General features: G+C 68.3%; 54 protein-coding genes and 3 tRNA genes (1 of these 57 only partly in view). 26 read left to right on the top strand and 31 right to left on the bottom strand.

Going from position 1 to position 56,721, the window contains the following annotated elements:
- Positions 1 to 883, top strand: the 3' portion of a protein-coding gene (locus tag QMO76_RS00285; protein WP_306359079.1) for an HNH endonuclease signature motif containing protein. The gene continues 713 nt to the left of window position 1, outside the view; 883 of the gene's 1,596 nt are visible here — the last part of the coding sequence; its start codon lies beyond the left edge, outside the window; the stop codon is at positions 881 to 883.
- 196 nt (positions 884 to 1,079) lie between these two features.
- Here the strand turns inward: QMO76_RS00285 and QMO76_RS00280 are convergent, their stop codons facing one another.
- Positions 1,080 to 2,279 carry a lipid-transfer protein gene (locus QMO76_RS00280; RefSeq protein WP_306359078.1) on the bottom strand — a complete coding sequence of 400 codons (1,200 nt, stop codon included), beginning with the start codon at positions 2,277 to 2,279 and terminating at the stop codon, positions 1,080 to 1,082.
- Positions 2,272 to 2,694, bottom strand: a complete 423-nt coding sequence (locus QMO76_RS00275) for a Zn-ribbon domain-containing OB-fold protein (RefSeq protein WP_306359636.1) — start codon at positions 2,692 to 2,694, stop codon at positions 2,272 to 2,274. Before QMO76_RS00275 ends, QMO76_RS00280 begins: the two co-directional genes overlap by 8 nt.
- Positions 2,695 to 2,848: 154 nt before the next feature.
- Here QMO76_RS00275 and QMO76_RS00270 point away from each other — a divergent pair, with 154 nt between their 5' ends.
- Positions 2,849 to 3,622, top strand: coding sequence for a GTP-binding protein (locus QMO76_RS00270; RefSeq protein ID WP_306359077.1), 774 nt, complete (start codon positions 2,849 to 2,851; stop codon positions 3,620 to 3,622).
- A 46-nt stretch (positions 3,623 to 3,668) separates the two neighbouring features.
- Here QMO76_RS00270 and QMO76_RS00265 read toward each other — a convergent pair whose 3' ends face one another.
- The 6 genes from QMO76_RS00265 to QMO76_RS00240 all read right to left on the bottom strand — a co-directional run bounded on the left by QMO76_RS00265 (position 3,669) and on the right by QMO76_RS00240 (position 7,404).
- A complete protein-coding gene (locus tag QMO76_RS00265; protein WP_306359076.1) occupies positions 3,669 to 4,733 on the bottom strand; it encodes a lipase family protein in 1,065 nt (354 codons plus the stop codon).
- A gap of 232 nt (positions 4,734 to 4,965) precedes the next feature.
- On the bottom strand, positions 4,966 to 5,622 hold the full coding sequence (locus tag QMO76_RS00260) for a DNA alkylation repair protein (protein WP_306359075.1): 657 nt from the start codon (positions 5,620 to 5,622) through the stop codon (positions 4,966 to 4,968).
- Positions 5,623 to 5,644: 22 nt separating this feature from the next.
- A tRNA-Val gene (locus QMO76_RS00255) sits at positions 5,645 to 5,716 on the bottom strand.
- Between the two features lie 29 nt (positions 5,717 to 5,745).
- Complete coding sequence (locus tag QMO76_RS00250; protein WP_306359074.1) at positions 5,746 to 6,210, bottom strand: peroxiredoxin; 465 nt, start codon at positions 6,208 to 6,210, stop codon at positions 5,746 to 5,748.
- Positions 6,211 to 6,292: 82 nt separating this feature from the next.
- Entirely contained in the window at positions 6,293 to 6,715 is a 423-nt protein-coding gene (locus QMO76_RS00245; RefSeq protein WP_282775985.1) for a DUF3052 domain-containing protein, read from the bottom strand.
- A gap of 107 nt (positions 6,716 to 6,822) precedes the next feature.
- Entirely contained in the window at positions 6,823 to 7,404 is a 582-nt protein-coding gene (locus tag QMO76_RS00240; RefSeq protein ID WP_306359073.1) for a hypothetical protein, read from the bottom strand.
- 189 nt (positions 7,405 to 7,593) lie between these two features.
- Between QMO76_RS00240 and aceE the strand changes: the two genes are divergently transcribed.
- From aceE to QMO76_RS00210, 6 genes are all read left to right on the top strand, one after another.
- Positions 7,594 to 10,464 (top strand): pyruvate dehydrogenase (acetyl-transferring), homodimeric type, encoded by a 2,871-nt coding sequence (gene aceE, locus QMO76_RS00235; RefSeq protein WP_306359635.1) that lies wholly within the window; start codon positions 7,594 to 7,596, stop codon positions 10,462 to 10,464.
- A gap of 45 nt (positions 10,465 to 10,509) precedes the next feature.
- On the top strand, positions 10,510 to 11,811 hold the full coding sequence (locus tag QMO76_RS00230; protein WP_372341875.1) for a PucR family transcriptional regulator: 1,302 nt from the start codon (positions 10,510 to 10,512) through the stop codon (positions 11,809 to 11,811).
- 128 nt (positions 11,812 to 11,939) lie between these two features.
- Positions 11,940 to 12,854: an ACP S-malonyltransferase gene (locus QMO76_RS00225; RefSeq protein ID WP_306359072.1), complete on the top strand. Its 915-nt coding sequence runs from the start codon at positions 11,940 to 11,942 to the stop codon at positions 12,852 to 12,854.
- A gap of 108 nt (positions 12,855 to 12,962) precedes the next feature.
- Positions 12,963 to 13,262, top strand: a complete 300-nt coding sequence (gene acpM / locus QMO76_RS00220) for a meromycolate extension acyl carrier protein AcpM (protein ID WP_029932678.1) — start codon at positions 12,963 to 12,965, stop codon at positions 13,260 to 13,262.
- Positions 13,263 to 13,273: 11 nt separating this feature from the next.
- A complete protein-coding gene (locus QMO76_RS00215; protein ID WP_039811658.1) occupies positions 13,274 to 14,524 on the top strand; it encodes a KasA/KasB family beta-ketoacyl-ACP synthase in 1,251 nt (416 codons plus the stop codon).
- Between the two features lie 129 nt (positions 14,525 to 14,653).
- Entirely contained in the window at positions 14,654 to 16,087 is a 1,434-nt protein-coding gene (locus tag QMO76_RS00210; RefSeq protein ID WP_306359071.1) for an acyl-CoA carboxylase subunit beta, read from the top strand.
- A gap of 88 nt (positions 16,088 to 16,175) precedes the next feature.
- Here the strand turns inward: QMO76_RS00210 and ehuA are convergent, their stop codons facing one another.
- The 8 genes from ehuA to QMO76_RS00170 all read right to left on the bottom strand — a co-directional run bounded on the left by ehuA (position 16,176) and on the right by QMO76_RS00170 (position 22,859).
- A complete protein-coding gene (gene ehuA / locus QMO76_RS00205; protein WP_306359633.1) occupies positions 16,176 to 16,940 on the bottom strand; it encodes an ectoine/hydroxyectoine ABC transporter ATP-binding protein EhuA in 765 nt (254 codons plus the stop codon).
- Positions 16,941 to 17,016: 76 nt separating this feature from the next.
- A complete protein-coding gene (gene ehuD / locus QMO76_RS00200; protein ID WP_306359070.1) occupies positions 17,017 to 17,694 on the bottom strand; it encodes an ectoine/hydroxyectoine ABC transporter permease subunit EhuD in 678 nt (225 codons plus the stop codon).
- Entirely contained in the window at positions 17,694 to 18,410 is a 717-nt protein-coding gene (locus tag QMO76_RS00195; RefSeq protein WP_306359069.1) for an amino acid ABC transporter permease, read from the bottom strand. The genes ehuD and QMO76_RS00195 overlap by 1 nt, the downstream gene beginning before the upstream one ends.
- Positions 18,411 to 18,417: 7 nt before the next feature.
- Entirely contained in the window at positions 18,418 to 19,305 is an 888-nt protein-coding gene (ehuB, locus tag QMO76_RS00190; protein WP_306359068.1) for an ectoine/hydroxyectoine ABC transporter substrate-binding protein EhuB, read from the bottom strand.
- A gap of 138 nt (positions 19,306 to 19,443) precedes the next feature.
- Entirely contained in the window at positions 19,444 to 19,857 is a 414-nt protein-coding gene (locus QMO76_RS00185) for a hypothetical protein (protein ID WP_306359067.1), read from the bottom strand.
- 53 nt (positions 19,858 to 19,910) lie between these two features.
- A complete protein-coding gene (locus tag QMO76_RS00180) occupies positions 19,911 to 20,444 on the bottom strand; it encodes a DUF3145 domain-containing protein (RefSeq protein ID WP_306359066.1) in 534 nt (177 codons plus the stop codon).
- Between the two features lie 162 nt (positions 20,445 to 20,606).
- Positions 20,607 to 21,419 carry a serine hydrolase gene (locus QMO76_RS00175; RefSeq protein ID WP_306359065.1) on the bottom strand — a complete coding sequence of 271 codons (813 nt, stop codon included), beginning with the start codon at positions 21,417 to 21,419 and terminating at the stop codon, positions 20,607 to 20,609.
- Positions 21,420 to 21,428: 9 nt separating this feature from the next.
- Positions 21,429 to 22,859, bottom strand: a complete 1,431-nt coding sequence (locus QMO76_RS00170) for an amino acid permease (RefSeq protein ID WP_372341861.1) — start codon at positions 22,857 to 22,859, stop codon at positions 21,429 to 21,431.
- 50 nt (positions 22,860 to 22,909) lie between these two features.
- Here QMO76_RS00170 and QMO76_RS00165 point away from each other — a divergent pair, with 50 nt between their 5' ends.
- Entirely contained in the window at positions 22,910 to 24,103 is a 1,194-nt protein-coding gene (locus tag QMO76_RS00165; RefSeq protein ID WP_306359064.1) for a serine hydrolase domain-containing protein, read from the top strand.
- Positions 24,104 to 24,110: 7 nt separating this feature from the next.
- Here QMO76_RS00165 and QMO76_RS00160 read toward each other — a convergent pair whose 3' ends face one another.
- Together QMO76_RS00160 and QMO76_RS00155 are read right to left on the bottom strand one after the other, a co-directional pair.
- Entirely contained in the window at positions 24,111 to 24,686 is a 576-nt protein-coding gene (locus QMO76_RS00160; RefSeq protein ID WP_306359063.1) for a DinB family protein, read from the bottom strand.
- Positions 24,687 to 24,763: 77 nt separating this feature from the next.
- Positions 24,764 to 25,828 carry a phosphotransferase family protein gene (locus tag QMO76_RS00155; protein WP_306359631.1) on the bottom strand — a complete coding sequence of 355 codons (1,065 nt, stop codon included), beginning with the start codon at positions 25,826 to 25,828 and terminating at the stop codon, positions 24,764 to 24,766.
- 115 nt (positions 25,829 to 25,943) lie between these two features.
- Here QMO76_RS00155 and pabB point away from each other — a divergent pair, with 115 nt between their 5' ends.
- Both pabB and QMO76_RS00145 read left to right on the top strand, forming a co-directional pair.
- A complete protein-coding gene (gene pabB, locus QMO76_RS00150; protein WP_306359062.1) occupies positions 25,944 to 28,103 on the top strand; it encodes an aminodeoxychorismate synthase in 2,160 nt (719 codons plus the stop codon).
- An 81-nt stretch (positions 28,104 to 28,184) separates the two neighbouring features.
- The gene (locus tag QMO76_RS00145) at positions 28,185 to 29,906 is read left to right on the top strand and encodes a TerD family protein (protein ID WP_306359061.1); all 1,722 of its coding nucleotides are present in this window, start codon (positions 28,185 to 28,187) and stop codon (positions 29,904 to 29,906) included.
- A gap of 222 nt (positions 29,907 to 30,128) precedes the next feature.
- Here the strand turns inward: QMO76_RS00145 and QMO76_RS00140 are convergent, their stop codons facing one another.
- Positions 30,129 to 30,911, bottom strand: coding sequence for a hypothetical protein (locus QMO76_RS00140; RefSeq protein ID WP_306359060.1), 783 nt, complete (start codon positions 30,909 to 30,911; stop codon positions 30,129 to 30,131).
- Between the two features lie 122 nt (positions 30,912 to 31,033).
- On the opposite strand from QMO76_RS00140, the gene QMO76_RS00135 reads away from it, so the two are divergent.
- From QMO76_RS00135 to QMO76_RS00120, 4 genes are all read left to right on the top strand, one after another.
- A complete protein-coding gene (locus QMO76_RS00135; protein ID WP_306359630.1) occupies positions 31,034 to 32,281 on the top strand; it encodes an MFS transporter in 1,248 nt (415 codons plus the stop codon).
- Positions 32,282 to 32,285: 4 nt separating this feature from the next.
- Entirely contained in the window at positions 32,286 to 32,654 is a 369-nt protein-coding gene (locus tag QMO76_RS00130) for a metalloregulator ArsR/SmtB family transcription factor (RefSeq protein ID WP_306359059.1), read from the top strand.
- An 85-nt stretch (positions 32,655 to 32,739) separates the two neighbouring features.
- Positions 32,740 to 34,371 (top strand): NAD(P)/FAD-dependent oxidoreductase, encoded by a 1,632-nt coding sequence (locus QMO76_RS00125; protein ID WP_306359058.1) that lies wholly within the window; start codon positions 32,740 to 32,742, stop codon positions 34,369 to 34,371.
- Positions 34,372 to 34,558: 187 nt separating this feature from the next.
- Complete coding sequence (locus QMO76_RS00120; RefSeq protein WP_306359057.1) at positions 34,559 to 34,969, top strand: PaaI family thioesterase; 411 nt, start codon at positions 34,559 to 34,561, stop codon at positions 34,967 to 34,969.
- Position 34,970: 1 nt separating this feature from the next.
- Here the strand turns inward: QMO76_RS00120 and QMO76_RS00115 are convergent, their stop codons facing one another.
- Complete coding sequence (locus tag QMO76_RS00115; protein WP_306359056.1) at positions 34,971 to 36,269, bottom strand: aldehyde dehydrogenase family protein; 1,299 nt, start codon at positions 36,267 to 36,269, stop codon at positions 34,971 to 34,973.
- A gap of 248 nt (positions 36,270 to 36,517) precedes the next feature.
- Here QMO76_RS00115 and QMO76_RS00110 point away from each other — a divergent pair, with 248 nt between their 5' ends.
- Positions 36,518 to 37,570: an AraC family transcriptional regulator gene (locus QMO76_RS00110; RefSeq protein ID WP_306359055.1), complete on the top strand. Its 1,053-nt coding sequence runs from the start codon at positions 36,518 to 36,520 to the stop codon at positions 37,568 to 37,570.
- Between the two features lie 5 nt (positions 37,571 to 37,575).
- The gene (locus tag QMO76_RS00105) at positions 37,576 to 37,872 is read left to right on the top strand and encodes a putative quinol monooxygenase (RefSeq protein WP_306359054.1); all 297 of its coding nucleotides are present in this window, start codon (positions 37,576 to 37,578) and stop codon (positions 37,870 to 37,872) included.
- On the opposite strand, the gene QMO76_RS00100 is transcribed toward QMO76_RS00105, so the two are convergent.
- Both QMO76_RS00100 and QMO76_RS00095 read right to left on the bottom strand, forming a co-directional pair.
- A complete protein-coding gene (locus QMO76_RS00100) occupies positions 37,862 to 39,295 on the bottom strand; it encodes a hypothetical protein (protein WP_306359053.1) in 1,434 nt (477 codons plus the stop codon). The genes QMO76_RS00105 and QMO76_RS00100 overlap by 11 nt on opposite strands.
- 88 nt (positions 39,296 to 39,383) lie before the next feature.
- Positions 39,384 to 39,457 (bottom strand) — tRNA-Ile (locus QMO76_RS00095).
- Positions 39,458 to 39,648: 191 nt separating this feature from the next.
- Here QMO76_RS00095 and QMO76_RS00090 point away from each other — a divergent pair.
- The 3 genes from QMO76_RS00090 to QMO76_RS00080 all read left to right on the top strand — a co-directional run bounded on the left by QMO76_RS00090 (position 39,649) and on the right by QMO76_RS00080 (position 41,765).
- The gene (locus QMO76_RS00090) at positions 39,649 to 40,077 is read left to right on the top strand and encodes a nitroreductase/quinone reductase family protein (RefSeq protein WP_306359052.1); all 429 of its coding nucleotides are present in this window, start codon (positions 39,649 to 39,651) and stop codon (positions 40,075 to 40,077) included.
- 173 nt (positions 40,078 to 40,250) lie between these two features.
- Positions 40,251 to 41,264: a TerC/Alx family metal homeostasis membrane protein gene (locus tag QMO76_RS00085; protein ID WP_306359051.1), complete on the top strand. Its 1,014-nt coding sequence runs from the start codon at positions 40,251 to 40,253 to the stop codon at positions 41,262 to 41,264.
- Positions 41,265 to 41,267: 3 nt separating this feature from the next.
- On the top strand, positions 41,268 to 41,765 hold the full coding sequence (locus QMO76_RS00080; protein WP_306359050.1) for a hypothetical protein: 498 nt from the start codon (positions 41,268 to 41,270) through the stop codon (positions 41,763 to 41,765).
- A 415-nt stretch (positions 41,766 to 42,180) separates the two neighbouring features.
- Here QMO76_RS00080 and QMO76_RS00075 read toward each other — a convergent pair whose 3' ends face one another.
- Genes QMO76_RS00075 through QMO76_RS00065 form a run of 3 tightly spaced genes read right to left on the bottom strand, consistent with a single transcriptional unit; the run spans position 42,181 to position 45,987 of the window.
- A complete protein-coding gene (locus QMO76_RS00075; protein WP_306359629.1) occupies positions 42,181 to 43,950 on the bottom strand; it encodes an SDR family oxidoreductase in 1,770 nt (589 codons plus the stop codon).
- Positions 43,951 to 43,969: 19 nt separating this feature from the next.
- Positions 43,970 to 45,079, bottom strand: a complete 1,110-nt coding sequence (locus tag QMO76_RS00070) for a PDR/VanB family oxidoreductase (RefSeq protein ID WP_306359049.1) — start codon at positions 45,077 to 45,079, stop codon at positions 43,970 to 43,972.
- The gene (locus QMO76_RS00065) at positions 45,076 to 45,987 is read right to left on the bottom strand and encodes a metal-dependent hydrolase (protein WP_306359048.1); all 912 of its coding nucleotides are present in this window, start codon (positions 45,985 to 45,987) and stop codon (positions 45,076 to 45,078) included. The genes QMO76_RS00070 and QMO76_RS00065 overlap by 4 nt, the downstream gene beginning before the upstream one ends.
- Positions 45,988 to 46,155: 168 nt before the next feature.
- Between QMO76_RS00065 and QMO76_RS00060 the strand changes: the two genes are divergently transcribed.
- A complete protein-coding gene (locus QMO76_RS00060; RefSeq protein WP_306359047.1) occupies positions 46,156 to 46,668 on the top strand; it encodes a gluconokinase in 513 nt (170 codons plus the stop codon).
- 76 nt (positions 46,669 to 46,744) lie between these two features.
- Here the strand turns inward: QMO76_RS00060 and QMO76_RS00055 are convergent, their stop codons facing one another.
- Positions 46,745 to 47,740: a zinc-binding dehydrogenase gene (locus tag QMO76_RS00055; protein ID WP_306359046.1), complete on the bottom strand. Its 996-nt coding sequence runs from the start codon at positions 47,738 to 47,740 to the stop codon at positions 46,745 to 46,747.
- Positions 47,741 to 47,898: 158 nt separating this feature from the next.
- Here QMO76_RS00055 and QMO76_RS00050 point away from each other — a divergent pair.
- Positions 47,899 to 47,971 (top strand) — tRNA-Glu (locus tag QMO76_RS00050).
- A gap of 165 nt (positions 47,972 to 48,136) precedes the next feature.
- On the top strand, positions 48,137 to 49,054 hold the full coding sequence (locus QMO76_RS00045; protein WP_306359045.1) for a toprim domain-containing protein: 918 nt from the start codon (positions 48,137 to 48,139) through the stop codon (positions 49,052 to 49,054).
- A 3-nt stretch (positions 49,055 to 49,057) separates the two neighbouring features.
- On the opposite strand, the gene QMO76_RS00040 is transcribed toward QMO76_RS00045, so the two are convergent.
- Positions 49,058 to 50,071 (bottom strand): YdcF family protein, encoded by a 1,014-nt coding sequence (locus tag QMO76_RS00040; RefSeq protein ID WP_306359044.1) that lies wholly within the window; start codon positions 50,069 to 50,071, stop codon positions 49,058 to 49,060.
- Positions 50,072 to 50,366: 295 nt separating this feature from the next.
- On the opposite strand from QMO76_RS00040, the gene QMO76_RS00035 reads away from it, so the two are divergent.
- Positions 50,367 to 51,395: an NAD(P)/FAD-dependent oxidoreductase gene (locus QMO76_RS00035; protein ID WP_306359043.1), complete on the top strand. Its 1,029-nt coding sequence runs from the start codon at positions 50,367 to 50,369 to the stop codon at positions 51,393 to 51,395.
- Positions 51,396 to 51,437: 42 nt separating this feature from the next.
- Positions 51,438 to 52,409, top strand: coding sequence for an NAD-dependent epimerase/dehydratase family protein (locus QMO76_RS00030; protein ID WP_306359042.1), 972 nt, complete (start codon positions 51,438 to 51,440; stop codon positions 52,407 to 52,409).
- Between the two features lie 28 nt (positions 52,410 to 52,437).
- Here the strand turns inward: QMO76_RS00030 and QMO76_RS00025 are convergent, their stop codons facing one another.
- From QMO76_RS00025 to QMO76_RS00015, 3 genes are all read right to left on the bottom strand, one after another.
- On the bottom strand, positions 52,438 to 52,947 hold the full coding sequence (locus tag QMO76_RS00025) for a DUF1992 domain-containing protein (RefSeq protein WP_306359041.1): 510 nt from the start codon (positions 52,945 to 52,947) through the stop codon (positions 52,438 to 52,440).
- Between the two features lie 13 nt (positions 52,948 to 52,960).
- Positions 52,961 to 53,227: a DUF2277 domain-containing protein gene (locus QMO76_RS00020; protein ID WP_306359040.1), complete on the bottom strand. Its 267-nt coding sequence runs from the start codon at positions 53,225 to 53,227 to the stop codon at positions 52,961 to 52,963.
- A gap of 78 nt (positions 53,228 to 53,305) precedes the next feature.
- Complete coding sequence (locus QMO76_RS00015; protein WP_306359039.1) at positions 53,306 to 53,893, bottom strand: DUF4352 domain-containing protein; 588 nt, start codon at positions 53,891 to 53,893, stop codon at positions 53,306 to 53,308.
- Between the two features lie 318 nt (positions 53,894 to 54,211).
- Here QMO76_RS00015 and QMO76_RS00010 point away from each other — a divergent pair, with 318 nt between their 5' ends.
- Complete coding sequence (locus QMO76_RS00010; RefSeq protein ID WP_306359038.1) at positions 54,212 to 56,239, top strand: TerD family protein; 2,028 nt, start codon at positions 54,212 to 54,214, stop codon at positions 56,237 to 56,239.
- Positions 56,240 to 56,279: 40 nt separating this feature from the next.
- On the opposite strand, the gene QMO76_RS00005 is transcribed toward QMO76_RS00010, so the two are convergent.
- Positions 56,280 to 56,471, bottom strand: a complete 192-nt coding sequence (locus QMO76_RS00005; RefSeq protein ID WP_306359037.1) for a hypothetical protein — start codon at positions 56,469 to 56,471, stop codon at positions 56,280 to 56,282.
- Positions 56,472 to 56,721 lie beyond the last annotated feature (250 nt).

Below are 56,721 nucleotides of genomic sequence, written 5' to 3'. Positions count from 1 at the left end.
CGACTGCTCGCGCCGCGACCCGAACACGCCCGTGTCCAGCCCACGCCGTGCGCTGGTACAGGTCGGTGTCAGCGCGGCCACCCTCCTCGAGATGCAGGACAATCCCGGGCTGTTGGCCGGGTTCGGTGCGATCGACGCCGATCTCGCCCGTCAGATCGCCCGCCACGCCCGCTTCCACATCATCCCCGAGACTGCGAGCGAGTCCACCGACGACAACCTCCCGCCAGCAGCGATCGACCGCGCCGACTACGGCCCGAGTACGAGCGACCGCCGTGCGGACCCATCCTCGCAAAACACCGCTTCCCCACCATCACCAACCGATCCACCGGAACTGCGGTATCGGCCCAAGGCGAGCCTCGCGGCACGCGTGCGGGCACTCGACGGAATCTGCCGGGCACCCGGCTGCCACGCCCCGGCCACGGCCACCGATCTCGACCACCAGCAGCCTTTCGACCACCACTCCCCCGCCACCGGCGGCCCCACCACCGAACAGAACCTCGGCTGCCGCTGCCGCCGCCACCATCGACTCAAAACGCTGGCCGATCACGGGTTGAACGGCTGGACGGTGACCCATCACCCGCACCGGCGCATCGAATGGCGCACCCCCACCGGCGACACCATCATCACAAACCCCGAAGGCGCGAAATTCCTGTTCCCGCACACCCCGATACCCACAGCGCCGGTGAAACCTGTTGACCCACAACCCGAGCCACCACTACTCGACCCCGGCCCGGTGATCAACGCACTCACCGAACTACTCCACGTCTACATACCACCGGGACGACGCAACCTCCACGCACACCACGACAGTCACCGCGTCGTGGTCGGAAGCACCTTGTGCAGTATCGGCGGTTCCGGGGACACGGAGCGCCCACCCTTCTGATGGATCGAAGGCATCCATTCGAGGCGAGCAGCCGCCATAAGAGACAGCGCGCCGCAGGGTGGTCGCGGCATCGCTGCGCGCAGATTCCCTGGACGCGTTCGATACCGCGATCGCGGATGCGTCCACGCTGATCACTTCCTCGATCAGCCACGCCACCGGGAACCCGGGCTGGCCGGGTTCCCGCGCGTGTCCACCGTCAGCGGGTAGCGATAATCGCCGATCCGTGCCCGAACAGCCCCTGATTCACCGCGATACCCGCCCGCGCACCGTCCACCTGGCGACCGTCGGCCTGCCCGCGCAACTGCCAGGTGAGCTCGCAGATCTGCGCGATCGCCTGCGCGGGAATCGCCTCACCGAAACAGGCGAGCCCACCGCTGGGATTCACGGGCACGCGCCCACCCAATGTCGTTGCGCCGCTGCGCAACAGCTCCTCCGCACCGCCTACTTCGCAGAGTCCGATGTCTTCATACCAGTCCAATTCCAGCGCGGTGGACAGGTCGTAGACCTCCGCGAAGGACAGATCGGCGGGCCCGATCCCGGCCTCCTCGTACGCGGCGTACGCGATGGCGGAACGGAACGTGCGCGGCGGCGGCTCCACGGCGACAGCGGAATCCGTCGCGAAATCCGGCAGGTCGAGCACGGTTTTCGGGAATGTCGGAGTCACCGTCGACAGCGCCCGGATGCGGACCGGGTCGGCGATACCGTGCCGCCGCGCGTACTCCATCGACGTCAGCACGAGTGCGGCCCCGCCGTCACTGGTCGCACAGATGTCGAGCAGCCGCAGCGGATCCGACACCACGGCCGAGGCGGCGACCTCCTCGGCCGACACCTCCTTGCGGTAGCGGGCATACGGGTTGTTCAGCCCGTGCTTGGCGTTCTTCACCTTGACCGCGGCGAAATCGTCGAGCGTGGCACCGTGGATCGCCATCCGGCGTCGGGCATAGAGCGCGAAATAGATCGGATTGGTGGCGCCGAGCAGGTGAAAGCGCAACCAGTCCGGATCGTCGCGGCGCTCGCCGCCGACCGGCTGAAAGAAACCCTTCGGGGTGGCATCCGCGCCGATCACCAACGCCACATCGCACAGCCCTGCGAGGATCTGGGCGCGGGCATTGGCAATGGCCTGGGCACCGGAGGCGCAGGCGGCGTAGCTGCTGGAGATCCGCGCGCCCGACCAGCCCAGGGCCTGGGCGAAGGTCGCGCCCGCGACGAATCCGGGGTAGCCGTTGCGGATGGTGTCCGCTCCCGCGATGTAGCCGACATCGCGGTGGTCCACCCCGGCATCGGCCAGCGCCGCACGCGCCGCGACCAGTCCGTACTCGACGAAGTTCCGCCCCCACTTGCCCCACTGGTGCATGCCCGCACCGAGGACGGCGATATCGCGATTCGTGTCAGTCATTGACCGGCCTCCACATCCACACCGTGCGCTCCGCCTCGTCGTCCTCGTACAAGGTGCCGAGCGTCAATTCGACCGGCATGCCGACAGCCAGGTCGTCGACCGTGAAACCGCGCACGACTTGCCCGAGAATCACCATCTGCTCGACCTCGAGCTCCACCGCCGCAACGACATACGGCTCGAAGGGATCGGGTGAGACGTACGGCGCGGGTGGTTTGTACCGGGCATCCGCATACGACCAGATCCGGCCACGGGTGGAGAACAGGTACTCGGCCAGCTCGGAGCCGTCCTTCGGAGCCGAACACTGCGGATTGCGGCAGGCGAGGGTGTTCCGAGGGAAGTACGGCGTGCCGCACACCTCGCAGCGACTCCCCTTCAGACGTACCGCGCCGTCCTCCGCGGTGAACCAATCTGCCACGGCGGGGCGTTGTTCTTTCTGCACAGACCGACCGTATAGGAACACGTTCTATTTTGTCGCGGGAATCCCGCCCAGCGGTGCGCGGGCGCGGGTACGGTGGGGCCGGATTGGGGATGCTGGGCATCCGCGCGTCGATCTGGAGTACCGCAACGCGATGGGCACCGAAGCCATTGACCCGCAAGCGATCCGCAACATCACGATCATGGGGCACCCCGACGAGACAGCGCGGGTGGTCCACCGTTTGTTCCGTCACCTCGGCAAGGTCGGCCCGCTGGGCGGGTTCCGCTGGAGGGCCGACGGGGTCGACCATACGATCCGGCTCACGGAACTATCGAGCCACACCCCCATCCCTGATAGGGAACGGGCGATCCGCCTGGCAGATGGCGTTGTGGCTGTCGTGAATGCCGCTTCGGACCGACCCGCACGGCTCGAAACGATGTTGCGGGTCGCCGACGACCATCAGGTCGCACGATTGTGCCTGGTCACCGGGCTCGACCAGCCAGGCGCTGATTTCGATCGCTGCGTGCGGGCGGTCGCCGATACACGCGGCGCTGCGCCATTGACGCTGCACATGCCGATCGGTATCGATACCGAGTTCGCGGGTGCTATCGACCTGGTGTCGATGGCGGTATACGAACCGACGGACCTCGAACCTCACGGAATCCATGCGGTACTCGCCGAGCAGAGGCGTCGCAGACTCCTGACCACCGTACTCGGGCGGCCCACCCTCCCGGACCCCCGAACGGTCTCGGCCGAACGAGTGCACCACCTGATCCGGTACCGCACTCGCATCGGTGATGTCGTCCCGATTCTGTGCAGTGTGGCGCCTCGCCGTGTCGATGACGTCGCTCCGCTGCTGAATGCCCTGGTCCGCTACCTTCCGTCACCTATGGATGTCTGTCAGCCGGCACACGTGCTCGACTACTGAGGGAACCGTCAGCGATCATCGAACCAACCGCCGACAGTCGGCCGGATCACGAACACGTGGTGGTCGCCGGGATGCGGTCGAGGCGGTCGGCGAGCCAATCCAACGCGGCGCCGGAACCGACGGTCTCGGCGCTGACATGTTCGGTGCCAGGATATTTGACATAGCTGACGGGTACGCCGCGGGCGCAGTAGTCGGCGATCAGGGCATCGGTGTTGGCGGTGATGGCGATCTGGTCCTGTTCGGCCATGAACACGTACAAGGGAGCGTTGGGGGTGCCGTAGCGACCGGCCTTCAGGGTTTCGAGCACGGCCGCGACCTTTGGTTCGCCCAGCGGCCAGACGCGGTCCACCGTCCGGTCCTGCATCCAGGTGAATGGATACGAGGCCAACGTCTGGACCTGGCACATGGAGGCGAGGGTCCGTTCGAAATTCGGATCGGTGAAGAACGCGGCTATGTTCAGTTCCGGGTAGGCGCGGGCAAGACCGAACGCCGCCTGATAGTTGATACCGGCGAAGGGCCCACCATTGATGAAAGCGCTGGTGGCAGCCATATCGGTAGGCAGACCGCCAGCCGCGGTGCCGACGATATCGAGTTCGGGCGCGTAACTGTCGGCCAGTTCGGCGGCGAACTCCGCGCCGCGTGAGCCACCGGAATAGCCGAATACGCCGACCGGAGTGTCACCGGCGAGTCCTGCGGGAGGGAAACTCAGGGCAGCACGAATTCCGTCCAAGGTGTTGCGGCCCTCGACATACCCTGCGGCGAAGTGGTTCTCCGGTCCCAGGTAATCGGGAACGACGACGGTCCAGCCACGCTCCAGCGCCGCGCCCAGGTTCGTCATCTCCCCGATCATCCCGGAGGACGCCACATACGAGTAATCGGTCCGCAACTGATAGGACGGATTGCACGCGGTGTCGAGCACGTCGATCCACGGCAGGAAGGCGAGCAGCTTCGCGGGACCGGACTGCCCGGCGGGCCGGATGATCGTCGCCACCGTGGTCCAGGGCTTGCCCTTGGTGTCCTGACTGACGTATTTCACCTGCCACGAACCGAATTGGGTGTTGGTCGGGATCACACCGATCCTGACGGGACGGCTGTCCACGACCTGGCCCATCGACAGTCCTCCAAAGGACTCCGGTTGCGCGTAGAAGGGATCCCGCGCCGGCACCGGCGGCTTCCCCGGATCGGCACCACTCGCCGCCGGTGTGAATAGCCCGGCGAAGGCAAGCACGACAGCAATCCCATAGCGACCACACCGCTTCATGCGCCCGGAGTGTAATGGGGCCGCACGACTACATCCGGTGCGACATGCCTCGCGTGCAGCGCACCGATGACGCACGACTCGATTACCCGCCCGCAAGACGCAGCGTGGAGCGGCTCATACGGTGTCGATGGGCGTCCAGGAAGTCCTGCAGACGTTGCCGGTCGACCTTCCCGACTTCCCGCAGCGCCGTGCCGACAGGTTTCGTCACGAGTTCGGAGGGATCGCCCAGCAGGAGTTCCGCCAGTGCCAGCGGATCATCGATGTCACCCTGCCGAATGAGCCAGAATGACGCGGTGATCGCGGTTCGCCGCTCGATCGCCCGCTCCGAACGCGCGAGATCGAACAGCGGTTGCCGGGACTTGTCCAGCAGATACCAGCCGACCACCCGCGGAGCCGCGCGGTCGACCAGGTCCCAGACATTGATGAACTCGTGGTTGTCCAGATACATCCGGTACAGCCGGAGCCGGTCATCATCGCTCATACCGCGCTGTCGCGCCTTGAAATCGAGGATGGCGACGCCAACCATTCGCATCTCATACCAGGAGCTGGCCAGCAGGCCGGGGATATGACCGAGGTCTAGGCCCGTCCACTCCGCGGCAACATCGAACACCCGCTTCATGCGGACGCCGATCGCATCCAAACCACTGTCCGGCGGCAACCGCCGCAGAATCTTCTCCTGCTCGGCCGCATTCCGAGCTGCGGTCAGGGTGGCTTCGATGCGGGCGTCGGGCGTGGTCATACTCGAAACTCTCCTGCGGGAGTGGGCGCAGAGGGGTTCGAACCCCCGACCGCTGGTGTGTAAAACCAGTGCTCTACCACTGAGCTATACGCCCTCGGGGCGCCGGAAGTCCGGCGCGACGGTTTATGAATCTAGCGCGGCGAGCGCTTTCTCCCAAGCTGCCTGGTCACGGGGCTCTCCGGGGCCGTTCATTTCGGAGAATTGGATGATGCCGTCCTTGTCTACGACGAAGGTGCCGCGGTTGGGGTAGCCGGACTTCTCGTTGAAGACGCCGTAGGACTGGGCTACGGCGCCGTGCGGCCAGAAGTCGGAGAGGAGGGGGAAGGTGTAGCCCTGTTCGGCGGCCCAGATTTTGTGGGTGGGCGGGGGGCCTACCGAGATCGCGAGGATTTCGGCGTTGTCGTTCTGGAATTTGGGCAGTTCGTCGCGGACCTTGCAGAGCTCGCCCTGGCAGATGCCGGTGAAGGCGAGAGGGTAGAAGACGATGAGGACGTTCTTCTCGCCTCGGTAGCTCGACAGGGTCACGTCCTGGTTGTTCTGGTCCTTCAGGGTGAAGTCCGGCGCGAGCGTACCGACCTCTAGCGGCATACGGTGAACCTCCATCGGATGCGGGCTTGCGGCGGGCGGGCACAGTCGTCCGCCCGATCGAAAACCTTAGCGAAGGCAGGGATCAGCGCTGCTTCGAGGGCGTCTTGGGTTGGGTCAGCTTGGTGCCGGTCCAACTGCCCAGGCTGACCGGGGTGGTCGAATTCAGGCCCGCAGACGGTGCGGACTCGGCGATCTCACTCGGATCGACGTGGCCGGGCTGGCCGGTCTTGGGGGTGAGCACCCAGACGATGCCGTCGTCGGCCAGGGGGGTGATCACATTGAGCAGTTCGTCGACCAGGTCCCCGTCACCGTCCCGCCACCAGAGCAGCACGACCTCGACCACCTCGTCGGTGTCCTCGTCGAGCAGCTCCGATCCGATGGTCTCCTCGATCGAGTTCCGCAGCGTGTCGTCGGTATCTTCGTCCCAGCCCAGTTCCTGTACCACCATGCCGTGCGAGATGCCAAGCTTGTGAGCGTAATTCTGCGCGTCCGCCGCGGCGACCACGGTGGTGTCCTCCTCGAGTCCCGACAATAGGTAGTTGCAAGCGAACATGGTTAAGAGCCTCAGCGCAAGCCGATCGGCCGAAATCGCCGAGGAAATTGTCGCGAGTGTTATCGGGCCGGGCAGGCGTCGCGCACCGCGTTGAGGGCGTCGTTGACCTTCCTGCTGGCGTCGTTGAGCGCCGCGACCGGGGAGGTGTAGGTCATCACGCGAGCCTGGCCCGCAAGCTCTCGAGCAGCGTTCACGTAACCGATGAACTTCTGCGCGAGATCCGGGGGCAGCGCCTCGCCCGCCTCCTGCACCCGTGTCTCCACGGTCCGCGCGGCATCCTCGATGGTGTTCGCGGCGGTGTCTCGTTTGGCCGCGTAGTCCGGCGCATTTGCGTCATGGGCGTCGACGAACTCGTTGTAGCGCGTCACCGCGGGGCCGGTGGTGTCGCGGAACGGATCGCAGTTGTCGGCGATCGCCTTGGCCTGTGCGGCCGCCCGGCGCGACGAAGTGGCCGCCGCCGAACTCGACGACGCCTCAGCGCGATACGACGTAACCTGGGCCTCATCGGCCGTCGGTGTGCCCTCGATGCGGTCGGCACATCCCGCGACCGTTAGACCAGCGGTAACCGCCAGGCTCGCACATACCAGACCGAACCCGCGCGGGTTCAGCAGCTTCATCGATCCTCCCGGTTCGACTGCCATGACGGTTCCCTACCGAACCGTACTGGATTTCCGGCTGACATGATGATCCAGGACGCATCGTGCACGAGGATGTGAGATGCGCCCTAGAAACCATCGTGAACGGGTACCCGCCGACCAGCGGTCACCCGGGGTAATGACGCCACGCTTGTCCCACCCCATGTACGAGGAGCAAATGTCTTGACCGACCTGATGCACCCCATTTCTTCGTCGAGTCCTACAAACGGCCCGGCACGCAATCGCCCGGCGGGGGGCCGGGTCCGAGTGATCCGCGAGGGGGTGGCGTCATACCTGCCGGATATCGATCCGGAAGAGACCAGCGAGTGGCTCGAGTCCTTCGATGAGATGCTCGAGCGCGAAGGACCTGGCCGGGCGCGCTACCTCATGTTGCGGCTGCTGGAACGCGCCGGTGAACGGCGCGTCGCGATTCCGGCACTGACCTCGACCGACTACGTCAACACCATCCCCACCGAGAACGAGCCCTGGTTCCCCGGCGACGAAGAGGTCGAACGGCGCTACCGGGCCTGGATCCGCTGGAACGCGGCCGTCATGGTGCACCGCGCACAGCGGCCCGGAATCGGTGTCGGCGGCCACATCTCGACCTACGCCTCCTCCGCCGCGCTCTACGAAGTGGGCTTCAACCACTTCTTCCGCGGCAAGGACCATCCCGGCGGCGGCGACCAGGTGTTCATCCAGGGGCACGCCTCCCCCGGCATCTACGCCCGCGCCTTCCTCGAGGGACGGCTGTCGGAGGACCAGCTCGACGGCTTCCGCCAGGAGTACTCGCACGGCGGCCCGGGCCGCGGCCTGTCGTCCTACCCGCACCCGCGGCTCATGCCGGACTTCTGGGAATTCCCCACGGTGTCCATGGGTCTGGGCCCGATGAACGCCATCTACCAGGCGCGGTTCAACCACTACCTGAACGACCGCGGCATCAAGGACACCTCCGATCAGCACGTGTGGGCGTTCCTGGGCGACGGCGAGATGGACGAGCCGGAATCGCGCGGCCTCATCCAAGTGGCGGCCAACGAGGGTCTGGACAACCTGACCTTCGTGATCAACTGCAACCTGCAGCGCCTGGACGGCCCGGTGCGCGGCAACGGCAAGATCATCCAGGAGCTGGAGTCGTTCTTCCGCGGCGCGGGCTGGAACGTCATCAAGGTCGTGTGGGGCCGCGAGTGGGATTCCCTGCTCCAGGCCGACCGCGACGGCGCGCTGGTGAACCTGATGAACTCCACGCCCGACGGTGACTACCAGACCTACAAGGCCAATGACGGCGCGTACGTGCGCGAGCACTTCTTCGGGCGCGATCCGCGCACCAAGGAACTGGTCAAGGGCCTGTCCGACGGCGACATCTGGAACCTCAAGCGCGGCGGCCACGACTACCGCAAGATCTACGCGGCCTACGCGGCGGCCATGGCCCACAAGGGGCAGCCGACGGTCATCCTGGCCAAGACCATCAAGGGCTACGGGCTGGGCAAGCACTTCGAGGCGCGCAACGCGACGCATCAGATGAAGAAGATGACCCTCGACGATCTGAAGGCGTTCCGCGATGTGCAGCGCATTCCGATCACCGACGCCGAACTCGAGGCCAACCCGTACCTGCCGCCGTACTACCACCCCGGCCAGGACGATCCGGCCATTCAGTACATGATGGACCGCCGCAACGCCCTGGGCGGCTTCGTCCCCGAGCGCCGCACCAAGGCCAAGCCCCTACAGCTGCCGGGCGATGAGCCGTACCGCTCCATCCGCAAGGGGTCCGGCAAGCAGAACGTGGCCACCACCATGGCTTTCGTGCGCCTGATGAAGGAGCTGCTGCGCGACAAGGAGATCGGCAAGCGGATCGTGCCGATCATTCCCGACGAGGCCCGCACCTTCGGCATGGACTCGTGGTTCCCGTCCTTGAAGATCTACAACCGCAACGGCCAGCTGTACACGTCGGTCGACGCGGAACTGATGCTCGCCTACAAGGAGTCGAGCGTCGGGCAGATCCTGCACGAGGGCATCAACGAGGCCGGTTCGACCTCGTCGTTCACCGCGGTGGGCACCTCGTACGCCACCCAGGGCGAGCCGATGATCCCGCTCTACATCTTCTATTCGATGTTCGGGTTCCAGCGCACCGGCGACGGCCTGTGGGCGGCGGCGGACCAGATGGCGCGCGGATTCGTGCTCGGCGCGACCGCCGGGCGGACCACGCTGACCGGTGAGGGCCTGCAGCACAACGACGGTCACTCGCTGCTGCTGGCGTCCACCAACCCGGCCTGCGTGCCGTACGACCCGGCCTTCGCCTACGAGGTCGCCCACATCGTGCGTGACGGCCTGCGCCGCATGTACGGCGGCGGCGTCTCCTCGGGCTACCAGGAGGCCCTGCCGGGCACCGATCCGGAGGCGCACTCGCGGCATCACGAATTCGGCGGCGAGGACATCTTCTACTACATCACCCTGTACAACGAGCCGCAGCCGCAGCCGGCGGAGCCGGACGACCTGGATGTGGAGGGGCTGCTCAGGGGCGTATACCTCTACAAGAAGGGCGGCTCCGGGGATGTCCGCGCCCAGATCATGGTGGCTGGTGTGACCATGCCCGACGGTCTGCGCGCCCAGGAGATCCTGGCCGACGAGTGGGGTGTGCAGGCGGATGTGTGGTCGGTGACCTCATGGGGTGAACTCCGCAAGGAGGCGCTCGCCGGGGAGATCGCCAAGCTGCACAACCCGTCCGCCGAACCGGCCGTGCCCTATGTGACCAAGGCGCTGTCGCAGGCCGAGGGTCCGTTCGTGGCGGCCTCGGACTGGATGCGGGCCGTGCCGGATCAGATCCGGCAGTGGGTTCCGGGCGACTACATCACGCTCGGCACCGACGGTTTCGGCTTCTCCGACACCCGCCCGGCCGCGCGCCGCGTATTCAACGTGGACGCGCAGTCGATCGTGGTGGCGGCGCTGTCCGGGCTGGCGCGGGCCGGGAAGATCGATGCGGGCAAGGTCGCCGAGGCGGCCGCGCGCTACCGCATCGACGACGTGAACGCCGCGCCGAAGGCGGCACCGGGTACCGAGGGCGGCGACGCATAACGGACGATAGGCATCGTGGAACGTAAACCGCCGAGGCCGCGCCGGATTTCCGAGAGTTCCTCCTCCGAACACGAGGTGTATCTCCCCACCGGCGCGCTCTCCCCGAACCGGCAGACCCGCGACCCGCTTCCGGACACGCTCCTCAAGCGGGTGAAGCAGTTCTCCGGCCGGCTCTCCACCGAGGCCGTGGCGTCCATGCAGGACCGGCTGCCGTTCTTCGCCAATCTGGATGCCGCCCAGCGGGCCGGGGTGCAGATGCTGGTGCAGACGGCGGTGGTGAACTTCCTCGAATGGCTACAGGACCCGGAAAGCGATATCCGGTTCAGTCTGGACGCTTTCCAGGTCATTCCGGACGATCTGGCGCGGCGGCTCACGCTGCGCCAGACCGTCGACATGGTCCGCGTGGCCATGGAGTTCTTCGAACAGTGGCTGCCCGCGCTGGCGCGCAACGACCGGCAGCTGGTTGCGCTCACCGAGGCGGTGCTGCGATACGGGCGTGAGCTCGGTTTCGCGGCCGCCTCGGTGTACGCCAGCGCCGCGGAATCGCGGGGCGCGTGGGACACCCGGCTGGAGGCCCTGGTGGTCGACGCCGTGGTGCGCGGCGATACCGGGCCCGAAATGCTCTCGCGCGCGGCCACATTGAACTGGGACGCCACCGCGCCCGCCACGGTGCTGGTGGGCACTCCCCCGAAAGACCAGATGACCGTGGTGGGTTCGGTGCACGGCATCGCCGCCCGGCACGGTCGTGCGGCATTGGCCGTGGTGCAGGGTTCGCGGCTGGTGATGGTGGTGAGCGGTCATCTGGGCGACACCATGTATCCCTCGCCGTTCCTGGCGGATCTGCTCACCGAGGTGTTCTCCGAGGGGCCGGTGGTGATCGGACCCACCACGCGCACCCTGTCCGCGGCGCATGTGAGCGCGGTGGAGGCGATGGCCGGGATGGAGGCCGTGGTGGGCTGGCGGGGTGCGCCACGCCCGGTGCACGCCTCCGAACTCCTGCCGGAGCGGGCGCTGCTCGGCGATCGGGCCGCTGTGGACGCCCTGAACGAGAGTCTTGTGCTACCGTTGGCCGCCGCCGGGGCAGCGCTGTCCGACACCTTGGACGCCTACCTGGACTGCGGTGGAGCCGTCGAGACCTGCGCCCGCCAGCTGTACGTTCATCCAAATACCGTCCGTTATCGGCTGAAGCGAATCGCCGATATCACGGGACGGGATCCGATGAATCCGCGGGACGCCTATGTACTCCGGATCGCCGCCACCATAGGTCGGCTGACACGAACTCGTAACGAATCGCCTACTTCAGCCCCAGAAGCGACTCCCGTCACAGATCCGAAAGATGGGATGTAACGCGATCCAGGAATCGGGCGATCCGGACAACTCACTTGCGCTTTTGTGGGGTCCATACAAAAGCTCCCGGCAAGCTTCATTCGCGCCGACATCTCTGGAGACCCGCCTCACAGTGTTCTCTTAGAGGCGTGATCGCGTTGTTCGCCCCAGGACAGGGCTCTCAGACACCCGGCATGCTCTCCCCGTGGCTCGAACTGCCCGGTGCGGCCGACCGCATCGAGCTGTGGTCGAAAGCCTCGGGACTGGACCTGCTGCGGTTGGGCACCACTGCGACCGCCGATGAGATCACCGATACGGCGGTGACTCAGCCGTTGGTCGTCGCGGCTGCCCTGTTGGCTTTCGCGGAAATCCCGCAGGAATCGCTTCCCGCGGATACGATCGTCGCCGGCCATTCGGTCGGCGAACTCGCCGCCGCTGCCGTCGCCGGAGTCATCTCCGCCGATGACGCGGTGGCCTTGGCCGCCATCCGCGGTGCGGAGATGGCCAAAGCTTGCGCACTCGAACCGACCGGCATGTCGGCGGTGCTCGGCGGAGACGAAGCCGCCGTGCTCGCCCGGCTCGACGAGCTGGACCTCGTTCCGGCCAACCGCAACGCGGTGGGCCAGATCGTGGCGGCGGGCCGATTGGACGCCCTCGCGGAACTCGCTGCGAATCCCCCGGAGAAGGCCCGGATTCGCGCGCTGCCCGTGGCGGGCGCCTTCCACACCGCGTTCATGGCTCCGGCCCAGGACGCCGTGACGAAGGCCATTTCCACGATCACCCCGGGTGAACCGGCCCGGGTGCTGCTGTCGAACTTCGACGGCAAACCGGTCGCCTCCGGTCAGGATGCGATCGACAAGCTCGCCGCTCAGGTCACCCGACCCGTGCGATGGGACCTGTGTAACGAAACCGTGCGCGCGAGCGGTGTATCCGCGGTAGCGGAACTGCCGCCCGCGGGCACCCTGGTGGGTATCGCCAAGCGGGAACTGAAGGGCACGCCGAATCTGGCACTCAAGACCCCGGCCGACCTCCCCGCGCTGGCCGAACTCACGACCAAGGACTAGCTTGGCCTGCGGCCTCCGGCCCGATCGTCAACGGCGACATCGGTGTACAGCCGCAACTCGAAAATTCCATCCGACCCCACAACAAGAATCAAAGAAGGGAGCCACGAAGTGGCCGCTCTGACCCAGGAACAGATCGTCGAAGAGCTCGGCAAGATCATCGAAGAGGTGACCGGCATCGAGCCCTCCGAGGTGACGATCGAGAAGTCCTTCGTCGATGACCTGGACATCGACTCCCTGTCGATGGTCGAGATCGCGGTGCAGACCGAGGACAAGTACGGCGTCAAGATCCCGGACGAGGATCTGGCCAGCCTGAAGACCGTCGGCGACGCCGTGGCTTACATCCAGAAGCTCGAGGCCGAGAACAGCGAAGCGGCCGCGGAGCTCAAGGCGAAGTTCGGTAGCGAGTAAAGGCCGACATCGTGACCACTCCTTCCACCCGGAACGGGAATTTCCCCAACGTCGTCGTCACCAGCATGGCGGCGACCACATCGATCGCAGGCGACGTTGATGCGACCTGGAAGGGCCTGCTCAACGGCGAAAGCGGCATCGATGTCCTCGAGGACGACTTCGTCGCCGAGTACGACCTTCCGGTCCGCATCGGCGGCCACCTGAAGGTTTCGCCGGACACCCTGCTCAGCCGGGTCGAGATTCGCCGGATGGCGTATGTCGAGCGGCTGGCGACCGTACTCGGTCGCGAGGTGTGGAAGAACGCCGGATCCCCCGAGGTCGACCCGCTGCGGCTGGGTGTGGCCATCGGAACCGGTCTCGGCGGCGGTGACGCGCTGATCGATTCGGTGGACAAGCTGAAGAACGGTGGCTATCGCAAGATCTCGCCACTGGCCGTTCAGATGGTCATGCCGAACGGCCCGTCCGCCGTCGTCGGTCTCGAACTCCAGGCCAGGGCAGGAGTGGTCACTCCGGTCTCGGCGTGTTCGTCGGGTTCGGAGGCCATCGCGAACGCGTGGCGCATGATCGTCATGGGTGACGCCGACATGGTCGTCACCGGCGGTGTCGAGGGCTTCATCGACTCGGTGCCGATCGCCGCCTTCTCGATGATGCGGGCCATGTCGACCCGCAACGACGACCCGAAGGGTGCCTCGCGTCCGTTCGACTCCGAACGCGACGGTTTCGTCTTCGGTGAGGCCGGTGCGCTCATGGTCATCGAGACCGAGGAGCACGCCAAGGCTCGTGGAGCCACCATCCACGCCCGACTGCTGGGCGCGGGGATCACCTCCGACGGCTTCCACCTGGTCGCCCCGGATCCGGAAGGTTCCGGTGCGGCGCGTGCGATGCAGCGCGCCATGCAGACCGCCGGTCTGTCCGCGCAGGACATCACCCATGTCAACGCCCACGCGACCGCCACCCCCATCGGTGACACCGCGGAGGCCAAGGCGATCCACAAGGCGGGCGTTCAGCACGCCTCGGTGTACGCACCCAAGTCCGCCCTGGGCCACTCGATCGGCGCCGTCGGCGCGCTCGAGTCGGTGCTCACGGTCCTCAGCATCCGGGACGGCATCGTCCCCCCGACGCTGAACCTGGAGAACCAGGATCCGGAGATCGACCTGGATGTCGTGAAGGGCGAAGCCCGCCGTCAGGACATCGAGTACGCGATCAACAACTCGTTCGGTTTCGGTGGGCACAATGTCGCGCTCGCCTTCGGCCGGTACTGACGACACCGGTCGTTTGCACAGCGGTCCCGGCGGGGTCTCGGAAGGAGATCCCGCCGCCGAAACCACCGCCGGGACTTCGACATTCGCAGCCGCTCTCAGCGACCGCGCTTCCTTTCACAGGAGTTCGCGATGACCATCATGGCTCCCGCGCATGCGGATACCACCACGACCGATCCCCGCGATCCGCTGGGCCGGTTGCAGCGCTTCTTCGATCCCGGCACGGTGCTGCCCCTGCACCCCCGCGACAAGTCCGGCGTGCTCGCCGCCATCGGTGAGGTCGACGGTGTGCGCACCGTGGCCTACTGCTCGGACGCCACCGTCATGGGCGGCGCGATGGGCGTCGAGGGCTGCAAGCACATCGTCGATGCGATCGATACCGCCATCGACTCCAAGATTCCCGTTGTCGGCCTGTGGCATTCGGGTGGCGCCCGCCTCGCGGAAGGGGTGGAGGCGCTGCACGCGGTCGGCCTGGTCTTCGAGGCCATGGTCCGCGCGTCCGGACAGGTCCCCCAGATTTCCGTGGTGCTCGGCTTCGCCGCCGGTGGCGCCGCCTACGGTCCCGCGCTGACCGATGTGGTGATCATGGCTCCCGAGGGCCGCGTCTTCGTCACCGGCCCCGATGTGGTGCGCAGCGTGACCGGCGAGAACGTGGATATGGCGACCCTGGGCGGTCCCGTCACGCACGGCAAGAAGTCCGGCGTCTGCCATATCGTCGCCGACGACGAGTCCGATGCCATGCACCGCGCGAGGCGTCTCGTCTCGATGTTCGCCGAACAGGGCGAGTTCGATATGACCGCGGCCGCGCACGGCGACGTCGATCTCAAGGCCATGCTGCCGCAGTCGGCCAAGCGCGCCTACGACGTCAAGCCGATCATCCACGAACTGCTCGACAACGTGGACGGCGAAAGCTCCTTCGAGGAGTTGCAGGGCGGCTACGCCCGCTCGATCGTCACCGGTCTGGGTCGCCTCGGCGGCCGCACCGTGGGCGTGCTCGCCAACAACCCGATTCGCCTCGGCGGCTGCCTCAACTCCGAGAGTGCCGAGAAGGCAGCGCGTTTCGTGCGGCTGTGCAATGCCTTCGGCATTCCCATGGTCGTCGTCACCGACGTGCCCGGTTACCTGCCCGGCGTGAGCATGGAGTGGGAGGGCGTGGTGCGCCGCGGCGCGAAGCTGCTGCACGCCTTCGCCGAGGCCCGCGTCCCGCGCGTCACCCTGGTGACCCGCAAGATCTACGGCGGCGCGTACATCGCCATGAACGCCCGCTCGCTCGGCGCCACCGCGGTCTACGCCTGGCCCGATTCCGAGGTCGCGGTCATGGGCGCCAAGGCCGCCGTCGGCATCCTGCACAAGAAGGCCATCGCCGCGGCTCCCGAGGAGGAGCGTGAGGCCATGCTCGAGCGCCTGACCGCCGAACACGAGGCCATCGCGGGCGGCGTCGGCCGCGCCCTGTCCATCGGCGTGGTGGACGAGGTCATCGACCCGGCCAAGACCCGCTCGACCATCGCCGCGGCCCTGGCCGCCGCACCGTCGCGGCCGCAGCACAACAAGAACATCCCGCTGTAAGCGGAGCAACGAACCCGGAACGGGGCGGTCTCATCCGAGGCCGCCCCGTTTCCGTCTCGTCCGGACTGTGTCCTCGCCGACGGCGCGCTCACTCCCGGTCGAGGACGGCGTGCAGGAATTCGCGGGTGCGAGGGTGGTCGGGTTCGCTGAAGATCTTCTCCGGTGCGCCGTCCTCGATGATGCGACCGGAGTCGAGCACCATGACGCGGTCGGAACTGGAGCGGGCGAAACGCATTTCGTGGGTGACACAGAGGAAGGTGATATCGGTGTCGGCGGCGATGTCGGCGAGCAGGCCGAGTACGCCGGTGACCAGTTCCGGGTCGAGGGCGGAGGTGACCTCGTCCAGCAGCAACACCTCGGGGTCCATGGCCAGGGCGCGGGCGATGGCGACACGCTGCTGCTGACCGCCGGAGAGCTGGGTGGGGTGGGCCTTCACCTTGTCGGCCAGCCCGACCATGCCCAGCAGTTCCACGGCGCGCGCCTCGGCCTCCTCCTTCGAACGCCCCAGGCCGCGGATCTGCCCCTCGGTGATATTGCGCAGCACGTTCATATTGGGGAACAGGTTGAACTGCTGGAACACCATGCCGATGCGGCGGCGCGCGTGCCGCAGATACTTCTCGTCGGCGGGCACCAGTTTCCCGCGCCGCTCCATATGGCTGAGCGGCTCCCCGGCGACCTCGATGACCCCGGAGGTGACCCGCTCCAGGGTCATGAGCAGGCGCAGCACCGTCGTCTTGCCGGAGCCCGACGGCCCGATGAGGGTCACGAACTCCCCCGGCGCGACCGCGAAATCGAGTGCCTCCAGGCACCTCACCTCGCCGTAGCGCTTCACCACGTCGTTGAAGCGGATCATGGGCTCGGAGCCGCTCTTCGCGACGGCGACGGCGGATGCCGGGGATTCGGGTGCTACGGATTCGGGTGCTACGGATTCAGATGCTTCCGACACGGCGTTCCAGCTTTCGTACCAGGAGGGAGCAGGGATAGCTCAGCATGAGGAAGGTGAGGCCGACCGCGAACCATGCCTCCGGTCCGGCACCGCCGGTATCGGCGGCGTAGACGGTCTTCACCTGATAGACCATGTCGAGCACAACGATCGCGGACAGCAGCGGCACCTCTTTGAACATGGCGATGGTGTAGTTGCCGAGCGCGGGCAGTACACGCGGAATCGCCTGCGGCAGAACCACATCGGTCCACGTGCGCGTACGCGGCAGATTCAGCGCCGTGGCCGCCTCCCATTGGGCGCGCGGCACCGCGTCGATGCCGGCGCGGTACACCTCGGAGGTGTAGCAGGCGTAGTGCACACCCAGTGCGGCGACACCCACCAGCAGACGCTGGGTCTCGATCGGCAGATCGCCCAGCAGTGGCGGGCGCACCACCCAGTACAGCACGAAGATCTGCACCAACAGCGGTGTGCTGCGCACGAATTCGATGAACAACCAGAGCGCCTGGGTGATCACGGGGATACCCAGGCGGCCGATGACGGCGAAGATCAGCCCCAACGTGTAGGCCACCAGTGATCCCAGCAACGTGAACTGGATGGTCACCTTCAGGCCGTCGAGGATGTAGGGGAAGGCGTCGAAGAACCTGTCCCACTGCCACTTTTCCATCAGACCGCCACCGTCCGCACGCCACGCCAGGTCGCCTGGCGACCGACTCGCCGGGCCGCCAGCATCTCCACCACGCGCATGATCCCCGTGACCGCCATCGCGATCAGCAGATAGAACAACAGCTCGATGGCGTAGATCAGGCCGAGTTCCTGCGAGAACTCCGGCACCGCGCGCAATTCATCGGTCTTCTTGAAGATCTCGGGTGCGGCGATGAAGCTCAGCAGGGCCGTCCCCTTCACCAATTGGATGAACAGCGTATTGAACGAGGGCACCATCTCCACCACCGCCTGCGGCAACACCACCCGCCACATGCGTTGCCACGGAGACAGATTCAGTGCCACCGAGGCGTCGAGCTGCCCGCGCGGCACGGATTGGATGGCGCCGCGCACGATTTCGGCACCGTAGGCGCCGTGGTTGAGCCCGAGCACCATGATGCCGATGAGCAGCAGCCCTTCGGCGGTCGCACCGAGCGCCACCCCGAGGAAGATGGGCAGCGCCACCGCGAAGAAGAACAGCTGCACGACCTCGGAGCTGCCGCGGAACCCCTCGACGTAGACGCGGGTGACGAAGCGCACCGAGCGCCGCGGCGAGAGCAGGGCGATACCCGCCGTGAAGGACAACACGATGGTGAGCGCGATGCCGCCGACCGTCGCCCACAGTGTGAACGGCAGGCCGGCGAGCATCCGCTCCAGGTAGATCGGAATATTGTCGGACACGGATCTATCAGGCCGTGCAGTACGACTCGGTGGTCATGGCGGGATCGGGCTCATTGGCGGCGGTCAGGCCGTACGGCTCCACCAGGCGCAGCCATTCACCGCTCTCGTGCAGGGCACGCAGTTCGCGGTTGAAGTCCTCGCGGAACTCGTCGTCGTCCGTTCGGAAGTTGAAGGTGCCGACGTCCGGGCGGTCGCTGAAGTTGAAGGAGGGGGTGACCTCCAGGCCCGCGCCGGGGTTGTTCTTCACCAGCCAGGAGGCGGTGACATCGAGGATGGCGGCGCCGTAGACGTCATCGTTGTCGACGGCGCGCAGGATGTCGTCCTGCTTCGCCATCGGCTCGATCAGGTTGCCAGGCACACCGGCCTGTTCGGCGTAGCCGTTCTCCACCGCTCCGCCGAGGGTGGCGATCCGGACGTTCTCCCGGGTGATGTCCTCGAACCGGGTGATATTGCGGGGGTTGCCCTCCGGCACCATGAAGGCCGAGCCGACCTGGTAGTCCGGGATGGCGAAATCGGAGTTCTCGCAGCGTTCCGGGTTGATGAACATACCGGCGGCGACGAAGGCGTAGTTCTGGGCGCGCAGGCCGTCGATGAGGCCGCCGAAGTCGGTGACGACGCCCTCGACCTCGTCGATGCCGAGCTTCTTCAGCACGGCGCGGGCGACGGTCGGCGCGTAGCCGGTCAGCTCACCGTTCTCGTCGAGGTAGGCCCAGGGGGCCTCGTTGGCGAATCCGACCTTGATGCGGCCGGAGGACTTGGCATCGGCGTAGGTGGTGGCGGCCGCGTCGTCGCCGCCGACACCGCAGCCCGTGACGGCGAGCAGCGCCGCGGCGGTGAGAGCCAGGATCGGGCGCAGGCGGCCGCGCGGTCGCCCGCTCGTCGGCGATGTCCGCACCGTCCGGCGGGATGGAATGGCCCATTGTATGAATCGTGTCCGCATAGACAGTCGAGCCTTGCGCATCGACTTTGCGAACAGACCGTCGATTGATTTGCGGCTGTGTGACGGACGACACCTGTCGGTCGCCACCGCCGGTTACGAGTAGAGGCGAATCTGGTCGGCGGACTCGTTCTGACTGCCGCACTGCTGGTACGGGTTGGGATCGCCCTGCCGTTCGCCGCAGACCCAGCGGATATTGTCGACGGTGACCGCGATATCGCCGTCGGGCCGGGTATCACGTTGCGCCGCATACTCGTTCACCACATCGAGGGCCATGGCGCAGAAGTCCGCCCCCTTGGTGGTGTAGAGCACGACCGACAGGCCCCAGGGACCGGTCCCGCACTGTACGGGCTCACCGGGCAGCGGGGCCGCGGGCCTGGTCGAGGTGGCGGAGGTTGTTGTCGAACTGGTGACGGACGACTCCGAGCCGGAATCGTCACCGCAACCCGCCACCGCCGCCGTGGCGACGACCATACCGATCAGGGCGGATGCTCCGATGACACCCCGCATGCGTACTCCTCTCTCGAACCGCTCGGTTCATCGAACCGCTTCGCATCCGGCGTTCAGCCCACGTCGCGGCGCAGCCAGGTGACCTCCGCGCCCTCACCGCCGAGCCGGAAGGGCTCGAGCGCGTCGTCCCAGGCGGTGCCGAGCGCGCGGTCGATATCGGCGGCGATCTCGGCGGCGGTGTGGCGGCCCGCGCCGCGGGCCTGTTCGACGATGGCGCGCAGGCGCATCTCGCCGACCACCACATCGCCGCTGGCGGACGTCGCGCCGTTCCAGAGGCCGAGGCCGGGCACGAAGCAGTAGCGTTCGCCGTCGACGCCCTCGCTGGGATTCTCGGTGACCTCGAAATAGAGTACCGGCCAGTCCCGCAATGCTCTGGCTAATCTGCTGGCGGTGCCAACCGGTCCGTACCAGTCGATGGTCGCCCGCAATTGCCCGTCGGCCGCGGGCTGCGCCGTCCAGCGCAGTTTGGCGGGAGCCTTGAGGGTGGAGGTGAGCGTCCATTCGATGTGCGGGCACAGCGCAGCCGGCGACGAGTGGATGTAGACGACACCCGACGTCGCGTCGGCGAACTGACTCGATGCGCGCACCACTAACACCTCCGGCTTCGACGGGGACGTCTTCCCCAACGACCCTCCGAGCCAGCGTTGCCCGAGTTTACTGGAGTGCCCGGTGTTACGGGTGTTACTTATTCGACGTGTCGCGAGTCCGCGCGTGTTCCGGCGCGGCAACCAGGCAGGTCCGCGAGACGCCTAACCGAACTCGGCGATGACGGCATCGCTGAGGGTCGGCCACGCCGCACGGGCCCAGTCACCGAAATTCTCGTCCGCCAGCGCGAGACACGCCATGCCGATGGCCGGGTCCACCCACAGGAACGTGCCCGACTGCCCGAAATGCCCATACGTACGAGGCGAATTCGCGCCGCCCGTCCAGTGCGGGGACTTGTGGTCGCGGATTTCGAACCCCAGCCCCCAGTCATTGGGGCGCTGCGAGCCGTAGCCGGGAAGAATCCCATTGCGATCCGGGAATTGCACTGTGCTGGCTTCGCCGAGCAATTCCGCACTCACCAAACTCGGGTTCAGCAATTCTTCAGCGAAACGCAGCAAATCTGCTACCGAGGAACGTGCGGCGTGTCCGGCCGCACCGGCCAGCACCGACGAGCGCATGCCCAGCGGTTCGAAGACCGCCTCGTGCAGGTAGCGGTCGAACGGAATCCCGGACTGCTCGGCCACGAAATCGGCCAGCACCTCGAAACCCGCGCTCGAATAGATCCGCCGCACCCCCGGCTGCGCCACCACCTGCGTGGTGTCGAACGCGTAGCCCGAGGTGTGCGCGAGCAGATGCCGCACCGTCGACCCTTCCGGCCCGGCGGGCTGCTCGAGTTCGACCGCCCCCTCCTCCACGGCCACCAGAACCGCGTACGCCACCAGCGGTTTGGTCACCGACGCGAGCGCGAACACCCGATCCGCATCCCCTTCCCGGTCCACCACCCCCTTGCCGTTCACGACCACCCCCGCGGCCGCATGCCGGACCGGCCACTGTCGAATCTGCTCCAGCGCTCGCACCCCTCGAGCCTACGAGTTCCGCACCGCCACGTCGTCGGCCACCCGGTCCAGCCGGGAGCGGCGGCGGCCGTAGCCGAAGTAGACGAGCAGGCCGAAGGCGGTCCACAGGGTGAAAGCCAGCCAGGTGACGCCGGGCAGGCGCAGCAGCAGCCAGGCGCACATGCCGACGCCCAGGACCGGGACCAGGGGCACCAGGGTGCGGAAGGTGCGGGGCAGGTCGGGCTTGGTGCGGCGCAGCACCAGCACACCGATATTGACCAGGGCGAAGGAGACCAGGGTGCCGATATTGGTGGCGTTCACCAGTTCTCCGAGCGGAATGAGCGCGGCCAGCACCGACACCACGCCGCCGACGATGAGGATATTGAGGGCAGGCACCCGCTTGCCGCCGACCCGCGACAGCACCCGGGGCATGAGCCCGTCACGGGACATCGAGACCAGGATGCGGGTCTGCCCGTAGAGCACGGTCAGGACCACGGAGGCGATGGCGATCACCGCACCGGCCGCCAGCACGGTCGCGGGCCAGCCCGCACCGGTCACCCGCTCCAGCACGGTGGCCAGCGAGGCCCCCGAACCGCTCACCTCGTCCACCCCGACCGCGCCGACCGCGGTCAGCGCCACCAGCACGTACACCACGGTGACGATGCCGAGCGAGATCACGATGGCGCGCGGCAGATCCCGCTGCGGATTCTTGGCCTCCTCACCCGCGGTGGAGGCGGCGTCGAAGCCGATGAAGGAGAAGAACACCATGGACGCCGCCGACGTGATGCCCGCGATCCCGGCCGGTGCGAAGGGCGCGAGATTGCCGGAGTCGAACGCCGTGACCGCCACGACCACGAAGAAGACCAGCACGGCGATCTTGAGCACCGTGGTGAAGGTGGTGACGCGGGCGCTCTCCCGGATGCCGTCGAGCAGCACGGCGGTGGCGAGCAGCACCACGACCGCGGCGGGCAGATTCACGATGCCGCCCTCGCTGGGCGCGGCGGCCAGGGCGTCCGGAATGCGCCAGCCGATGGTGCCCGCGAGGAATTCGTTCAGATACGCGCCCCAGCCGACCGCGACGGCCGCCACCGAGACGCCGTACTCCAGCAGCAGGCACCAGCCGCACACCCAGGCGATGATCTCGCCGAGGGTGGCGTAGGTGTAGGAGTAGGCCGAGCCCGAGACCGGCACCGCACCGGCCAGTTCCGCGTACGACAGCGCCGAGAACAGCGCCGCCAGCGCGGCCAGCGCGAAGGACACCACCACGGCGGGACCCGCCAGCGGCGCGGCCTCCCCCAGCACCACGAAGATACCGGTGCCCAGCGTCGCGCCGACCGAGAGCGCGATGAGCGAGACCAGTCCGAGACTGCGTCGCAGCTGGGTGTTCTCGCCGTCCGCGGCCAGCTGTTCGACGGGCTTGGTGCGCAGCAACGATGCGGTGAATCGACTGGGTCCGGGCACGTGCGGCCACGCTACCCGGTGGTGACCGGCCGGTTACCATCGGTTGCACCATGAGTGAGCTTCCCCAGATCCACGGCGAGGTGGACACCGGCTTCGGCCCCGTCGCCGACGCGTTTCGGCGCAACTTCACCCGGCACGGCGAGATCGGGGCGGCGGTGGCGGTGTACGCCGGTGACCGACCGGTGGTGGATCTGTGGGCCGGGTATCGAGATCGCGATCGCTCGCTGCCATGGGAGCGCGACACCATGGCCCCGGTGTTCTCCTCCACCAAGGGCATGGCGGCCTTCGTCATCGCCGCGGCGGTCTCGCGGGGCCGGCTCGACTACGAGACACCGGTGGCCGAGTACTGGCCGGAGTTCGCGGCGCACGGCAAGGAGTCCATCACCGTCCGGCAGCTGATCGACCACCAGGCCGGGCTGGCGGCGCTGGACCGCACGGTGCGGCTGCGGGAGCTGGACGACCTCGATCGGCTGGCGGGAATCCTCGCGGAGCAGAAACCGTTGTGGCGGCCCGGAACCCGGCACGGCTACCACCCGATCACGGCCGGGCTCTATCAGACGGAGCTGATCCGCCGGGTGGATCCGCGGGGGCGAACCCTGGGCCGGGTCTTCGCCGAGGACTTCGCCGCGCCGTTGGGTGTGGACTTCCACATCGGCCTGCCCGAGCAGGTGCCGATGGACGGCATCGCGACGCTGTCGGGTACCCGGGGGCTGGATGTGCTGCGTTACGAACGCGATCTGCCGGTGCGGATCGGCATGCAGCTGGCGGCGCGGCGCGGCCTGTCGTATCGGGCGCTGAGCAGCCCCCGCACCGGCGCTCCGGAGCGCGCGGCCCGGCGGGAGTTCCTGTCCAAGGAGCTGCCCGGCTCCAGCGGCGTCGGCACCGCCCGCGCGCTGGCCCGCGTCTACGGCGCGGCGGCCGCCCGCACCGGAGAACTCCCGATCGACCCCGACCTCATCGACCGGCTCGGGGCCGCCGACACCGCCGACGACGTTCCGGCCGACGACCTGATCCTGTTCACCCGCAGCCGCTACCACCTCGGCTTCCGGAAGTCTTGCGGTGCTTTCCGTTTCGGCACCGACAAGCGCGCCTACGGCACCACCGGCCTCGGTGGTTCCTTCGGATTCGCCGATCCGGCGACGGGTCTCGGCTTCGGCTACGCCATGAACCGGCTCGGCCTGGCGGTGCTCGACGACGCGCGGGCCCGCAATCTGCGCACGGCGCTGCGGGCCTGCGTCAGCTGAGCCCGGCTCAGGCGCGCACGTCGTGGACGTGATGGATCAGGTCGTGCAGGAAGTAGCGGCCCAAGGTGTCGACGGTGAACTGGGAGCCGTTGCTGCGCCGGGCCACGCGCGCACGCTGGTCGGCGGGCACGGATTCGTAGGCGCGGGCCGCTGATTCGGCGGCCGCGCCGAGTTCGGCGGCGACGGCGGCGGGGCTCTGGGCCGCGTAGTCGTCCGCGACGGCGGTGATGTCCTGGTCCCAGTTGGCGAACATCGGAACGCCCGCGTCGACGGTGACGCTCGGGTCGTAGCCGGAGATGACCGGGCCGGGGAGGGCGGCCGCCGCCAGGGTGATGCCGAGGCGGTGGGTCATGATGCGGCACACGTCGCGCACGTGGGCGGCGTATTCCAGGGTGGACCAGGTCGACTCGTCCGGGCGGACCCGGACGCCGGGACGCTCGAGCGCCGCGGCGAAGCGGTCGGCGCTCTCGCGCACCAGGCCCGGGACGGCCTCGTAGGGGGTGGCGGCGGGGTCGAATCCGCAGTCGGCGCAGGCGCGTTCGAGGACCCAGGTCCAGTCCTTGGTATCGGGAACGATCGGCATGCCGAAAACCTATCCTGGCACTAGTTTTCCGGCCACCAATTTACTGCCACCCCTCGGCAAGATTCCGACAGCGCGGCTCACTCCATCAGCTGATGCGCCTTCTCGAACAGCTCCAGGGTGATGGCGTGCAGGAAATCGCCGACCTGCGCGGGGGCCTTCCCGGCGCAGGCGCGGGCGTGGGTGCCCTCCAGCACGATGCCGAGCTTGAAGCAGGCCAGCACCGTGTACCAGGTGACATCGCTCAGGTCGCGGTCGGAGAACCGGCCGTAGTGGGCGATCATCTCCTCCGGCGTGGGCAGGCCGCCGACCGCGCCGAGGCTGCCGACCAGGGCCGCGCCCGTGGTGCCGGGCTCGGGCCGGGTGGCGATCTGCCAGCCCAGGTCCAGCAGCGGATCGCCGATGGTGGACATCTCCCAGTCGACCATCGCCACCACCTCGGGACCGTCGAAGGAGAACATCATATTGGCGAGGTGGCAATCGCCGTGCAGGATGCCGGGCCGCCACCGGGCGGGGCGGTTGCGGTCCAACCACTCCCCGACGCGCTCCACGCCAGGGATCTCCGGACCCGGATAGCCCGCGTTGGCGCTGTAGGAGTCGAGTTCGGACAGCCAGCGCGGCACCTGGCGTTCCAGGAAGCCCTCCGGCTTGCCGTAGTCGCCCAGCCCGAGCGCCTCGTGATCGAGGGAGCCGAGGCGGGCGATGGCCTCCACCGCCGACAGCCCCATCCGCCGCCGCACCTCGGGATCGCCCGCGTGCAACTCGGGCAGTTCGTTCTGCGGATTGAAGCCGACGACCGGCTCCATGAGGTAGAAGGACGCGCCGAGCACCGATTCGTCGGGGCAGGCGGCGATCACCCGGGGCGCGCGGATGCCGGTGCCGTCGAGTGCGCCGAGAATGCGCGATTCGCGATTGATGACGGAATTGCTGGCCGCTCGCAGATGCTGGGGTCCGCGCCGCAGCACATAGTCACGACCGCCGCGGCGGAAGCGCAGCATGATGTTCTGGGTGCCGCCGCCGAGCGGGCGCACATCCTCGAATTCCCCGGCGGGCAAGCCCTGCTCGTCCATCCACTTCCCGATGATCGCGAAGTCGACGACATCTCGATCCACTGCGACCGGCTGCACTTCAGACATGCCCCACATTGTGCCGCAGCCGTCCAGCACAACTGAAGGCATATGCCAGCAGTAGTGGCGGCTGCCATGTTCACGCAGGTCGGAGTGCGGTGTCCGGCACCGGGCGGCGTAGTCTGCCAGGCAAATGCGCACGCTCCTGATCGACAACTACGACTCGTTCACCTACAACCTGTATCAGCTGATCAGCGAGGTGAACGGGATCGAACCCGTGGTCGTGCGCAATGACGAGGTCGACGATCCGAGCGCCTTGGAGCTGGCATCCTTCGACAACATCGTCATCTCCCCCGGACCGGGCCGACCGGACGTGCCCCGCGATTTCGGCGTCTCCGCGGCGCTCATCGCCCGCGGCGAGCTGCCGCTGCTGGGCGTTTGCCTGGGCCATCAGGGCATCGTGCTCGCGGCGGGCGGCGTGGTGGCCGCGGCCCCCGAGCCGAGACACGGCTACCCCGATCGCGTCACCCACGACGGGCGGGATCTGTTCGCGGGCATACCGCAGGACTTCACCGCCGTGCGGTACCACTCGCTGAGCGCGGCCCGGCCGCTGCCGGAGGCGCTCGAAGTCACGGCGACCACACCGGACGGGGTGGTCATGGGGGTGCGGCATCGGAGCCGTCCGCAGTGGGGGGTGCAGTTCCATCCGGAATCCGTCGCGAGCGAGCACGGACGGGCGCTGCTGCGGAACTTCGCGCGGCTGACGGCGGCGGCCGGTGCCCGCACCACCGGCCGGGGCGGGGTCGCGAGCCCCGCCGCGGCGGAACGCCGCGACGTCGTGGCCCCGGAAAGCCGTGCCGCGCAGCGACTGCCGAAGGTGCGTGCGGATACGGCGACCGTCGAGTACCGGGTCGAGCACGCGACCATCGAGCGGGCACTGGACGCCGAGGCGGTATTCCTGCGGCTGTACCGGAATTCGGGGACGGCGTTCTGGCTCGACAGCGAGCATGTGGAGCCCGGGTTGGACCGATTCTCCTTCCTCGGGGACGCCTCGGGCCCACTGGCCGAGGTGGTGCGGTACCGGGTCGGCGCGGGCAGCGTGGAGGTGGAGTCGGCGGGCGGCCGACGCCGGGTCGCGGGCGGGGTGCTGGACTACCTGTCCCGCGAGCTACGCCGTCGCCGCATCGAATTCCCTTCGGTTCCTTTCGATTTCGTCGGCGGCTACGTGGGCTACCTCGGCTACGAGATGAAGGCGGACTGCGGTGCGGCGGCGGCGCACCGCGCCCCCGCCCCGGACGCGCAGTGGGTGTTCGCCGACCGGCTGATCGTCGTCGACCACGAGGCGGACCGCACTCATCTGCTGGCGCTGGCCGAGCCGGGCGCGGAATCGGTTCGGGCCGCGCGGGATTGGCTCACCGCCACGCGCGCCGTCGTGGCCGCGCTGCCCTCCTGGGAGAACCCGCCCGTCCTGGAACTGGTCGCGGAGGAGCGGACGGTCGCGCCGCTGCTGACCCGGGGGCGGGCGCGGTATCTCGCCGATGTCGCGGCCTGCCGGGAGCAGTTGCGCGCGGGCGAGTCGTACGAGATCTGCATTACCGACAGCGCCTATCTCCCCGCCGATTCCGACGGTCTCGACGTCTACCGCACCCTGCGCCGCAGCAATCCCGCCCCGTACGCGGCCTTCCTGCGCTTCCCGGGGCTGGAGGTGGCCTGCTCCTCCCCCGAGCGCTTCCTCAAGATCGACCGCACGCGCACGGTGGAGTCCAAGCCCATCAAGGGCACCGCGCCGCGTGGACTCACCGCCGCCGAGGACGAGCAGTTGGCGGCGGAACTGGCCAGCAGCCCGAAGACCCGCGCGGAGAACCTCATGATCGTGGATCTGCTGCGCAACGATCTGGGCCGGGTGTGCGAGATCGGCACCGTGCACGTGCCCAAGCTGATGGCGGTCGAGACATATACCACCCTGCACCAACTGGTTTCGACCGTTCGCGGCACCCTGCGCGCCGACCACGACGTGATCGACTGCGTCCGCGCCTGCTTTCCCGGCGGTTCCATGACGGGGGCCCCGAAACTGCGCACCATGGAGATCATCGACGGTCTGGAGACCGAGGCCCGCGGCGTCTACTCCGGCACCATCGGGTTCCTCGGTCTCGGCGGCACCGCCGATCTGAATATCGTCATCCGCACCGCGGTGCGCCGGCACGGCCGCTGGCGCGTGGGCGCGGGCGGAGCCGTCGTCCTCGACTCCGATCCCGAGGACGAGTACCACGAGATGGTCTGGAAGGCCGCCGCCGCGCTGCGCGCCCTGCCGGGTATCGGCGTCGCGCCGCGCGCACCCCTGCCCTCCGCCTGACGGCTGTTCGGCTGTTCGCGGACCGCTCGGTTCTATTCGGCCGTGTGGCGTGTCGGAGCCACATGGCATAGTTCGATCACGATGAAACTGATCAGGGGTGGCCATGCGCCGGTGCCGACATCGCTTCTGACCGTTGTCCTTTCGTGGCACTCGGAACACGAGGTGGACGCGCACGCCCTGCTGCTCACCGATGGCGGCCGGGTGCGCTCCGACCGGGACTTCGTCTTCTTCAACGCGCCCCGTCACATATCCCAGGCGGTCACCCTGGACCAGGCGCCCGCCCCCGGCACCGCACGCCTGTCGGTCTCCCTCCCCCGCACCGAGTCCGATATCACCCGCATCGTCCTCACCGGCTCCGTGGACGCCGACTCCTTCACCGAGATCCACGGTCTGGTGCTCACCGTCTTCGACCACAGCCGCCCGGTGGCCTGGTTCGAGATCGACGACGCGGAATCGGTGCGGGCCATGATGTTCGGCGAGTTCTACCGCCGCGACGGGCAGTGGCGCTTCCGCGCCATCGCCCAGGGGTGGGCGAGCGGGCTGGCGGGCATCGTCACCGAGTTCGGCGTCGAGGTCGACGACGACGGGGAGACGCCGGAGCACGCGGATGCCGCCGCGGCGCGACACGAGATGGCGGGGCCGCGGGCGGGCGGGGCCGCGCCGTGGGAGCGACGGATGCGGCCCGGGCTGTCATTGGAGCGGGAAACCCGGGAGGCCCCGCCGCTGCTGCTGCCGCCACCGCATCCGGAGCGCGCGGACTGGCACGCGGACCCCGAGGACCCCGCACGGCTGCGCTGGTGGGACGGGACCCGGTGGACCAGTTCGGTGCGGCCGGTGCCGCCCGCCGACGCGCGGCACTGTCCGCGGTGCGGGCGGCCGCGACGGTGGCGGTTGTTCGGGCGGCCCGCACCGTGCCGGGAGTGCGCGGACCTGATCGACGAGTACCTCGACGAGTGGGTGCAGCGGGCCGCGCGGGTGCTGCGCACGACGGGCACGCACGGCGCGGAGTGGGAGGGGCTGTGGACGGCGCTGCGGTATCAGCGCATCGACCAGGCGCTGGGGCTAGAGCGGTTGCGGCCGGTCGGGCACGACCATGTGGAACGCCTGGTGGCGTTCGCGTTCGCCGACGGGGTGATCGAGCAGGCCGAGCGCGACGCCTTCGACGCGGCGGTCGGCGAACTGGCCCTGATCGGGCCGCTCATCGAGGATCTGCGGCGGCGCATGCAGCGCGGGCATACGCTGTCCCGGCTGCGGGCCGGGGATCTGCCGGTGGTGCGGGCGGTGGGCCTGCATCTCGATCCGGAGGAGAAGGTGCACCTGGATGTGCCCGCCATCCACATCCGCCAGCTGTCGCGCGGACCGAAGCACACCGAGGGCAGGCTGATCTGCAGCAACAAGAAGTTGCGCTTCGTCGGCAGCGACACCGGTATAGAAATGCCCTGGGCGCGCGTGGTGTCGGTGATCTCGGAGAACGGTCGGGTGGTGCTGGCCGCGACCTCGGCGCGCGGCGGCGCGACCTTCGACGTCGCCGATCCGGATTACACGGCCGCCAGTCTGGAGGGCGCGCTGCGGGTGGCCAAGCGCCTCGCCCTCACCCCGGGGCAGCGGGATACCCGCAGCATCCCCCAGGAGGTCAAGGCGGAGGTGTGGCAGCGCGACGGCGGCAAGTGCGTGGAGTGCGGCGACAGCCACTATCTGGAGTTCGACCACATCATTCCGCTCAGCCGGGGCGGGGCGACCAGTGCGGCGAATCTGCAGATCCTGTGCCGCGCCTGCAACCGCTCCAAGGGCGCGCGTATCTAGTTGTGCCGGGCGGTCCCGGCAACCGCCCGTAACCGACCGGTTGGATCGTTGGATTACCGCGCCCCATTGCGCTGGCCTCGACGTCGTCGGCGAGGCGGTGGTCCTCCGATTCCGGTGGCCACGTCGGCGGTATGCCGAGGAAGCCTGTTCTGTTGTACGTCCACCCTCATCCAGGCCCGGACGAGGTCACATCCGGGGGATTACCTAATCCAGCCCGGATATTCAGCCCCGGAGAATACGTAGTACCACCGGTTCGGCACAGAACCGTTCCCGGGCCTCCACCAGCGAGGGCAGGCCCGTGGCGGGCAATCCGCCGTCGTCCACCACCGTGCACGAGCTTCCGGTGACGCGGGTGCCGTCGGTGTCCAGGCGCACCCGGGCGGTGACGACGGGGGTCAGCTCGCCGTCCGCGAAACGCCAGAATCCGACCGACCAGGTCTGCTCGGCGTCGCGGGCGGTGGACGCCACCTGGCCGTCGTCGGTGGTGTCGATCGCGACGCCGGTGAGTTCACCGGCCCGCCGCAGCTCGGTGGCCGCCCCCGAGGCGTGATAGACGGCGTAGCGGGTGTTCGGCGTGGCGAGGTGCAGCGGAACGATCAGCTCCTCGCGGCCGTCACCGTCGATATCGCGCAGGCTCGGATCGGAGGGATGCCGGATATCGCGCTCGACGAGGGTCTGTGTGGGGGTGCCGTCGGGCGTGGCGACCTCGATGGTCGCATCGGTCCGCCCATCCACGGCGGTCCGCCGGACCGTGAAGGCGAGGCCGACCGGATCGCGGGCGCGCAGCCGGCAGTCCGGCGGGCCGGCCGGGACGCCGAGAGCGCCGCACGCGGGCGGCCCTTCGGACGCGGGCACCCGCGAGACCGTCTCCGACCGCCGCACCTCGACGGCCCCGGAGCGCGCCGAGACCGGCTGGGCCGTACCGGATTCGGCACAGCCCGCGAGCAGGGAGGCGACCAGGGCTACCAGGGCTACCAGGTACGGGACCGCGGAGTTCCTCCCCATACCGCGAGGATAGGCGGTGCGCCGTCGCACCGAGTGATATCGCCGCGACCCGCGTCGCGGGCGGCGAGAATCCGCCATCATGTGCACAACTGCGCACATATTGGCTTATAGTGGGCGGCGTGATGGAGGTTCTACGGCACCGGCCGTTCCGCCGCCTGTTCACCGCACAGGTGGTGGCGCTGATCGGCACCGGCCTGCTCACCGTGGCCCTGGGCCTGCTGGCCTACGACATCGCGGGCAGTCGCGCCGGGGCGGTGCTCGGCACCGCGCTGGCCATCAAGATGGTGGCGTATGTCCTTGTGGCCCCGGTGATCTCGGCCCTGGCCGAACAGGTGCCGCGCCGAGCACTGCTGGTCTCGGCGGATGCGGTGCGGGCCGGAGTCGCGCTGCTGCTGCCGTTCGTGACACAGGTGTGGCAGATCTACGCGCTGATCTTCGTCCTACAGGCCGCCTCGGCGACCTTCACCCCCGCCTTCCAGGCCGTGATTCCCGCGATCCTGAGCGAGGAGCGGCAGTACACCCGCGCGCTGTCGCTGTCGCGGCTGGCCTACGACCTGGAGTCACTGCTGAGTCCGGTGCTGGCCGCCGCGCTGCTGGCGGTGATGAGCTACAACCTGCTCTTCGTCGGCACCGCAGCGGGTTTCGCGATATCGGCCGCCCTGGTGGTGGGCACCGCGCTCCCCCGGCCCACTCCGGTGACGGCGGCCCGTCCCCTCTCGGATCGGATCACCGCGGGCGCACGGATCATGCTGGCTCGGCCCGTGCTGCGCGCGCTGCTGGCCATGAATCTCACGGTGGCCGCGGCGACGGCGCTGGTCGTGGTGAACACCGTCGTGTACGTGCGGGGGTCGCTGCACGGCACCGCGACCGCGGTGGCGATGAGCCTCGGCTGCTACGGCTTCGGTTCCATGGCCGTGGCGCTGACCACGCCGCGCCTGCTGGCCGTGCTCGGGGACCGGCGGCTCATGCTCACCGGAACCCGGCTGCTGGCGATCGGCCTGGCCGCCGCCATCGCGCTGGGCCCGCTACCGGCTTGGCCGCTCCTGGTCGGCGTCTGGATCACACTGGGCGCGGGGACCTCGATGATCAACACACCGTCCGCACGGCTGCTGCGCGCGGAGTCCACGCCCGACGATCGCACAGCCGTGTTCACCGCCCAGTTCTCGCTGTCGCACGCGGCGTTTCTGCTCACCTACCCGATCGCGGGGTGGACGGGCCCGCTGGTCGAGCTGGCATATCCGGACGGCGGGCTGTTCGTGACGGCGGTCGTGCTGGCGGCGATCGCTACACTTGCGGCTACGGCGACCGCCCGGTTGTGGCCGGTGTCCGCACCGGCGGGCGTGGAAGGGACGGTCTCGGCAGGAAGGTGAGCTGATGGCGCGCAAGGGTATTCCGGCCGCGGAATCCGCTGCCAGCCTCAGCCATCCGATCGCCCCGGACCAGGCCCGCCTGGATGCCGCGACCTCGACCTTCCGCATGCTCTCCGATCCCACCCGGCTGCACATCCTCTGGATTCTCGCCGAGTCCGAGGCCGATGTGACGGCGCTGACCGAGGCGGTCGGAGCCAATCGCACCGCGGTCAGCCAGCACCTGGCCAAACTGCGCTTCAGCGGAATGGTGGAAACCCGCCGCGAGGGGCGGCGGATCATCTACCGGCTGCGGGACGGGCATCTGGCGCGACTGGTGCGCGAGGGGCTCAACCACGCCGACCACGTGGTGACCGGCGAACCGCCGCACGAGTAGCCCACGCTCCTGATCAGTGGGACGAAGGGTCGCGGCGGCGCGCCGACCCGCTCGACCATATGCCTATTCGAAATACTCGAGACGAATGGGCGAGAGGGCGAGCATGCACTCCAACAGCGAGGCGGACGGCCGATACGACGTGGTGATCGTCGGGGCGGGGTTCGCGGGGCTCTACGGGGTCCACCAGGCGGTGCGGGCGGGTCTGACCGTGCTCGGCATCGAGGCGGGCGACGATGTGGGCGGCACCTGGTACTGGAACCGGTATCCGGGCGCACGCTGCGATGTGGAGAGCGTGGACTACTCGTACTCCTTCGATCCGGAATTGCAGCAGAGCTGGACGTGGACCGAACGCTTCGCGGCGCAGCCGGAGATCCACGCCTACCTGCGGCATGTGGCCGACCGCTACGAGTTGCGGCGGCACTACCGGTTCGGCGCCCGCGTCACCGCGGCGGAATTCGACGAGCCGACCGCCACCTGGACGGTGCGCACCGACGGCGGCGACTCCGTCACCGCCCGCTTCGTCATCTTCGCCACCGGCTGCCTGTCCGAACCCATCCGCCCGAACATCCCGGGGGCCGACAACTTCCGGGGCGTCGAGCTGTTCACCGCCCGCTGGCCGCGGGCGGGCGCGGATCTCACCGGCAAACGGGTCGCCGTGATCGGCACCGGCTCCTCCGGCATCCAGGTCTCGCCGCTGCTGGCGCGGGCGGCCGCCGCCCTCACCGTCTTCCAGCGCTCGCCGAACTACAGCGTGCCCATGCCCAACCGGCCGTGGACCGAGGAGGAACAGAGCGGTATCCGCGCGACCTACGCCGAGCGCCGCGCGAAGTCCTACTACGCCCCCGCCGCCACCCCGCACGCCGGCATCCAGACCAAGGCCCTGGAGCTGAGCGAATCCGAACGCCTGGCGGCCATGGAACAGCGCTGGAACGAGGGCGGCGTGCTGTTCAACAAGGTCTTCCCGGACCAGAACAGCGATCTGGCCGCCAATGACATCGTGCGCGAGTTCGCCGAGGCCAAGATTCGGGCCAAGGTCGCCGACGCGGCTGTCGCGGCCGATCTCATTCCCACCGACCACCCCATCGGCACCAAGCGCATCTGCACCGACGTCGGCTACTACGAGATGTTCAACGAGCCGCACGTCGACCTGGTGAACCTGCGCCGCGAGCCCATCGAGGAGATCACCGCCACCGGTATCCGCACCGGCGAACGGTTCCTGGAGTTCGACGCCATCGTCTACGCCACCGGGTTCGACGCCATGACCGGCGCGCTGCTGCGCGTGGATCCACGGGGCGCGAACGGGATTCGACTGCACGAAGCCTTCGCCGACGGCCCGGTCACCTATCTCGGCTTCGGAATTCCCGGCTTTCCCAACATGTTCAGCGTCAACAGCGTCGGAACCCCCTCGGTGATGGCGAATATGGCGCTGCATTCCGAACAGCAGCTGGACTGGGTGCTCGCGCTCATCGACCACTGCCGCGCCACCGGCGTCACCCGGGTGGAGGCCCGCCCGGAGGCCGCGGCGGAATGGACCGACCACCTCACCGAGGTGGCGGAGGGTACCCTGTTCGTGCGCGCCAACTCCTGGTACATCGGTGCCAATGTGGACGGTAAGAAGCGGGTGTTCATGCCCTACATCGGCGGCTTCGGCAACTACCGCCGCCGCTGTGACGCCGAGCGTGCGAACGGCTATCCGGGCTTCGCGCTGCGCCGCTAACGGTCAGCCGGACAACGCGGTCAGTCCGACACCGGGCAGCCGCAGCTGTCGCGTGCCGGTGACGCCGCTGAGAATTGCGCCAAGCCAATCGCAGCGACGCGGGCGAGCACCGGCGCGGCGGCACTACGCGGCGGCATTACCTCGGGGGTAATCGACCCGCGCACGCCTATCCGGCAGGCTCGATGCCATGACCACCACGATCGACACCGCCGGTACCGCCCTGTTCCACCAGTCCATGCCCTTCACCGAACGACTCGGCGTGCAGGTGCTCGACAGTCGCGCCGAGCAGGTGCGCAGCCGCCTGGCCTGGGACGAATCCCTGTGCACCCTGGGCGGTGCGCTGCACGGCGGCGTGCTGATGGCGCTGGCCGACTCGACCGGGGCGGTGTGCGCGTACCTGAACCTGCCCGAGGGCAAGGCCGGGACGACCACGGTCGAGTCCAAGACGAACTTCCTGCGTGCCGTCCGCTCCGGCCATGCCACCGCCACCGCGCGGCCGCTGCACACCGGCCGCGGTCTCATCGTGGTGGAGACGGAGATCCACGACGACGAAGGAAAACTCGTCGCGAAGGTCACCCAGACGCAAGCCGTGCTCTGAGCTAGCGGGCCAGCCCCGGAGGCGTCAGGTGCACCGACACGTCGTTCACGGTCACCTCCGGAGCCGTCAGCCGCGCCCGGACGTATCCGCCGGTCGCGTCGTCGGTGGTCCAGACGCTCACGCTCGGCCCGCACCAGGGCAGCGCGGTGCGCTCGATCGCCTCTTCCACATCGGCGACCGGCATGACCGGCAGCACCGGTCCGAGGGTCTGCTGCGTCATCACCGCCATGGCCGGATCGGTGTCGGCGAGGACCGTCGGCTCGAACCGGTTGCCCGCGCCCGTCCCGCCGATGCGCACCGACGCGCCCTTGGTCACCGCGTCCTCGACCTGTCCGGCCACGAAGCGGACGTGGGCCGCGGAGGTCATGACATAGGGGTCGGTGTCCTCGGGGTCCTCGGCCCCGAAGGCCGCCACCTCGGTGGCGAGTTTGTCGAGAAACGCCTCATAGACCGCGGCTTCGACGAAGACGCGCTCGATGCTGTGATACCCCTGCCCGCATTCGGCGAGACCGCCCAGGGCCACCGCGGCGGCGGCGCGATCGAGATCGGCGTCGGCGAGCACGATCGCCGTGGATTTGCCGCCCAGGCCGAGTCGGCACGGGATCAGCCGACTCGCGGCACGCAGCGCCACCACCTTGCCGGTATCGGCCGAGCCGGTGAAGTGCACGTGGTCGACGGTGTCGAGGACGGCGGGCCCGGCCTCCGGGCCGAGCGCGGTGGTGAACACCGCCGGCGCGCCGATGCGCGCCCACCCCGACACCACCTCGTTGGCGGTCAGCGGCGTCACGCTCGACGGTTTGACGATCACCGCGCAGCCCGACAGCAGCGCCGGTACGGCGTCGAAGAGGCTGAGCGCCAGCGGGTAGGTCCAGGGCGCGATCACGCCCACCACCGCGCAGCGGCGGTAGGAGATCGACAGGTGCACGCCCAGCGACGGCATGCTGTGCGCCCGAGGGCGTTGCACGCCAAGGAATTCCGCGCCGTGGCTGCGGTGGTAGTCGATGGCCTCGACGGCCAGGTCGAATTCCCGGCGCGCCGCCGATACCGACTTTCCGGTCTCGCTCGCCAGCAATTCGGTGATGGCGTCGTCACTGTCCAGCAGCCATTCGCGGAATTGGGTCAGCCAGTGCAGGCGGCCGATGACACCCATTGCGCGCCAGGGAATCTGGGCGTCCCGGAGGCGATTCACCGCGGCGCTCACCTGCTCGGGTGAATCCACCCAAACAGTTCCGACCGGTCGGCCGTCATCGGGGGAATGTACAGTGATCGACGATTCCCGGACGGTTTTCGTATGCGGCATTCCAGCTCACTTCAGACGAATCGGGAATGGAAGTACCGCACCGCGATCGGGTGAGTCGGGGGCACACTGGGCGACTACCGGGGCGGATGACCCGCCGCTCGCGGTGCGGCATAAAGTCACCGTACGTTCGCCGGGTACGCCCGAACAGCGCACAATGGGCCAGGAACCGGCGAATATCGGCCGTACCGGCGACCGAATCGTCACCGAATCCGAACCACCGGCAGGGCGGATTCTGAGACGATTTCACCATGGACACGGACAGGGCGGACCAACCTACTCGATTGCGCTCCATCGTCGGTGCGGCCCTGTTGGCGGACTTCGCGAGCACCCGGGGGCTCGGACTGTCCGAGGTGCTGCGCGATACCGGCATCCGCGAGTGCGATCTGAGCGAACCCACCGCCGAGATCACCCTCGGCCAGGAGATCACGCTCATGCGCAATGTGGTGCGCGGCGTGGGGGATGAACCCGGCCAGGGTTTGCTGGCCGGCCTGCTGTGCCATCCGCCGAGTATGGGCGTACTGGGCTTCGCGCTCATGACCTGCCCGACCTTCGGCCACGCGGTCGACATCGCCACCCGCTACGCCGACCTGTCCTTCACCGCCGCCCGGCTGTCCACCCGCCGGATCGACGACGAGTTCTGGGTGCTGCGCGACGATCACGCGCTGCCGCCCGATATCCGCACCTTCGCGCTGGAGCGGGACCTGGCCGCCGTCGCGACGGTGCAGCAGGATCTGCTGTCCACCAAACTCCCCGTCGTGCGGGTGGAGGTAACCGTCGCACCGCACCCCATCTACGAGATGTTCGGGGCCATCTTCGGCGTGGACGACATGCGTTTCGAAGCCGACACCAGCTATCTGGTCATCCCGGCGAGCACACTGGATATGCCGCTCCCCCAAGCGAATACCGCCACCGCCCGCTACTACGAGCAGCAGTGCGCCGACCTCATGGAGCGCCGCCGCAGCCGCGTCGGCGTCAGCGGCCAGGTCCGCAAACTGCTCATCCGCCGCGGCGGCGTCGCCGACCAGACCCACATCGCCGCCGACCTCGATATCAGCGTCCGCACCCTGCGCCGCCGTCTCGCCGACGAGGGCACCACCTTCCGCGAACTGAGCAACGAAACGGTCGGCATGCTCGCCGAGGAACTGCTCGTCGCCGGTCTCACCGTCGAGCAGGTAGCCGACCGCCTCGGCTACTCCAGCGTCTCCGCCTTCGGCTCGGCATTCCGCTCCTGGAAAGGCCAGTCCCCCGGCCACTTCGCCCGCATCAACCGCGGCCGGGCCACGGTCCGCGTGGGAGCCTGAGAACCATGAGCAACCAGGAGACCGTGACCGTCCTCATCGAAATCCACGCGAACGCCGGCCAGGAGCAGCAGGCGCGCGATTCACTGCTGCACGCCATCCAGACCTCGGAGAAGCCTGGCCTCATCGGCTCCACGGAGTACGAGGATCTCAACGACCCGGGCACGTTCTACGCCATCCAAACATGGGAGAACGCGGAAGCCTTTCACGCCCACATGAAGGACGCCGCCGAGAACGGGATGGATGAGGCGATCAGCGTGCTGCGTGAGCCCCCCAGGACCGCGCTGCTGCGCACTATCGGCTGAATCCGGCCGGAACGTCGTGGTGACCACCGATACCGTGATCCTGGGTAACCAGCGCCTTCGAGCCTGTGGTACAGAGCCCGTCGGCCCACGCAGCGGGCGAACCGTTCCAGGAATCTCCCTCGGGCCACACCGAGCGAATACCCAAGGACTCCAGGAAGTCGACGAACGCGGACCCGATCGACTCACTGAACACTGCCAGCAAATCGACCGCTGCCGTCGGCCCGTGCAGGAAGTACCGGTATTGGAGCAGTTGACCGACGACGGCTCGCACTGCCTCGGTGGCATTGCCCTGATAGACGACCTTGACCTCGACAAGCCACTGTCTGCTGCCCTTTCGAAGCGTCAGATCTCGTGGATGGACATTGGTGGCAGCGATGAAACCCATCGCTCGGACGGCAAGTCCGTACTCGCGGACAAGCCGCTCGTGGGACCGGCCCCGGAGCTGGATATCGGCCTTCACCGCTGCGACATACGCGATGTCCGATTTCGGCTTGAACTGTGCCCATCGGCCCGCATCGGCGGAAGGTTCGGCCGTCGCCGAACTCTGATGGGCCACATCGGAAGGACCGATACTTCGCCGGATGCGATCGGCGAATGCACGCAGCTCGTCCGGCCGCTCGAGAAATGCAGCGACGACCTCTTGGTCGAGAGTCCCGTAATGGCTGTTCTGGCGTCCCGAATCCGGGTGACAGTGCGCCAGATTGGTCATCTTTCGGCGTACCGACGACGGGGTCCGAAAGTTCGCCCCACGAACCGACCGCGGATGAATCGGCAACCGCTGCAGCAGCTCCGACAGGGCCCGCACCGCGTCATGACCGACATCCAGTTCATGCCAATCATTGTCGGCAGTCAGTTCACACGCGAGAACCAGTTCACTCCAGGTCCAGTTGGGCGGACGTTGAGCCGTTTTCGGCGATGAGCCTCCCGCGCTCACGCGGTCGATCGGCAACGCCTCCAGCCCGACCGCTGCAAGGAGAGCCGTCTCGTCACCCTCGTCGAAGAATCGCGAGAGGAGGGCCCGCACGACACGCGATGCCACGGCCGCGTCGTCGCTCAGGGCTCGATACGCGTCAGCTGTCAGCCCACCGCTCGGATCGTGCCTGTTGAGCCAGCCCGAGACCGAACCGTGCGCCTTCGGAACCTCGACCGTCAGCCCGGCCAGTTCCCACAACTCGGTATGAGCGAGCGCTACGAACGGATATTCCGGGGTAATCGAACTCTCCGGGCGACCGAATTCCTGCATGAGATAGGCGATTTCATCACGCGCCTCAGACCAGCGCACCAAGCGGGGCAGACCCTGCCGCGCGCGTCCGATGGCCCACAGCAATGTCAGCCCCTGATGACGCACCGGACGGTCCCGCGGCCCCGCCACGCGAAGCCGTTCGACCGCCTCGACCAGGTTGTTCGCGCTATCGAGTCCCACATCGGACAACACTAGTTCGGACGGCCGACACAAAGCCGTCCGTTCGGACGGCAAGCGGCTCACGGTTGCCCGATAGGCGGGACGTGAGTGGGGCGGGCGGGGCTCGAACCCGCGACCAATGGATTATGAGTCCACGGCTCTAACCGACTGAGCTACCGCCCCTGACCGCCGCATTCCTGCGCGGGCTCGGGTGATGTTATCGCTTCGGGCGCGTTGATGCCTACTCCGCCCCGCCCGGGGCGTGAATCCCGTGCCGATCGGGTGCCCGCGCGTGCCGAATGATCGTGGAAGACTCGGGCTGGACCGGAGGCGGTTGCTTTCGGTCCCGATCCGACCGAGTGCAGGAGGATTCGATGGCCAGTCTGTTCACGAGGGTGCTGCGGGCCCACCAGTGGCTCTACGAGAAGAGCGGGGGTGTGGTGGGGCATCGGCTGTTGTTCGGCAACCCCACGCTGCTGTTGCGGACGGTGGGGCGGAAGACGGGGGTGGAGCGGACGAATGCGTTGACCTATGCGCGGGATGGGAAGGACTATCTGGTTACCGCGTCCAATGGCGGGTCGCCGCGGCCGCCGGGGTGGTTGGCGAATGTGAAGGCCAAGGGGGACTGTGAGATTCAGGTGGGGACCACACGGATTCCGGTGACGGGACGGGCCACGTATCCGGAGGATCCGGAGTACGCGCGGCGGTGGGCGCTGGTGGACGAGGTCAACAAGGGCAGGTACAGCGCGTATCAGCAGCAGACGTCGCGGCCGATCGCGGTGGTGGTGCTCAGCCCCAGGTAGTCGGACAAATTGGACACGGGGCTATGGGTCGGCTACTCTCGGCCGCGAGGGGAGTACTTCCCAAGCATCACTCCGGTCAGTACGGATCGCGCCGTCGCGATCCCCGGATGATCACCTGCGGCTCTCGCGGGTGAAGGAGACCTCGGCTGGTTATCCATGTCCGAGGAGTCTCGTTGTCCGATCTATCTGTGCTCGCCGCCTCCGCGAATGTCGAATCCGTTGGTACGCCCGGTTTGTGGGCGTTGACCATTGTCGGCGTGCTCGGTCTGCTGGTGCTGGATTTCGTCCTGACGCGACGACCGCACGAGGTGTCCATGCGGGAGGCGCTGGGATGGACCGTCTTCTACATCGCCCTGCCCGTCGCGTTCGGCGTATACCTGTGGGTGAGTAGGGGTTCCACGCCGGGCGTGGAGTTCTTCACCGGCTATCTGCTCGAGAAATCGCTGTCGGTGGACAACCTGTTCGTCTTCATGCTGCTGTTGACGGCCTTCGCGGTGCCCGCGGCGCTGGCGCAGCGGGTGCTGCTGTTCGGCATCGCGGGCGCGCTGGTGCTGCGCGGCATCTTCATCGCGCTGGGCGCGGCGGCGCTGGCCACGCTGGACTGGGCGTTTCTGCTGTTCGGACTGATCCTGCTGGTCACCGCGATCAAGCTGATCCTCGACGCTATCGGCGGCGGCGAGACCGAGATCGACGTGAACTCCATGAAGTCGGTGCGGCTGATGCGCAGGTTCATGCCGGTCACCGACGGCTACCGCGGCACCCGGCTGACCATCGTGGAGCACGGCAAGCGCGCCCTGACCCCGCTGGCGCTGGTGGTCGCCGCCGTCATGGCCACCGATCTGGTGTTCGCGGTGGACTCGGTGCCGGCCGTCTACGGCGTCACGGGTGACCCGTTCCTGGTGTTCGCCACCAACGCGTTCGCGCTACTCGGTTTGCGCGCACTGTATTTCGTGCTGCACGCCGCGCTGACGCGCCTGGTGCACCTGGTCTACGGCCTGGCCGTCATCCTCGCCTTCATCGGCGTGAAGCTGGTGCTGCACTGGGCCCACGACATCTGGAGCGGCGTGCCGACCATCCCGACGCCGGCATCGCTGGGCGTGATCGTGGCGGTGCTGACGACGGTGACGCTCACCAGCCTGTACGCCACGCGCGACCTTGATACCCGCGACCGTGCCGCCGTACGGTGAATCGTGTTGCGTGGACTCGGCAATCGCCCTCGAATCGCCCGGATCAACAGTGCGGTGGACGCGCTGGAACTCCCGGACGCGATATTCAAGACCTGCCCCTGGCAGCCGCGCGAGCTGGTGGAAACCGGTCTGCGGCAGTGGCTGCGGTGCTGCGGCGCGGCGTTGCGCGACGATCAGGTGATCGGCATGCCGTCCCATGCCGTGGACGAGGCGTGGCACGGGCTCATCCTGTGCACGCTGCGGTACCAGCGCTTCTGCGGCACCGCGTACGGGCGCTTCCTGCACCACTTTCCGGAGGGCGAGGGCTCCCGCGGCGCGGTCGTCGATCCCATGACGGATCAGCTCGGCCGCACCGTGGTGGCGTGGTCGATGGTCGCCCGGCCCGGTGAGAGCTGTGTGCTGTGGGATCTGGATTCCCGGGTGGGCGTCGCGCGACCGTGGGGTATTCCCGCGGAGCGCGTCGCCCTGATCGAGGAATCGCTACGGGCGGATGCGCGGTAGCGATGCGGATGGCGGTGGTTCAGCTGCCGCCGCCCCCGCAACCGCCGCCACCACCCCCGCAGCCGGAGCTGCCACTGCTACCGGAATCGCCGCCGCCCCAGTCGCTTCCCCCGGAACCGCTCCCGCCCCAGTCGCTTCCCCCGCCCGCATAGCCGCCGCCGGCGGCGTACCCGCCCGAGCGTCGATACGTGTCCGATCGTGAGCTCCCATGGCTGTACCGCTGCCGCCGACTGTTCTCCGAGTTCCGCTTGACGGACCGGATGAACAACCCGATCACCGATCCCACCAGCAGCACTGCCACGAGAAATAACAACAGATCCATATCGTTCCCCTCCCCCGGGTGCCGACGTCTTCGATTGTCGGATAGCAAAACGCTACCAGTCCCGACCGACACCGCGCAGACCCATTTTCCGGGTCAGGTCAGCTTGACCCGGGCCGCGAAGAAGCGGGCGATGGCCGGGGCGAACCGGTTGAAGCGGTATTGCAGGTGGGCTTCGGGGGTCACCGGGACCACGTCGCGTCCCTTCTCCACGGCCTTGACGATCTGGGCGGCGACCTTCTCCGGACCGTAGCGCCGGGCCGCGTACAGCTTGTCGTAGCGCCGCTGCTTGGCGGCTTCCTCATCGGCGGAGACGCCCGAGAAGCGGGTGGTGGCAACGATATTGGTGTGCACGATGCCGGGGCAGATGGTGTGCACGCCGATGCCCTTGCCCGCCAGTTCCGCGCGCAGGCAGTCGGAGAACATGAAGACGGCCGACTTGCTGGTGGAGTAGGCGCTGAAGCCGCGCTGCGGGGTGTAGGCGGCCATCGAGGACAGGTTGACGATATGTCCGCCGAGTCCGCGCTCGGCCATGGGCTTGCCGAAGGCGCGGCAGCCGTTGACGACGCCGTGCAGGTTGATGTTCAGTACCCGGTCGAATTCCGCCGCGGGCGTGTCGAGGAAGTCCCCGGCCTGGCCGACTCCGGCGTTGTTGATCAGGATGTCGGGCACCCCGTGGGCGGCGATCACGGTGGCGGCGTGTTCGCCGACGGCCGCCGCATCCGCCACGTCCAGTTGGTAGGCGTGTGCCGTACCCCCTTCGCGCGCGATGAGTTCCGCGGTTTCCTTGGCGGCGTCGAGGTTGATGTCGGAGAGCACCACCTCGGCTCCCTTGCGGGCGAAGGCGAGCGCGGTCTCCCGGCCGATGCCGCTGCCGCCGCCGGTGATGACCAGCAGCTGATCCTCGAATTCGCGTTGCTGCCCGCCGACTTCGGCCCGCCGCAGCCCACGGGCGGCCGTCCCGGTGCGCACTGATTCGATCATCTCGGCGGTGGCGGTGGCCAGCAGCTCGGGGTGGGAGAACGGCAGCCAGTGCCCGCCGCCGACCTCGCGGCGGAACAGGGTGGGGGCCCAGTCCCGCTCGTTGTCGTAACCGGCGGGACGCACCGCCACATCGCGGCGCGCGATGATCAGCTGCACCGGCACCTCGGTGCGGCGTTCCCGCGGATCCGCAAGGCGGCGCGGGATATTCGCGCGGTAGATGCGCATACCGTCGAAGAAGTCGCGCCGGAACTCGGGGCCGAGCGTGATGTTCGCGGGTGAGGTCTCGTTCATCAGCCCGACGAATCGCGACCACATCTTCTCGGTCCCCAGCGGCTTGAGCACCACGCGCGGCACCCCGGGGGTCATGAAGAGCCCGGTGTAGAGCGAGGACAGCAGCTGCGTGAACGGCCCCCACACCTTGCCGCGCGCGAGTTCGCCGCGCACCCACGCGCCCAGGTGGTCGAGATTGGGGCCGGACACCGAGGTGAAGGAGGCCACGCGCGCGGCGGCCCGCGGCTCGCAGACGGCCTCCCACACCTGGACCGAACCCCAGTCGTGGGCGAGCACGTGGACGGGCCGGTCCGGGCTCACCGCGTCGGCGACGGCGAAGAAGTCGGAGGCGAACCGCTCCAGCCGATAGTCCTCGGTGCGGTCGGTGCGGGTGGAGCGCCCGTGGCCGCGGGTGTCGTAGGTGACGACGTGGAAGCGGTCGGCCAGCAGTGGCACCACGCGATCCCACAGGTGGTTGTCGTCGGGCCAGCCGTGCACCAGCAGCACGGTCTCGTTCGACGGCTCCCCGTATTCGTAGACGGCGATATCGAAGTCGTCATTGCGCACCAGCCGCTGGGACGCCGGGGTGATGGTCGGTTGATCGGTCACGATCGTCTCCTGGGGTGGGGTGCTAGAGATCCAGCACCAGTCGTTCACCGCCGCAGCGGGATACACAGATGAGCATGTCGCCCGCCGCGCGCTCGGCGTCGGTGAGCACGGTGTCGCGATGGTCGACGTCGGCCGACAACGCCGTCACTCGGCAGGTGCGGCAGAAGCCCTGTCGGCACGAATACGCCACGTCCGGGCGGACTTTCAGCACTTCCTCGAGGACCGACTTGTCGGCGGGCACGTCGATGACCGTGCCGCTGCGGGCCAGCTCGACATGGAAGGCGGTGCCGTTCACGACCGGCGGCGCGGAGAAGCGCTCGGAATACAGTTCCACACCCGGCAGCCGGCAGACCGTCGCGGCGACGACCTGGGTCATCACCACCGGGCCGCAGCAGTACACCGAGGTGTCGCTGCCCGCGCCGCGCAGCAGGTCGTCGGCCGTGGGCAAGCCGTGTTCGTCGTCGGTGCGGACCTCGACCCGGGAGCCGAAGGACTCCACCTCGTCGAGGAAGGGAATGGTGTCGCGGGAGCGCCCGGCGTACACCATGCTCCACTCCACGCCGAGTCGGTCCGCCATGCGCATCATGGGCAGAATCGGGGTGATGCCGATGCCGCCCGCCACGAAATGCACTCGGCTGGCAGATGATCCGTGTCCGGGCAGCACGAAGGGGAAGGCATTGCGCGGCCCGCGCACGGTCACCGGCGTGCCGACCGGCAGCGCCTCGTGCACCTCCCGCGAACCGCCGAGTCCGTCGGGGATGCGCCGCACCGCGATGCGGTAGCTGTGCCGGTCGGCGGGATCGCCGCACAGCGAGTACTGCCGCACCTTGCCGGAGGGCAGTTCCAGGTCCAGATGCGCACCCGGCCGCCAGGCGGGCAGCTCACGGCCGTCGGGGGCGGTGAACACGATGCTGACGACGTCGTTGTCCCGGGCCTCGACGCGGCGTTCGGTGACGATCAGCGGCGTGCGCCGGTCGTCGACCCGCACACGGGGGGCTCTGCGATTGACGACGGTGGTCCAGCGCAGCCTGGTTTCGGCGATTCTGTCCAGTACCCGGGTGGCGCGGTCGCTGCGCGGCTTGCCGAACAGATCGAGCGGCGCTGCGGTGGGCACCGGCCGTGATGCCGTCACGATGCCGCCGCGCGCCGCGCCGCCGGGGACTGGGCGAGGTAGGCGATGGCCTGTGCGGTGGAGCCGACCGTCTCCGGGCTGTAGCCGGGTTTGAACGTGGACAGCGCGCTCACCAGCAGCGACGGCACGCCGGGCAGCGCACCCCGCCACATGGACGCGAAGATCCGGGCGACGAGCATGGGGTAGCGGTGGTTGGGCAGTGACTCGTCCTGGTGAACCAGGTATTTGGTGCCGCGCAGCAGCAACGCGATGAAGATCGGGAAGACCAGCAGCATGAGCGCGCCGCGGCGCACGTAGCCGACCTCGAAGTATTCGGCGACATCATGGGCGACCATGCGGTGCTCGACCTCTTCGGCCCCGTGCCAGCGGAACAGATCCAGCATCTGCGGATCGGCGTCGAACCGCTCGAGATCGGCGTTGATCACCCAGTCGCCGAGGAAGGCGAAGAAGTGTTCGAGGGTGGCGATGAAGCCGAGCCGTTCCACCAGATGCTGGCGCTCGGCGGCCTCGGTGTCGAACTCGCGCGGTCCGAGCGTCTTGCGGAAGAGGTATTCCGCCTGCCGCACATACGGTTCCACGTCGATGCCGTGGGTCTTCAGCACGTTCTCGAGGACGCCGTTGTGGCTCTCGGCGTGCATGGACTCCTGGCCGATGAAGCCGATCATGGCCTCGCGCAGTTTCTCGTCCTGCACCAGCGGCAGGGCCTCGCCGAAGGTGACCAGGAACATGCGTTCCCCCTCGGGCAGCAGCATGCTCAGGGCATTGAGCACATGGGAGGCGACCGGCTCCCGCCGCATCCAGACGGGCTCGGTGGCGGCCCAGTCGAACTGGACATTGCGCGCGTTGAGGGCTACCTCGCCGGGATCGGTCGTCGCCGTGCGGCGGCCCAAAATCGGAAGTAGCTTCATCGATACTCCTGGTCATCGTCGTACCCGCGACCGGGGGTGATGCCCCGCGACCGCCGTTGCTACGTGAGCGTAGCAATAGTGTAGCCGTTTATGCGACCGGGAGTAACAGCTATATTTCCCGCCCTGCGCGGGCCGGCGCACGACAATACCGGCACTAGGGTTCGAACCATGACCGCGCAAGCCCCGCAGATCGTGGTGATGGGAGTGGCGGGCTCCGGGAAGACGACCGTCGGGACACTGCTCGCCCACGCGCTGGGCGTCGAATACGGCGAGGGCGACGACTTCCACCCGGAAGCCAATGTGGCCAAGATGGCGGCCGGGGTACCGCTGGACGACGCCGACCGCGCACCCTGGCTGGACGCACTGGCCCGCTGGCTGGCCGACCGGCAGCACACGGGCGCGGTCCTGACCTGCTCGGCGCTGAAGCAGACCTATCGCGATCGACTGCGCGCGGCCGCGCCCGACCTGTACTTCGTGCACCTGGCCGCGCCCCGGGAGGAGTTGGAGCGCCGGCTCACCTCCCGCCGGGGGCATTTCATGGGGGTACGCATGCTCGACTCCCAGCTCGCGGTGCTCCGCCCGCTGACCGACGACGAATCCGGGATCACCCTGGACGCCACGCTGCCCCCGGGCGAACTGGTGGAGCAGGTCCTCGCGGCCGTTCCCACCGGCGTCGCATAGGTCCCGGCGAGGTGGGCGGCACCCCGAGGATGGAGAACCCCGTGCGGCCACCCGTGCCGACCGCGCTCGGGGCGCTTCACATAGTCAGCACGGTCCGCCCCACCGCGGCGCGTGCTTCGATCGCCGCGTGCGCCGCCGATGCCCGGTCGAGCGGAAAGGTCTGGCCGACCACGACTTCCAGCCGTCCGGCCGCCACCTCGGCGAGGGCGCGGCCGAGAGCGGGCTCCCAATCGATATCGGAGTTGGTGAGTTCCATCAAGCCCACGATGGTGATGTCCCGGGCGGCCGCGGCGTCGGGATCGAATTCCGCGAAACCGCCTGCGGCATTGCCGAATCCGATGATGAGCGAACCGTGCGCCATGGTCGACAGCGCCTGGCGGCCGAGATCCCCTCCAGCGCCGTCGAAGACGATGTCGACACCGGCCCCGCCCAGGGCGGAACGCACCCGATCGGTCCAATCGGGCTCGGTGTAGTCGACCACTGTATCGGCTCCCAGACGTTGCGCCAGTTGGAGTTTCGCCCCACCACGAGCAGCGGCGACGACGGTCGCACCGGCCGCCTTGGCGAGTTGGACCAGCAGGGTTCCGACGCCGCCCCCGGCCGCGGTCACCAGCACCCGTGAGCCCGGCGCGATTTTCGCCACCGCCGCCACGGTGAAGGCGGTGCGCCCGTCGTGCACCAGCGCGGCCGCCCGCGTGAAGTCCACGCCCTCGGGAATCTCGACCAGGGACTCGGCCTCCGCCACGGCCCGCTCCGCGTAGCCGCCGACCGGTTTGCCGCCGCCGACGGCACTGGCCACGGTCTTGGTGGCGACCCGCCGCCCGATCCAGCTGCCGTCGACGCCCGCGCCGACCGCGCTCACCACACCCGCGACCGCACCACCCGGCACATAGGGCGGCGCGACCGGAAAGAAGTCCACTCCCCCGCCGCCGCGCAGCACCACATCGAGGAACATCACATCTGCCGCCGCCACATCGACGACCACCTCACCCGGACCGGCCACCGGATCGGCGATCTCGGTCACCGTCAGCACCTCGGGACCGCCGAATGCCTTCGCCTCGACTGCTCGCATTGTCCTTGCCTCCCTGTTGTTCTCAGGTATCTCCAACGACCTCCATCCTGGAACCCGAAGATATGTTCAGGTCAAGGCCGTCGCACCGATTTCGCATTGGGCGAACGATCGGTTAAGCTAGCCGAGCTTCCGAGATCGCGAGATCGAAGGACAGTCCTGGCCCCGTCGTCTAGCGGCCTAGGACGCCGCCCTCTCAAGGCGGTAGCGCGGGTTCAAATCCCGTCGGGGCTACAGCGAAGGCTCCCGGTCGAATCAGACCGGGAGCCTTCTTCTTTCCGCCGACAAGGTCACGGAACGCACTCGAATCGTCCACCGCCGTCCCCGGTATGTGCAGGCGCAAGCGACGTTCGCATCGGCCCGCTCCCCCGGGGTACACCGGAATCGGGAGGACACGCCATGGGCACCAACCGATCCTGGGACACCATCACCGGCGCGCTCGACCGGGTCAGCGGCCCCGGCCGCACCAGCGGCGCGTGGACCCGCTACCTGTGCCCGGTGCACGAGGGGGACGGACGCCGCCACCACCCCTCGCTCGGGGTCGTCTACGACCGGAAGCAGGGACGCACCGTCGTGCGCTGTTTCGCCGGATGCCCGGACGAACAGGTACTGGAACGGCTCGGACTGCGGGTGCGCGATCTGTTCGACCGACCGCTCCCCCACGCCGGACGCGCGCCGCGACCGCGGCCGGAACCATCGATCGCCGACCGCGCCCTGCTCGCCGCCGGGCTGCCGCTCGCCACGCCCACCCGCGATCTCGGCCGCCAGCTCGGCGCGCCCCGCCGTGTCGCCGTCTACGTGTACGAACGGCTCGACGGGCAGCCGGCGGGCCGTGTCCATCGCATGCACGTTCCCCATGAGCGCGGCCGGGCGAAAGCCTTCTGGCAGCAGCGCATGACCGACGGCGGTTGGCGGCGCGGCGGATTCGCGCGCATCCCCTTCCAGCTGCCGACGATCGCGCCCGCCGTGCGCGCGGGTGCCGACATCTTCGTCTGCGAGGGCGAACGGGATGTGCTCACCGCCCGCCACTGCGGGGCGTACGCCACCTGCAATGCGGGCGGCGCGCTCGGCTGGCACCCCGAACACGCGGCCTGGCTGCGCGGGGCGCGGCGGGTGATCATCGTCGCCGACCGGGACGCGCCGGGATATCGGCGGGCCGTGCGGGTGGCGGCGACGCTGCTGGGCTCGGTCGGGCAGTTGCGCGTGGTCGAGGCGCGGGACGGCAAGGACCTCACCGATCACTGCGACGCCGGACATCAGATCAGCGAGCTCGATCCGGTGCCGCTGCTGGACGCCCACTATCGGCGACGCCGCTGAGGGCTATTGCTCGCCCGGAACGGCCGCCAGGATCAGCACCAGCAGCGGCGGCGCCGCCGCGAGCGCCGCGCAGGCCGTCAGGTAGAACCACTTGTGCTCGAACAGGATGCCGACGAACTCGCGCAGCACGGCGCTCGGCAGGTAGTACAGCGCGGTCGGCGACCCCACCACCGTGGCGTCCAAACCCATTCGCCGCGCCAGTATCGCGGTGCGCAGGGCGTGGAAATTGCTCGTCACCAACAGCATTCGGGTGCTGATACCGCGCTCGGCGAGCAGCTGCCGGGTGAACAGCAGGTTCTCGCGCGTGGTCGCGGAACGGTCCTCCCGCAGGATGGCGGCGTCGGGCAGACCCCGGTCCGCGAGGTAGCCCGCCATGGCGTCGGCCTCGGCCAGCTCCTCGTCGGAGCCCTTGCCGCCGCTGGTGACCAGCAGCGGCCGGTACCCGGCGGCGATCTCGGCCGCGTACACCTCGAGCGCCTTGTCGAGACGGCTTGCCAGCAGCGGTGGCACCCGCGAACCGATCAGGCCCGAACCGTGCACCACGATCGCGCCCACGCCGCGCCGCGCGGGCAGTCGCAGATAGACGAACGAATACAGCAGGAAGGCCAGCAACAGGAAGCCGATATAACTGACCACCAGCGTGCCCGAGGCCAGCACGACCGCGAGCCACAGGTTTCCGCTGACGAGCGCCACCACGAACAGCACATACGGCGCGATCAGGGCGATACCGAGTCCGAGGGACAGCAGATTCGCGACCCGCCGCCCCTCCCGACGCACCATTTGCACGCCATTCGCCACGAGCAGACCGGCGAGTACCAATACCAGCAGCGGCGACAGGATCACCAGCAATGCGGCAAGTACGGCGAGCAGGCTGCCGGAGTCGAAATCCACCACGCCGATCACGCTGAACATGAGCGCGAAGAGCAGCACCACCCCGTTGACCAGCCGCCGCGGCTCCCTGACGACGAGGACAGCGAATATCCCCAGCAGGGCGAGGCCGAGCAGCAGCGCTATCACTCCGCCACGGTAACCGCGGCGGAGCTCGCCGCCCCGGCTCGGCGCGCCGCGGCACGGACGGTCACCGGAAATTCGCGCAACCACATCCTCGGCGCTGCGCTCTCGGCAAAAGGGAGCGTAAGCCGCATAGCGGACAACATATTCCAACTCGACCGAAGAAAACCGAAATCGGCTCTAGGCTCGATTCCAGCAACCCCGAGTGTGCTGGCAATTTGCCATGCTTCTATCCAGCAGTCGGCCATCGTCGGGAAGACCGGTCGTGACCCGCGTCGACCGGTAGCGGTCAGGAGGTGCTGTGGTCACGATCATCGGCGGCGGAATCGCCGGAACAGTCCTGGCGGGAGCGCTGGCCTGCCATGAGCGGACAGCCCGGGTCTTCGAGCGGCGCGCCCCGCACGGTGACGGCGCGTTCCTCGTCCTCGACCGGCATGCTCATGATGTGCTGGCCGAACTCGAAGTTCCGTCGGCCGCACTGCTGGCCGCGTCGTATCCGGTATCCGGCTTCCGCTTCCACTACCTGGCACCGGACCGCGGCCAACTGAGCAGTCGCGGACATCGGCTGTATCGGCGACCCGAACTCATGCGCGCGCTCACCGAATTCGCCCGCGGCGCGGGAGCCGACCTCCATTTCGACACGCCGGTCACCGATATCGACCCGAGCAGCGGCACCGTGCGCAGCGGCAATCATGTCGTCGCCATCGACGACCTGGTGATCGCCGCCGACGGCGTCGATTCCGTGGGGCGTGCCCGGCTGGAACCCGAACGCACTCCGGAATACGCCGGGCAGGTCATCTTCTACGGCGCCACGACCGCACCCGTCCGCCTGTCGACCGAGCCCTCGGTCCTGCACTTCGACGGCCGCCTCGGCGCGGGCATCCTGCCGACCAGCAGCTTCGGACACTTCTGGAACGACGAGGCCGCCTTCTGGTTCGCGCGCCTGACCCGGCCGCCGATACCCCAGCGTGAGACCGGATTCCATCCGGTCACGGTCTGGGCAGAGCATATTCGCGCCGCCGCGCCCAGTGTCGACATCATCGACCGGCTGCTCGAGCACACCGAGACCCTGCACGTCTCCAATGCCCGAACGGTCCCCTTCGACACCGCGAAGCCGCCGCAGCCGCCGCTGATCCTGTGCGGCGACGCCGACCACGCCATCACCCCCGCCGCCGGGCGCGGTGCCTGCGAGGCCGTCGACGATGCCGACGCCCTGCATCGCGCCATCCTCACCGGATCGGATCCGGCCGCGGCCATGGCGGTGCGACGCCAGCGCATCGCGGCGGAGCGGGAGGAGGCGCGGCGACTGTACGCGCGGGCGCGCTCGTAGGGGTGGCGGGGCGGCGAGGGCAGCGCGTACGTCCTCCTCGGTGTGTGGCTGCCGGACGGCGCGTACGGTCTCCGGTGGAGAGGAGTCGTCGTGCGGGTGCTGGTTACGGGGGCCGAGGGTTATGTGGGTCGGATGGTCGTCGCGGCGTTGCGGACCGGTGGGCATCAACCGGTCGCAATGGCACGTAGACGGCCTGCCACGGAAGCGGTGCGCGAGCCGCCACCGGAGTGCGCGGATATCCGAATCGCCGACCTGCGCGACGCGGCCGCCGTGCGGGCCGCCGTGACCGGAGTCGATGCCGTCTGCCATCTGGCCGGGCTGGGGCGCGCCCGCGATTCGATGACCGATCCGCTGCGATACTTCCGCGTCAACACCGCGGGGACCCTCACCCTGCTGGAGGCCATGGCGGATGCCGGGGTGCACCGAATCGTAACGGCCTCAACGGCTTCCATCTACGGGTCACCGGAGGTCCAGCCCATGGGCGAGCAACTGCCGGACGCGCCGCCGCACCCCTACGCGAGCAGCAGACTGGCGGCCGAACTCGCCGTCGACGCGCAGGCGGGCAGCGGTCGGCTCACGGCCGCCGTGCTGCGGCTGTCGAATATCGCGGGCGGTGCGGATCCAGATCCGACCAGGCTGATTCCGCGTGCCCTCACCGCCGCGCTCGACGGCACTCCCCTGGCGGTCAACGGCGACGGCGCCTCGGTCCGCGACTACCTGCACGTGCGTGATGCCGCAGCGGCTTTCGTCGCCGCGCTCGAGCACCTGCCGCCCCTGGGCCATTCGCGGCGCTACAACATCGGTAGCGGTAAGGGCTCCAGCATTCTCGATGTGGCCGCCGCGGTGGAACTCGTCACCGGCCGCCGCGTTCCGCTCGTCCACGGCCCAGCCGTTCCCGAACCGCGCACGCTGATCGTCGACCCGAGCCGCGCCGCACACGAACTCGGCTGGACGCCGAGTACTTCCGATCTCGACTCGTTGGTTCGCGACTGCTGGTCACACCGCCGAGCCTGAGTCGCCCACGAACGGATCTCGCGGCGGCTCAACTACGTCGACCGCTCCGCAGCCGGTGCCACCAGCGGGTGCGAGTCTCGGCCGGACCACCAGCGGAGCTGTCGGCGCGGACAGGTCCGGTGGCCGTCTGCGCCGCCGCGCGGTCGCGTCGCCATCGCGCGACCACCTCGTCCGCATCCACGGGCCGGATCGGCACGGCCGGTCCGACCGGCATGCGCAGCCACTCCACAATGCGCCGATTGAGTTCCCCGACCGCTGCACGCACCTGCGTCTCCGAGTCCGCGTCGCGCACGCTCTCGTCGATCCGCTCGATATCCCGCCGCAGCAGCAGCGCGGGCGGGAGCAGTGCGTCCCCCGACACCCCCTCCCGTTTCAGGTACCCGTGCAACCACCAGTTCTCATCGACCGGCGTCCCCTCCCCTGGGATCGGCTTGCCCGCCCCGTCCAGATTGTCGAACTCACCGCGCTCGGTCGCCTCGCGAATCTGCCGATCGATCCACGATTCGAACCCCATCCCCGCCGGTTTCCGCTCAACCATGCGAACCTCCCGCTCAGGCGCGCTGCATCCGCGCCCTCACCTCGGGCCGCCGCAACGGCGGCACGGTCTTGGGCGGCACCCGCCGCTCGGGCAGGGCATCCAACAGCCGCTCGGTGGCGGCCGCGATCTCCGCCACCGCGGCGTCCACCGCGGCTCGATTACTGTCGGAGACGCTCGACAGCCCGCCGACCTTCCGCACATATTGCAGCGCGGCCGCATTGATCTCCTCCGGCGTCGCCGCCGGTTCCAGCCCTCGCAGGGCGGTGATATTTCGGCACATAACCCGAGGCTAGCGCGCCACACCGACACCCGGCAGCCCGTGATTCGAGCTGCTCGGTGTCGGTCGACGCGGCTTTCGCTATTCGAGTGCGACCCGCGCACCGCCGGAGAGCATCGAGTCGTGGAACTCGATGGCGGTAATCCGGGAACCGACTGGGATGTCGAAAATGATCGTCTTCGATATCGTCAGACCGGGATTGAGTTCCTTGTGCCCGGAATCGATCGTCACTTCCGCCATGGTGTCGTTGGTGAATTCCCGGCCCTGGTCGTCGATCGCCTTCTGGTTCTCACCGAAGTAGGTGCGCGGCTCGCCGCCGGTATTCGTGATATCGACATGAACGAGCAGATATTCGCCCTGGGCGGTCTCGGCCAGGTACCCGTCCCCGACCGACTGGGTGCGTTCGGTGCCGGTCACCACGAATTCGAACTGCCCGTCCCGCACCGGTGAACCGGCGGGCGCCGCGGAGGTACGGCGATCTTCGCTCTTGGATACTTCGTTCGCGGCGGTGCCGAGGAGTGCCATGCAGCCGCCGACCAGGGCGACGAAGGCCAGAAATACAGCGAGCAGCACCCACGGCCAGACCTTGCGTTTCCGCGGTGGCATCAGGTAGGGCGCGCCAGCAGGTTGCTGTGCCGGGTTGGGATAGCCCGGGGGTGGTGTGGTCATTGCTTCCCCACATGGTCGGGGCAGAAGGGGAGCCTCCTGCGGAACATCTGTACGGCAGGTTTGCCGTACCGGTGCTGAAACATCCGTCCGGACCGGTACCGCCGTTATCCGCTCATGAGCGGCTGGCACGGGAAGTCAGTGAAAACGACGCCGAATGGTGAATTGCTGGCCCAGGAAGTCAGCGGAGTTTTGCACAGAAGACGACCTGTGACCTGTTTGCCCATTTGTTCGTCGTCATATCGCAGACGAGATATGTAACGGGTCCGCTGCCACCGTCGAAACCCATTGCACCGCAGTCGAAATTCGAAGGGTCAACCGGTGACGTCGGAAATGCTGTCCAAAGGTCAGAATCTGCCCCTGCCCGAGGACGTCGATCGCATCGACGTCGTCATCGGATGGACGGAGTCGGAGATCGAAGTCGACGCGTCGGCGCTATTGCTCGGCGCGGACCGGAAGGTACGCGGCGACAGCGACTTCATCTTCTACAACCAACCCGAATCGGCGGACGGGTCGGTACGCATGCTGGGCACGAGCGCGACCGAGGAGGGCGCGCAGACCCGCATCGCGATCGATCTGAGCACCGTTCCCGAGCACGTCCACACCGTAGCGCTGGCGGGCAGTCTCACCACCGGCGCCTTCGGCGAGCTGGGCAAGATCGCGTTCCGCATCGTGGACGGCGCCGGGCATCCGGTGGCCGAGTACCTGTCGGGTGATGCCACGTCGGAATCGGCGTTCCTGTTCGGCGAGGTGTACCGCCGCGCCGACACCTGGAAGGTGCGCGCGGTGGGACAGGGGTGGGATTCCGGACTCGCCGGTCTGGCAACGGATTTCGGCGTCACCATCGACGACGACGCGGAGCCGGAAGCGCCGGTCGACACGGCAGTCCCCGCGGATGCGCCCGCACCATCCGGCGAAGCGTCCGCGCGCTCCGCCGAAGCGGCCACGCCGGAGGTCGGCTCCGCGGCCACCGACAAGGTCGCGAAGCCGACGCGACCCCGGGGTGTGCGCACCGCCAAACGCGTCGCCAAGAAGGCCAAGCCGATCGAATTCCGGCTCGCGGAGAGCGATACCTGGCAACCGGCCCGGCTGTTCTCGGTGGTCGGTGTGGGCGCCAGCGAGGAGCAGGAACGCCGCGCCACCTCCGCCCTGATCGCCACCATGCAGGCGGTACGACCGTTCGCACGCGGACTCTGCGCCCGAATGGGCGCTCCCGCAGGGGCTTTCGAAGGATACGTCGAGGTGCAGTACGAGCGGGCCGAGGCGAAGGTCATTCCCGACGCCGTCCTCAAGGTCGTGCGCGGCAGCCGGGTGTGGACGGGCCTGCTCGAGGTGAAGACCGGCACCGGCAAACTCGGGCGCGACCAGCTGGAGAGCTACCTCGACGTGGCGCGCCGGAAGAAGTACGACGCGGTCGTGAGCCTTTCCAACGATGTCCCCGCGGGCCCCGGCGAACTGCCGGTCGAGGTGGACCGCCGCAAACTCGCCAAGGTCGACCTGCGGCACCTGTCCTGGGCCGAGATCGCCCACGAAGCCCGCATGCTGCTGTCCTACGGCGGCATCGCCGACGAACTGCAAACGTGGATACTCGGCGAATTCCTGCGCTACCTCGAACATCCCCGTTCCGGAGCCACCGAATTCACCGATATGGGCCGCCACTGGGTCGCCGTGCGCGACGCCGTCACCGCGGGCACCCTGCGCGCCGGCGACCAGAAGGCGCTGACCGTCGCCGAACGCTGGGCATCCCTGTCCCGCCACCTCGCCCTGCGCATGACCGCCGAACTCGGCGTGGAGGTCAAACACCTGCTGCCCCGCCGGCACCGCACCGATCCGGCCGCCCGCAATGCCGCCGTCGCCGAACGTCTGGCGTCCGACGGCTCCTTCGAAGCGGTACTGCGCATCCCCGACACCGCGGGCGACCTGATCGTCGTCGCCGACATCCGCACCAACAAGATCCGCTGCCGCACCACCCTGGGCGCACCCAACGAAGGCACCGCCGGACGCCGACTGTCCTGGCTGCTCAAACAACTCGCGGACGCCCCGGGCCAGGTCCAGGTCGAAGCGGTGTTCTCCGAAAAGGGCATGGAGACCTGCGAACACCTCGACACTATCCGCGCGAACCCCAAGATCCTGACCAACGGCCGCGCCGGCGAGATCATCTCCTTCGCCCTGGAACAGACCTTCCCCCTCGGCAGCCGCCGCTCCGGCACCGCCGCCAGCTTCGTCACCAGCGTGACGGCGGCGACCGACGCCTTCTACGGAGCGGCGGTGCAGCCGCTGCGAGGGTGGGTGCCCGCGGCCCCGAAACAATCCGACCAGCCGCAGGGCGACGGGCCGGACCCGACGTGAGGCACGTCGGTGCCGAGGGCACCCGCTGTCCGAGCGACCGTCACGGCTTGGGCAATGCGTCCTCGACCGGCTTGTCCTGGACGTAATCCGACAGGCACAGCAGGTCCGCCAACGACACGTGATCACTGTCCTTCGCGGGATCGTCCCCGAAGATCGCCTGAATGACCTGCAACTGCGCTGCCTCGTCCAGCTTCGTGAACTGCCCGCACGTCACACTCAGCGGATCGTCCACCGTCGCGGGCGGCGCTGCCTGCGCGGAGGTCTTCGTAGTAGTCGTGAAAGTACTGGGCGCGGCGGATGTCGAAGTCGACGGAGATCGCGCGAGTGGACGCAAGGCCACCAACTCGTCAACACATTGAACGGAGAAACAGCGCTCCCGGAAACGAATTCAGCCTCCGACCGAACGAATCACTTCGCCGGTCAGAGGCTGATACTGCTCCCCCATCTGGACTCGAACCAGAAACCTGCCGATTAACAGTCGG

The organism is Nocardia sp. CC227C (assembly GCF_030767025.1).
Lineage (GTDB): Bacteria > Actinomycetota > Actinomycetes > Mycobacteriales > Mycobacteriaceae > Nocardia.
The sequence above is the reverse complement of the archived record's forward strand: the minus strand, read 5'-3'. Positions and strand labels throughout refer to the sequence as shown.

What these genes read in the sequence shown, in the direction of transcription:
- QMO76_RS00155 (WP_306359631.1), bottom strand. Translation starts at nt 25,828, where the DNA reads ATGTGGGGCATGTCTGAAGTGCAGCCGGTCGCAGTGGATCGAGATGTC.
- QMO76_RS00110 (WP_306359055.1), top strand. Translation starts at nt 36,518, where the DNA reads ATGGACACGGACAGGGCGGACCAACCTACTCGATTGCGCTCCATCGTC.
- QMO76_RS00115 (WP_306359056.1), bottom strand. Translation starts at nt 36,269, where the DNA reads ATGCCGCATACGAAAACCGTCCGGGAATCGTCGATCACTGTACATTCC.
- QMO76_RS00165 (WP_306359064.1), top strand. Translation starts at nt 22,910, where the DNA reads ATGAGTGAGCTTCCCCAGATCCACGGCGAGGTGGACACCGGCTTCGGC.
- QMO76_RS00105 (WP_306359054.1), top strand. Translation starts at nt 37,576, where the DNA reads ATGAGCAACCAGGAGACCGTGACCGTCCTCATCGAAATCCACGCGAAC.
- QMO76_RS00125 (WP_306359058.1), top strand. Translation starts at nt 32,740, where the DNA reads ATGGGCGAGAGGGCGAGCATGCACTCCAACAGCGAGGCGGACGGCCGA.
- QMO76_RS00130 (WP_306359059.1), top strand. Translation starts at nt 32,286, where the DNA reads ATGGCGCGCAAGGGTATTCCGGCCGCGGAATCCGCTGCCAGCCTCAGC.
- QMO76_RS00045 (WP_306359045.1), top strand. Translation starts at nt 48,137, where the DNA reads ATGGGCACCAACCGATCCTGGGACACCATCACCGGCGCGCTCGACCGG.
- QMO76_RS00185 (WP_306359067.1), bottom strand. Translation starts at nt 19,857, where the DNA reads ATGCGGGGTGTCATCGGAGCATCCGCCCTGATCGGTATGGTCGTCGCC.
- QMO76_RS00160 (WP_306359063.1), bottom strand. Translation starts at nt 24,686, where the DNA reads ATGCCGATCGTTCCCGATACCAAGGACTGGACCTGGGTCCTCGAACGC.
- QMO76_RS00265 (WP_306359076.1), bottom strand. Translation starts at nt 4,733, where the DNA reads ATGGGCCAGGTCGTGGACAGCCGTCCCGTCAGGATCGGTGTGATCCCG.
- QMO76_RS00240 (WP_306359073.1), bottom strand. Translation starts at nt 7,404, where the DNA reads ATGGCAGTCGAACCGGGAGGATCGATGAAGCTGCTGAACCCGCGCGGG.
- aceE (WP_306359635.1), top strand. Translation starts at nt 7,594, where the DNA reads ATGCACCCCATTTCTTCGTCGAGTCCTACAAACGGCCCGGCACGCAAT.
- ehuA (WP_306359633.1), bottom strand. Translation starts at nt 16,940, where the DNA reads ATGATCCGCTTCAACGACGTGGTGAAGCGCTACGGCGAGGTGAGGTGC.
- pabB (WP_306359062.1), top strand. Translation starts at nt 25,944, where the DNA reads ATGCGCACGCTCCTGATCGACAACTACGACTCGTTCACCTACAACCTG.
- ehuD (WP_306359070.1), bottom strand. Translation starts at nt 17,694, where the DNA reads ATGGAAAAGTGGCAGTGGGACAGGTTCTTCGACGCCTTCCCCTACATC.
- QMO76_RS00145 (WP_306359061.1), top strand. Translation starts at nt 28,185, where the DNA reads ATGAAACTGATCAGGGGTGGCCATGCGCCGGTGCCGACATCGCTTCTG.
- QMO76_RS00250 (WP_306359074.1), bottom strand. Translation starts at nt 6,210, where the DNA reads ATGCCGCTAGAGGTCGGTACGCTCGCGCCGGACTTCACCCTGAAGGAC.
- QMO76_RS00090 (WP_306359052.1), top strand. Translation starts at nt 39,649, where the DNA reads ATGGCCAGTCTGTTCACGAGGGTGCTGCGGGCCCACCAGTGGCTCTAC.
- QMO76_RS00280 (WP_306359078.1), bottom strand. Translation starts at nt 2,279, where the DNA reads ATGACTGACACGAATCGCGATATCGCCGTCCTCGGTGCGGGCATGCAC.
- QMO76_RS00270 (WP_306359077.1), top strand. Translation starts at nt 2,849, where the DNA reads ATGGGCACCGAAGCCATTGACCCGCAAGCGATCCGCAACATCACGATC.
- QMO76_RS00055 (WP_306359046.1), bottom strand. Translation starts at nt 47,740, where the DNA reads ATGCGAGCAGTCGAGGCGAAGGCATTCGGCGGTCCCGAGGTGCTGACG.
- QMO76_RS00060 (WP_306359047.1), top strand. Translation starts at nt 46,156, where the DNA reads ATGACCGCGCAAGCCCCGCAGATCGTGGTGATGGGAGTGGCGGGCTCC.
- QMO76_RS00135 (WP_306359630.1), top strand. Translation starts at nt 31,034, where the DNA reads ATGGAGGTTCTACGGCACCGGCCGTTCCGCCGCCTGTTCACCGCACAG.
- QMO76_RS00025 (WP_306359041.1), bottom strand. Translation starts at nt 52,947, where the DNA reads ATGGTTGAGCGGAAACCGGCGGGGATGGGGTTCGAATCGTGGATCGAT.
- QMO76_RS00140 (WP_306359060.1), bottom strand. Translation starts at nt 30,911, where the DNA reads ATGGGGAGGAACTCCGCGGTCCCGTACCTGGTAGCCCTGGTAGCCCTG.
- QMO76_RS00260 (WP_306359075.1), bottom strand. Translation starts at nt 5,622, where the DNA reads ATGACCACGCCCGACGCCCGCATCGAAGCCACCCTGACCGCAGCTCGG.
- QMO76_RS00020 (WP_306359040.1), bottom strand. Translation starts at nt 53,227, where the DNA reads ATGTGCCGAAATATCACCGCCCTGCGAGGGCTGGAACCGGCGGCGACG.
- QMO76_RS00210 (WP_306359071.1), top strand. Translation starts at nt 14,654, where the DNA reads ATGACCATCATGGCTCCCGCGCATGCGGATACCACCACGACCGATCCC.
- QMO76_RS00065 (WP_306359048.1), bottom strand. Translation starts at nt 45,987, where the DNA reads ATGAAGCTACTTCCGATTTTGGGCCGCCGCACGGCGACGACCGATCCC.
- QMO76_RS00015 (WP_306359039.1), bottom strand. Translation starts at nt 53,893, where the DNA reads ATGACCACACCACCCCCGGGCTATCCCAACCCGGCACAGCAACCTGCT.
- QMO76_RS00120 (WP_306359057.1), top strand. Translation starts at nt 34,559, where the DNA reads ATGACCACCACGATCGACACCGCCGGTACCGCCCTGTTCCACCAGTCC.